The organism is Blattabacterium cuenoti (genome assembly GCF_014251795.1).
In the GTDB taxonomy this organism is placed as follows: domain Bacteria; phylum Bacteroidota; class Bacteroidia; order Flavobacteriales; family Blattabacteriaceae; genus Blattabacterium; species Blattabacterium cuenoti_AB.
The window spans coordinates 115,344-173,014 of record NZ_CP059201.1 but is presented as its reverse complement, the minus strand read 5'-3'; the positions used below and the strand labels follow the sequence as shown (position 1 = coordinate 173,014).

The following is a 57,671-nucleotide window of genomic DNA, read 5'->3' as shown; positions in this document are numbered from 1 at the left end:
CGAAAGAATATTTTCTGCTTCTTTTAAAATGGAAATTTTTTTTTCATTAATTTCTCCAATAATACGAATACCGAAACCTGGGCCAGGGAATGGATGACGATATAAAATTTCTTTTGAAATCCCTAATTTTTCTCCTATCTCTCTTACTTCATCTTTAAATAATTCTTTTAATGGTTCTATAAGTTTGAATTTTTTCAGTTCTTTCGGTAATCCTCCTACGTTATGATGAGATTTTATAGAATTTTTTTTTAAATAAACAGAAGATTCAATAACATCTGAATAAATGGTCCCTTGTGCTATAAATTCAACATTTTCAATTTTTTTCGATTCCTCTTGAAAAATAGAGAAAAATTCTTCTCCTATTACTTTTCTCTTTTTTTCAGGATCCACAATTCCAATTAGTTTAGATAAAAAACGGTTTTTAGCATCTATTATTTTTATGTCAAAATTCATTTTTTGACATAAAAAAAAAATTTTTTCTTTTTCGTTTTTCAGTAATAATCCTGTATCTACAAAAATACAACTTAAAGAATTACCAATAGCTTTATGAATAATATAAGCAGTTACAAAAGAATCTATCCCTCCAGAAAAACCTAATAAAACTTTTTTTTTATTAACACGTTGTTTAATATCATTTATCGTTTTTTGAACAAAATGATTGAGTTTCCAATTTGAATTACATTTGCAAATATGAAAAACAAAATTTTTTAACATAGATACTCCATATTCTGTATTTTTTACTTCTGGATGAAATTGAACTGCATAAATATCTTTACTAATATGACTCATGGCTGCAATATGACAAGATGATGTATGTCCAATTACTTGAAATTCTGTTGGAATATTTTTGACTTCATCAAAATGACTCATCCAAACAATTGATTGATCGGGAATACCATGAAATAAACTATGATTTAAATGATCTATGATAAAGTTAGATTTTCCATATTCTTTGTATTTTGATTTTTTTATTTCTCCTCCAAAAAGAAAAGAAATAAGTTGCATCCCATAACAAATACCGAATATAGGAATATTCATTTGAAAAAATTTTTTTGATATTAATGGAGAATTTTTTTCATAAACAGAATAAGGTCCTCCCGATAGAATCAATCCTTTAGGTTTTTTTGAAATTATATGAGATATAGAAATATCATTATAATGATATAACAAAGTATATACTCCTACATCTCTAATTCTTCTAGCAATCATATGACTATATTGAGATTCAAAATCTAATATGAGTATAAAATCTTTTTTCATTTTTTTTTTATGCTGTTAAATTATAAACCAATATCTTTTCTGAAATATAAATTATCAAATTGAATTTTTTTAACCTTATCATAAGCTTTTTTTCTAGCTTCTTGAATCGTATTTCCTGTTTCTACTATGTTAATTACTCGTCCACTTGATGTAATCCATTTTTCTTGTTCTCTTTTTGCTCCAGCAATATAAAAAGGTTCTTGTAAAGAATTTAATCCTGTTATAATTTTTCCACTTTCATATTTTTCAGGATATCCTACAGATGATAAAACTACGCAACAAGAACATAATTTTTTCCAATCAAAAAATATTTCTTTCTTCTGAAAAGAAGATTGAATAACATTTAGAAAATTACTTTTCATTAATGGAAATAAAGTTTGAGCCTCAGGATCTCCGATACGAGTATTGTATTCTAATAAATAAACTTTGTTATGACTAATCATTAATCCAAAATATATGAATCCAAAAAAGGTTAATTTCTCTATAATTAATCCTTCTAAAGTAGGTTCTAAAATATTTTTTTTAAAGTCTATCCAAATCGAATTTTTCATATGTGGATTAGGAACAATCGCGCCCATTCCTCCTGTATTTAATCCTTGTTCATTTTCACCAATTTTTTTATAGTCTTTAGCCGATAAAAAAGGAATTATATTTTTTTTATTAAAAAAAGCTATAATCGAAGCTTCGTTTCCTTTTAAAAATTCTTCTATAATAATCTGATTTCCAGATTCTCCAAATTTTTTCTTGATCATAATATTTTGTAATACTTCTATTGCGTCATTTGGATTATGAGTCAAAAAAACTCCTTTTCCAGCAGCTATTCCGTTAGTTTTAATAGCTATAGAATTTGTGTTTTTTTTTAAAAAATTAATTGCTTTTTCATAACAATAAAAAATTTTATATTTAGGAGTACGAATTCCATATTTCCTCATAAAAGATTTCGCAAAAATTCGATCTCCTTCAAGTTTAGCCGCTAGGTAATGCGGTCCAACTATTTTTAATCCAAAATTTTGAAAAATATCTACAACACCTTTCAATAAAAAAACTTCTGATCCTACAATAGTTATATCTATTGTATTTTTTTTAGAAAAAAAACCTAAATCTAATACAGTATGATGATTTTCAATATTTTTTCCTATTATACTTGTTCCTCCGTTTCCAGGATAAAAATAAAGATCTATTGAAGGATCATCTTCCAATAATTTTTTACCTATAGCATGTTCACGTCCTCCTCCTCCAAGAATTAAAATTTTCATGATTTTTAATGTTTAAAGTGTCTTTCCCCAGTAAAAGCCATTGCTATTCCATAATCGTCACAAGCTTTTATAGATTCTTCATCCCGTATAGATCCACCTGGTTGAAGAATTGCACGTATTCCACCAAAACGAGCCGCTTCATCTACAACATCTCGAAAAGGAAAAAAAGCATCAGATACGAGAACTAATCCATCCTGACTTTTTTCTACAGCTCTTTCTATAGCTTGACGAGCTGCCCAAATTCTGTTAGTTTGACCTCCAGAAATACCTAAAGTTTGCGTTCCTTTAGCTACAACAATCGCATTAGATTTTACATATTTTACTACTTTTTGAGCAAAAAATAAAGATTTTAGTTCTTGATCACTAAATTCTTTTTTAGTAACTATTTTGTAATTTTTTCCATAAGGAAAAAAATAATCTGATTCTTGTACTAAAATTCCTCCATCTATTTGGACATATTCTAGTTGATCTGAAATAGGTTCGTTGATACTAATAATTCTAATATTTTTTTTGATTTTTAAAATATTTAAAACATCTGTTTCATAACTCGGTGAAAGAATAACTTCTAAAAAAATGTGATTAATTTCTTTTGCGAGTTCCTTTGTAATTGGTACATTCACAGCCATTATTCCTCCAAAAGAAGAAATAGGATCAGCATAATATGTTTTTTGAAATGCCTCAATAATATTTCTGCCTAATGCGACACCACAAGGTGTCGAATGTTTTACTGTACAACAAGCAGGTTCAGAAAATTGAGTAACAACTTTCCACGCTATATCCATATCTCTTAAATTATTAAATGATAACTTTTTTCCATGCAATTGATGAAAATTTCGCATGGCTCCTTCATGAATTGTATTAACGTAATAAGCTGCTTTTTGATGAGGGTTTTCTCCATAACGGAGATTCATTTTCTTTTCATAAGAAGAATGTAAATAAATAGGAAATTTTTCATCTAAAAGATATTGAGAAATAGAAGAATCGTAATAAGAAGTAAAATTAAATGCTTTTCCTGCCAATTTTTTCCTTAATTTTAAGGAAGGAAATCCATAATGTTCAATTTCATTTTGAACTAGTTTATAATCATTATTATCTGTAATAGCCGTGACATGTAAAAAATTTTTAGCAGCTGCTCTAAGCATAGAAGGTCCACCTATATCAATAAATTCTATTAATTCTTTAGTAGAATAATTTTTATGTATTTTTTCAAAGAATGGATAAAAATTCACTAATACAATATCAATAAGATTAATATTATAATGAAGAACATATTTCATATGTTCTTCTATGGAACGATTAGCTAAAATCCCTATATATATATTAGGATGAAGAGTTTTTACTCTTCCATCTAAAATTTCAGAAAAAGAAGTTAAATCAGATATATTGATGATATTTGATAATCCTTTTTTTACAAAATATTGAAAAGTTCCTCCTGTAGAAACAATTTGATATCCTTTTTGATTCAAAAAACTCACGAAATCAAACAATTTTTCATTTTTTTCATAAACACTAATTAAAGCTCTTTTCATAATACATACTACTAATTAATTATTTTTTAAGTACATTTTTTAGTATTATTAACTAACATAAAAGTTGGTTAATAGATTGAATTAATATTTCTTTTTCTATTATAGAAACTTTTTCTGATAAAGAAATAGGAGTTTCTTTTGAATCAATTTGACATGTTTTTTTCAAAATTATATCTCCTAAATCCACATTTTTTGTAACATAATGAACTGTAGCTCCTGATATTTTCTCCTTATTTTTTATAACTTCTTGATGTACTTTCATTCCATACATTCCTTTTCCTCCATATTTAGGTAATAAGGAAGGATGAATATTTATAATCTTATTTAACCATTTTTCACAAAAATCTGTATCAAGTATGGAAAGAAATCCTGAAAGAACTATAATATTTGGAATATATCTTATCAATATATTGTCTATTTCTTTAGAAAGAAATTTTTTTTTAGTTTTTATTAAAGAAAGTACAGGGATATCATTTTCTAATGCACATTGAATGGCTTGACACCATCTATCAGAAATTACTATATTTATCATAAAATTATAAAGCAAACCGCTTTTGATTGCTTGTAAAATATGTTGCATATTGGTCCCTTTTCCAGAAACTAAAATAGCGATTCTTTTCATGAAAAGATTTATTATTTCAAAAATACTTTTTTATTTCCTTTTACAATATACCCTAAAACAAAAGGTTTTTCTCCTAATAGAGAAAGTTTCTCTAAAATAGAACATTTATCTTTCATAGAAATTACTATAATCATTCCTACTCCCATATTAAAAGTATTCCACATTTTACATTCTGATATATTTCCTTTTTTTTGAATGTAATTGAAAACAGGTTGAATCGGAATTTTTTCTTTTTCTACTACAGCTGATAAATTTTCTGGAATGATTCGATATAAATTATCTGAAATTCCTCCTCCAGTAATATGAGCTAATCCGTGAATTAAAAATTTTTTTAATAAAATATGAATAGGAAAATGATAAATTCTAGTTGGGGTTAAAAGTGTTTCATAAAATGGTTTTTTTTGAAAATATATCGTAAAATCTTCTGTAGAAAAAATATTTCGAATCATAGAAAAACCATTACTATGTACACCTGATGAAGGAAGTCCTATTAAAATATCTCCTTCATTAATTAATTTCTTCCCATCTATAAGATGATTTTTTTCTACAACTCCTACACAAAATCCAGCTATATCATAATCGTTTTCTTTATAAATACCAGGCATTTCCGCAGTTTCTCCTCCAATCAGACAAGTATTTGTTTTTTTGCAGGAAATTGCTATTCCTTGTACAATTTTTTCTATAATAGTAGAATTTAATTTTCCACAAGCTAAATAATCTAAAAAAAATAAAGGAATGGCTCCATGACATAAAACATCATTTGCACACATTGCAAAACAATCTTTTCCAATTACATCATATTTTTTATAGTCTATAGCCAAACGTAGTTTGGTTCCAACTCCATCAACTCCAGATACTAAAATAGGTTCTTTGTATCCAAATTCATATATTTTATAAAATCCTGAAAAATGATCTAATGTACTTATAACCATTTTATTATAAGTTTTTTCCAAAATACTACTAATCGCAATGTTGCTTTTTTTTAATTTTATATTTTTCATTTTTTTTGAACTGGATAATTTCCGGTAAAACAACCAAAACAATAATGAGTACTTCCAAGAATATCTATTAAATTCTCCATACTTAAAAATTCTAAACTATCTACATTTAGAATTTTTGCTATATTTTTTTTATCAATATAATTATATGATATGAGATCTTTTTTACTTGGAGTATTTACTCCTAAATAACATGGACCTATAATAGGAGGAGAAGCACTTCTAAAATGAATTTCTTTAGCTCCTGCTTTTCTTAATATATAAACCAATCTACGACTGGTAGTTCCACGAACTATAGAATCATCAATAATAACAATACGTTTTCCTTTGATTTCATCTAATATAGGATTTAATTTTAAGTTTACCATTTTCTCCCGCATTTTTTGTTTGGGTAAAATAAAAGATCTTCCAATATATTTATTTTTTACTAAAATAGGTTTGAAAGGAATTCCAGAAGCTTTGGAATATCCAATAGAAGCTGGAACTCCAGAATCTGGAACTCCAATAACTACATCAGCTTTTACTGGATATTGTTCATAAAGTTTTTCTCCACTTTTTTCACGAATTTCATAAACATTTACATTTTCAATTAAAGAATCAGGACGAGAAAAATAAATGTACTCAAAAGAACATATTCTTTTTTTTGAATTTTTCATTTCTGTAAGTTTATAAAATTGAGTTGATTGATTATCCACAATTATAATTTCTCCTGGAAATAAATCTCTAATATAAAATCCTCCAACAGAATCTATTCCACATGTTTCAGAACTAAATATGTAAGTATTTTCATTCAACATTCCATAACATAAAGGACGTATTCCGTTTGGATCTCTAAATGCAGCTATTTTATTATCCATAAGTACAATAACAGAATAAGCTCCTTTAATATCAATAGTTGTTTTTTGAATAGCTTTTTTTAAATTATTGTCAAATTCTAATAAATATTTTTGTATTAAACGTAAAATTACTTCTGAATCTGAGTATTCTGATATAAAATTTATTCCTTTAGATTCCAATTTTTTACGAATAGATTCAGCATTGACTAAATTTCCATTATGGACAATAGATATTGTACTTCTACCATAAGTATTTTCACCAAAAAAAGGTTGAATATTTTTTTTGCTTTGTCCTCCTTCTGTAGAATAACGAGTGTGTCCAATTACAGCATTTCCATGATAACATTCAGAATTAGAAATTTTTCTGAAAAAATCTAAAACAAGACCTTCGCTTTTATGTGATATAATAAATCCATCTCGTAAAACAGAAAAACCACAAGCTTCTTGTCCTCTATGTTGTAATGCAAATAAACCAAATTGAATTAAAGAAAAGGTATCTACTTTATCGGGAGAATAAATGCCAAAAATACCACATTCATCATGAAACTTATCAAAGTAATAATTATTTTCCAGAATAGAAGTGAATAATTGAGATATCATTATTTTGTTCTTTTGGAAAAAGAATATCTTTGTTCCATTATTTTAATTAATGTATTAACTTAACTTACATTTAACCTTTTTAATATTTCTATATATATATCAAATACTTCTTCTTTTTCTTTAAAACCCCTTCGAAATAAATCCTTGTCTAATTTTTTCATTGTTCTTTTATCCCAAAAACGACAAGTATCTGGACTGATCTCATCGGACAATACGATTTCATTTTTATAATTTTTCCCGAATTCGATTTTAAAATCGACTAATATAATATTTTTATCAAAAAAGTATTTTTTGATAAAAATATTGATTTGAGATGTGATATTATAAATGGTATTTAATTCTTCATGAGAAACAATTTTTAAAAATACTGCATGATAATCATTAATTAAGGGATCTTTTAATTTATCATTTTTGTAAAATATTTCAAAAATAGGATCATATAAATTAATTCCTTCTTTTATTCCTAAACGTTGAGACATACTTCCAGAAACAATATTACGAACAACAAATTCTAAAGGAATCATATCTACTTTATGACATAATTGTTCTCTATTGTTTATTTTTCGGATAAAATGGGTTTTAATATTACAAGAATTTAAAAATTGAAAAATCAATGTAGTGATTTCATTATTTAAAACTCCTTTATCTTGTATAAAACTTTTTTTTAATCCATCTAAAGCAGTTATATTATCTGTATGATGAATTATAACTTCAAATGGATTATCAGTATTATATACTTTTTTTGTTTTACCTTCTATTAAAATATTTTTTTTAATAATGCAGCTGCTCATGATAATAAATTTTGCTTAATTTCAGTTATCAATTTCTTTTTTTTTTTCATTCTGAATTTGAGCAATAATTCTCTAATATTTTGATATTTTATAGCTAGAATATGAATAGCAAGTAAAGCTGCATTATAGGAATTATTTATTCCTACTGTAGCAACGGGGACATCTTTTGGCATTTGTATCATAGAAAAAAGGGCATCAATTCCTCCTAAAGATCCATAATTATTATTACAATGAATTGGGACTCCTATTACAGGTAAAATTGTTTTAGAAGAAATAATTCCAGGTAAATGAGCAGATAATCCAGCTCCTGCAATAATGACATCGGATCCTTCGGATTCTACTTTTTTGATGGTTTCTGATAAAATATCTGGTAATCTATGTGCGGAAATTACATAAGATTTATAACTGATGTTAAATGTTTTTAGTACTTCCGATGTGATTTTCATAATTGATCTATCGGAAAGACTTCCAAAAAATATAGCCACTTTCATAATTTATATTTAAATTTTTATAAGAAATATTGTACTGCATTTTTAAAAATCGAATGTTTATGAATATTAGGAATATTTTTTAATAATCCATGATCATAACGTTCCGGATGAGTCATTCTTCCATAAATTTTACCATCTTCACTTAATAATCCTTCAACCGCTTCAACAGATCCATTCGGATTGTATAATCTATCTAAACTTGGATTTCCTTCCAAATCTACATATTGCGTGGCAATTTGATTTTTATTCAGTAAAATATTGATTGTATCTTGATTTGCATAAAATCTTCCTTCACTGTGAGATATGGGAAGAGTATATATTTTATTTTTCATTCCATTTAACCATGGAGAATGATCAGAAATAACTTTAATATGAACACATTGGGATATATGTTTTTTTACTTTATTGTAAGTCAATGTAGGATAATTATGATTTCTTAAACAAATTTTACCATAAGGTAACAATCCAGATTTTATTAGACCTTGAAACCCATTACAAATTCCTAAAATCAATCCATCTTTATCAAGAAAATATTTAATAGCATCTTGAATGTATGGATTATGTAATATAGATACAATAAATTTAGCAGACCCATCTGGTTCATCTCCAGCACTAAAACCTCCACAAAGCATAAATATTTGTACGGATTCTATATGTTTTTTAAAATAAAATATAGATTCTATAATGTCTTTATCATTTAGATTTTTAAATACCAAAGTTTTTACAATTGATCCTTCTTTTTCAAATGCACGAATCGATTCAAATTCACTATTTGTTCCAGGAAATATAGGAATAAAAACATGAGGTTTCCCTTTTTTTTTGAATTGACATTTCCATATGAAAGAATTTTCTTTTTTATTTTTCTTGTTTTTGTTTTTTTGTAGATTATTTTTTTCTTCTATTTTAGTTTCTGTTTTTTCTTTTTCACCAAAAATAGGATGAAAAGTTTTTACCCAATTTTTTATAGATTCATCTATGTGAATAGATATTCCATTAAAATTTAAATATTGATCATCAATAATCTCTCCTATTAGAATAAAATTACTATCTGAGATGTTAGATGAAGATTCTACGATTAAGGATCCTATATTTATTTCAAGTAAATCATCGTAATAATCAATAACAGCTCCTAAACGATTTCCAAAAGACATCTTGGCAAGAGCAACAGAAATCCCTCCATCTTTTACTGTTTTTACAGAAACAATTTTTCCTGAACTAATTCCTTCATAAACTTGGTCATAAGCTTTTTTTAAAGAATGAAAATCTGGCATTTCATTTTTTAATGAATTATGATCATACAAATAAATTTTATTTCCAACTTTTTTAAATTCAGGAGATATGATATGAGAACACTCTCCTGTAGAGACGCCAAATACGATCAATGTTGGCGGAACATGCAAATCTTTATACGTTCCAGACATAGAATCCTTTCCACCTATAGAAGCTAATTCTAAAGACATTTGAGCATGATAAGCTCCTAATAAAGCAGAAAAAGGTTTTCCCCAATTGTTTGGATTATTTCCTAATTTTTGATAGTATTCTTGAAAACTAAAATAAGTATTTCTATAATTTCCACCCATAGAAACAATTTTAGAAATACATTCAACAACAGCATAAGCTCCTCCATGAAAAGGACTCCAAGAAGAAATTTCAGGATGAAACCCCCAAGAAACTAAACTTACTGTATTTGTATTTCCTTTGAAAATAGGAATTTTTTGTACACTTCCCTCAGATGGAGTCATTTGATATTTTCCTCCAAAAGGCATTAAAACTGTAGTTGCTCCTACAGTACTATCGAACATTTCTACTAAACTTTTTTGAGAAGCTATATTTAATTTAGAAAGAGTTTTTAAAAATATTTTTTTACTAAAAGAAATATTTTTTGACTTTTTAAAGGGAGAAATTGAAGTGGGAGAATAGACATGAACAGTTTGCTCTTTATCAGATCCTTTTGTATTTAAAAAAGAACTTTTGACATTAAAAATTTCTTTTTCTTTATAATAAAAAATGATACGTTTATTATTAGTGATTTTTCCTATAGGGACAGACACAATATTTTCTTCGTGAGAGAAATGAATAAATTTTTTTACATTTTTTGGATCTAATATTACGGCCATACGTTCTTGAGATTCAGAAAGTGCAATTTCTATAATATCTATATTTTCTGAATTTTTTAATGGAATTTTGTCTAAATAAAGTTCTAAACTATCACTTAGTTCACCTATAGCAACAGAAGCTCCTCCTGCTCCAAAATCATTACATTTTTTTATCAAAGAAATAACTTTTTTTTTTCTGAAAAATCTTTGAATTTTTCTTTCTACTATTGGATTTCCTTTTTGTTTTATATAATTTTTATCATCAATATTATATTCATTAGAGGAATCTGTAGCTCCTCCAATTCCTTCTTTTTTTGTTAATCCTCCAATTAACAAAATGATATCTCCTTTTTTTGGTTTATCCTGTTTAACAAAATTAACAGGTACCGCACCAACAACCATACCGATTTCCATTCTTTTAGCTTGATATCCATCATGATAAATTTCATGAACATGAGTTGTTGCTAATCCGATTTGATTTCCATAAGAACTATAACCACGAGCTGATTCGAGACAAATTTTATATTGTGGTAATTTTCCATGAAATGTTTTTGAATTAATAGGATCTGCAGCTCCACTCAATCTGATTCCTTGATAAACAAAAGCTCTTCCTGACAAAGGATCACGAATAGCTCCTCCTACACAAGTAGAAGCTCCTCCAAAAGGGTCTATTTCAGTCGGATGATTATGAGTTTCATTTTTAAATAATAAATACCATTTTTCTTTTTTTTTATTTTCTGTGAAATCTACATCTATCATAATAATACACGCATTATGCTCATCTGATGAAACATAATTCTTTAATTTTCCCTTTTTATAAAGAATTTTTGCAGGTTGATTAGACAAATCCATCAGACTTATAGGATGTTTTGACCTTCCTATTAAATCTCGATTTTTTAAATATTTTCTAAAAATATTTTGATATGTTTTTTTTAATGGGCCATAAAAAGATATATTGACCAATTTTGTAAAAAATGTTGTATGACGGCAGTGATCAGACCAGTAAACATCAAATATACGTAATTCTTCTTGTGTTGGATTTCGCTTTTCTTCATTGAAATATTTCTGTATAAATAGCAAATCATCAATACTCATAGAAAAATTACATGTATTATGAATTTTTTTGATTTCTTCAATAGAAAAATTCACAAAATTACTTATAACTTTTATCTTATTTTTTTTATTCTCTATATTTGAATTTGAACATGATTTCACATAAAACTTTCTAATTTTTTCAAAATCTTGATTTTTTTTTAAACCAATAAATTCAATTAATTTTCCAGTTTTTACAGAAACCATAGTAGATTTTTTTGGATTTAGGACTTTTATGCATTGCATAGCTGCATCAGCTCTGTCGTCATTTTTTTCCGGAAAAAATTCGATATATGAAGTATTCAAATGTATTTTCTTGTGCAAAATATCCGTAACTGGATCTACAAAAACTTTTGACAAACTTTCTAAAAAAAGTTTTTCATTGATGTTAAATATATCATATGTATAATAAATAATTACATTATACAATGAGATATTCATATTTATTAATTCATCGTATAATTTTCTAGAATCAATATCAAAAGGACTTCTTTTTTGTATATAAATTCTGAAATTCATTATTATTTATTTATTCATATATTTATTAAACTTTTCGATCCATATTATTATCAATGTCAATAAGATTGGAAAAACGATTTAATATAGGATTTACTTTTGAATCGACAAATTCTAAAGTTTGATCTGAAGAAAATCCTATCAAATTTTTAGGATTGAGAATTTGATTCATTTTTTCTTCATGAATTGGTATTTTTTTATCATGTAAAATACGTTTAATAAAATCATTTTCCATTCCTTCTAATTTAATTTTATTATTAGTTTTCATAGCATGAATTCGTATTCTTTCATGAATATCCTGTCTATCTGCTCCATTTTTTACACATTCAACAATAATATATTCAGTGATTAAAAAAGGAAGTTCTTCTTTTATATGTCTATTAATAATTTTAGGATATACAACAATATTTTCTAATATATTGTTCCAAATCATTAAAATAGAATCTACTGCTAAAAATGATTGTCCTATAACTAATCTTCTGTTTGCGGAATCGTCTAAAGTACGTTCTAACCATTGAGTCGCGGCAACTAAAGCTGAACTATTAGATAAAGAAATAACATATTTAGCTAAAGAAGCCATACGTTCACTACGTATTGGGTTTCGTTTATAAGCCATTGCACTAGATCCAATTTGTTCATTTTCAAAAGGTTCTTCCATTTCTTTTAAGTTTTGTAATAAACGTAAATCGTTACTAAATTTGTGAGAAGATTGAGATATGTTAGATAATAAATTCAATATTTGAGCATCTACTTTTCTGTCATATGTTTGTCCTGTAATGGAAAATACATTTTTGAATCCAAATTTTTTTGATAATTTTTTTTCTAAATATTTGACTTTTTGTAAATTTCCATTAAATAGTTTTTTGAAACTATCTGCTGACCCAACAGTTCCTTTAACTCCTCTAAAATGAATATTTTCTAATCTAAATTCTAATTCCTCTAAATCTAAAAGTAAACTTTGTAACCATAAAGCAGAACGTTTTCCAACAGTAGTTAATTGAGCTGGTTGATAATGAGTAAAAGCTAAAGTAGGAATATTATGATATTCTAAAGTAAAATTTCTAAGACGAAAAATAATATTAATCAATTTTTTTAATAAAATATTCAATCCATCACGAATTAAAATAATATCTGTATTATCTCCTAAAAATGCACTTGTAGCTCCTAAATGAATAATAGGTCTAGCTATAGCAGCTTTTTCTCCTAAAGCATATAAATGAGCCATAACATCATGTTTAAATTTTCTTTCATAAAAAGAAACTCTTTCCCAATCGATATCATTTAAATGATTTTTTAAATCAATAATTTGTTCATTGCTGATATTTATCCCTAATTCTTTTTGAATTTCTGCTAAATATAGCCACAATTTTCTCCAAGTTATAAACTTTTTTCTTGGAGAAAAATTATATAACATTTCTTTACTACTATATCGTTCTATTAAAGGATTTTTATATTCTTTCACACCACACTATTTAATTATAAGTAGAAATTCTAAAAAACAAAGATTTATTTTTAATGATATTTTGATTTCTTTCCGATCCAACAGAAATTAATACAATTTCTATATTTAGATAGTTCTCAATAAATTTAATGTATTTTTTACAATTATTTGGTAAATCTTCGTACTTATGGACATGAGATATATCTTGCTTCCATCCAGGTAAATCTATATAAATTCCTTTTACATTTTTTTTTCCATTCACTGGAAAATATTGAATAATTTTATCATCATATTTGTATTTTACACATGTTTTAATAATATCAAATCCACTTAAAACATCCAGTTTTGTAATAACTAAATAATTAATTCCATTAATCATACAAGAATATTTAAGTGCAATTAAATCCAACCATCCACATCGTCTTGGACGTTTCGTAGTTGCTCCATATTCATTTCCTTTATGACGTATGATATCTCCAATTTCATCTTTTATTTCTGTAGGAAAAGGACCAAATCCTACACGAGTACAATATGCTTTTGTTATTCCTATAAAATTTCCTAAAAAATTAGGAGGAATTCCAGATCCTATGCATACTCCTCCTGTAGAAGTTGAAGAAGTGGTCACATATGGATATGTTCCATAATTAATATCCAACAACATAGCTTGTGCTCCTTCAAACAGAATTTTCTTTTTTTTATAAAAATCATCATGAATTTCATAAACTGCATCTATAATACGATCAGAAAGAATTTTTGCATATTCTATATATTCTTCATAAATAGATTGAAAAGAAAGAGGTTTTTTTTTAAAAATTTTTGTAAACATTTGATTCTTAATATCAATGTTGTACCTTAATTTTTGACGAAAAACTTCTAAATTTAATAAATCTAAAGCACGAATTCCTGTACGAGAAATTTTATCTACATAAGTAGGACCGATCCCTTTGTGTGTAGTTCCAATTGATTTATCTCCTAGAGATTCTTCTTGATACCGGTCTAATAAACGATGATAAGGCATAGTAATATGTGCTCTTTTTGCTAAAAAAACTTTAGATGTATTGATTCCTATTGATTCCAAATTTTTGATTTCTTGTATCAAAGATTGAGGATCAATTACTACTCCAGGTCCAATAATACATTTTACATTAGAATAAATAACTCCAGAAGGAATTAAATGAAGAACGAAATAATGATTTTTGATATGAATAGAATGACCTGAATTATTTCCTCCTTGATAACGGATCACACAATCCGAATTTTTAGCAAGTAAATCTGTAATTTTTCCTTTCCCTTCGTCACCCCATTGGAGACCAACAATAACATTTGAAGGCATGATTGTCTATTTTGATTCTTAATAACAAAGTTAATTTTTATATATAATAATAAAAAAACATTTTAATCTATTTTTTTTTAAAGTTTTGTTTTATATGTTGATAAGCTAATTTTGTAGCTTTTCTTCCTCTAGGGGTTCTGACTAAATATCCTTCTTGTATCAGAAAAGGTTCATAAACTTCTTCTATAGTATCAGAATTTTCGCTAACGGCTGTTGCTATTGTATTGATTCCGACAGGACCTCCTTGAAAATGGTTGATAATATATGATAGAATTCTATTATCCATTTCATCTAATCCATGTTTATCTACATTAAGAGCTTGTAATCCTAAATTACATATATTAATATCAATAGTTCCATTTCCTTTAATTTGTGCAAAATCTCGAATTCTACGTAATAAAGCATTAGCTATACGTGGAGTCCCACGACTCCTATTTGCTATTTCATAAGAAGCCTCTTGCGTAATTGGAATATTTAATAATTTTGCACTACGATTTACAATGTTATTTAATAATTCTTTTTCATAATAACTAAGACGAAAATTAATACCAAATCTAGAACGCATAGGAGCTGTTAGTAATCCTGATCGTGTCGTTGCACCAATTAAAGTAAAAGGAGACAAATCTATTTGTACTGATCTGGCATTAGATCCAGAATCTATAATAATATCGATTTGATAATTTTCCATAGCTGAGTACAAATATTCTTCGACAATTGGAGAAAGTCGATGAATTTCATCAATAAAAATTACATCGTTTATTTTTAAATGAATTAGTAATCCAGCTAAGTCTCCAGGTTTATCTAAAACAGAACCTGAAGTAACAGTTATATTCACACATAATTCATTAGCCACTATATGAGCAAGGGTTGTTTTTCCTAATCCTGGAGGTCCATGAAATAAAATATGATCTAAAGCTTCCTTTCTTTTTTTAGCCGCTTGAATAAAAATTTTTAGATTATCTAATATTTCATATTGTCCAATAAAATCTTGAATTTTTTTGGGATTTAAAGATTCTTCTAAAAAAGATGACACTATAATATATATTTTAACGTTAAAATTTAGAAAAGGCTAAATAAAAAAAATAATAACAAATTCCAAGATTTTAAAATATTTAATATAGTATAATTTGTTAAATCAAACTGGATAGGAACAACGGATACATATCCATTTTTTAATGCCCATTCATCTGTATCTATTTTCTTATCAAAATTTACAAAATCTCCTACTAACCAATAATAAGTTCTTCCTTTAGGATTATAACGTTTATCAAAACTTTCTTTCCATTTAGACTTTGCTTGTCTGCATATTCTGATTCCTTTAATTTGTTCTTTTTTTAATTTAGGAATATTAACATTCAAGCTGATTATTGTTTTTTTTTCTGTAATCGAATTATAAAGAATTTTTTTTACAATATAACATACATATTTTTTTGATGGTTCAAAATCAGCATTCCAATCAAAATCTAAAAGAGAAAATCCTACAGATGGGATTCCTTCAATGCTAGCTTCAAGTACCGCAGAGACAGTACCAGAATACATAATATTTATAGAAGAATTTGAACCATGATTAATCCCTGATACACAAATATCAGGTTTTCTTGGAAGAATATCACTAATTGCTAATTTAACACAATCAACCGGAGTTCCAGAACATTTCCATTCTTTTTGATTTCCATTATCTATTTTAACTGAATCACAATATAATACCGTATTCATTGTTATTCCATGTCCTACTCCAGATTGAGGTTTGCTTGGAGCCACTACATATACTTCTCCTAAAAGATTCATAAAATGAATAAGAGCTCTAATACCTGGAGCGACAATTCCATCATCATTTGTGACTAAAATAATTGGTTTTTTATTCATTTTATTATATAAAATTATTAGATAAAAACTATATACATATAATATAGAATTATAATTTTACTAATATTTTTCAATCAATACATAATTGTGAATATGAAAAAAATAAAAAAACTGAATGATATTAAGTATATAATAATTAGTTTATTTTTCATTTTTTCATTAAGTTTATGTTCTCCATTAGGAGAACAAGAAAAACATCGTATAGTACTTAAAACTATATATAAAACACTTTACTTTCTACATCCAAATCCCATTCCTATAGATAATGATTTTTCAATAAAAGTGTATAATACATATTTTGAAAAATTAGACAATCAAAAACGTTTTTTTCTACAAAAAGATATAGAAGATCTTTCTGTATATAAAGAAAAAATAGATGATTATTGGATTCATGGAGATCCTTTTTTTTTTAATATTATTATGAAACGTTTTTTTAAAAGAGTACAAAATGTCGAATCTATATGTCTTCAAATATTAAAAACATCTTTTAATTTTAATAAAAAAGAAATGTATGTACTTGAAAAACAAAATTTGTTTTATCCAAAAAATCAAAAAGAATGGGTTGAAAAATGGAGGAAATACTTAAAGTATTTGACTTTACTAGAAATCATCACTTCTAAAAATCAAAAAAAATTTTTTAAAAATACATTTTTAAAAAATGAAAAAATATCAAGAAAAAAAGTGGAAGAATATATGAAGGAATATTTTAGAAGATTAAAAATGAAAAAAGAATCTGATTGGTTCTCTATATATGTCAATACTATAACAACTCAATATGATCCCCATACTAATTTCTTTTCTCCTAAAGAAAAAGAAATTTTTGATTTAAATATATCTGGACAAACAGAAGGAATTGGTATAGAATTACAAGATGATAAAGGATATCCAACCGTCGTTAAACTTATTACAGGTGGACCTGCATGGAAAAACAAAAAAATAGAAGTAGGAGATAAAATTATACGAGTAGCAAAAAATATAAATTCAGAATCACAAAACATTGTAGGAATGTTATTAGAAAATTCTATTCGTTTAATTAGAGGGAAAAAAGGAACTAAAGTCAAGCTTACTATTCAAAAAAAAAATGGATCTATAGAAGAAATAATTTTAACTCGAGATATAATTGAAAAAAAAGAAATTTTCGCAAAAAGTGTTATAATTATGGATAAAAATAAAAATAAGTATGGGTTAATACATTTACCAGAATTTTATTTTAATCTTGAAAATAAAAATGGAAGAAATGCAGCTCAAGATATGAAAAAAATTATTCAAGAATTAAAAAAAGAAAATATAAAAGGAATTTTGTTAGATATAAGAAGTAATGTAGGAGGATCTTTAAATGCTGTTATAGAAATTGCTGGTTTTTTTTTAGGAAAAGTTCCTATTGTTCAAATAGGAAAACCTAATAAAAAGAAAACAATACTAAAAAGTCATGAAAGTCAAATTTTATGGAAAGGACCTGTTGTCCTTCTTGTAAACGAGTTTTCAGCTTCTGCTTCTGAAATTCTTGCTTCTGTTATAACTGATTATCAAAGAGGAATTATTGTTGGAAGCACTCAAACATATGGAAAGGGAACAGTACAAGTTGTTTATCCATTAAAAAAATTCTCTTTCTATAATTCAAATGAAAAGCTAGGAGCTTTAAAATTTACCATAAATAAATTTTATCGTGTAAACGGAAATTCTACTCAATTAAAGGGAGTAAATTCAGATATTGTGATTCCAAGTCATACAACAAGTTCGTTTTTAAAATTTATGGAGAAAAACAAAAAAAATCCTATGAAATGGGATAATACAAAACCTGTCCCTTCTCTTTCTCTTCATTATTATTATAGTCAGAAAAATTTAGGAAATATTAAAAATAAAAGTATAAAACGTTTAATGAAACATAATAATTTCATAAATATTAATCAAAAAATACGATTATTAGAAAATAAATTTTTAAATAAAAAATCATTTCCTTTAAATTGGAAAGAATTTTATTATGAAAACTTAAAAATCAAAAAGAAAAATGAATATTTTAAAAAATTAAAAAATGATTTATCTATATATGGGTTACAAGCTTTTAGTTCTTTATACAAAATCATTTGTCATGAAAAAGAATCAGAAGAACAAAAAAAATGGAAAAAAAATATAAAAAAAGATTTTTCAATAGTAGAATGTATCAATATATTACGAGATTTTAATGAAAATCCATAATAGACTTATAAACTTGTGCTACATCAGCTATAGCATCGTTGCTTTTTAAGTTAATTAATCTCACTCCTTGTGTAGTTCTTCCCATAATTCTGATATCTGATACAGGAATACGTATAATAATTCCTGATTTTTTAATAATCATTAAATCATCTTGATTTTTTACATATTTAATAGAAATTAAACTTCCTGTTTTTTGAGTTATATTTATCGTTTTAATTCCTTTTCCACCACGATTAGTAATACGATAATCTTTTATATAGGATCTTTTTCCAAATCCTTTTTCAGAAACTACTAATAAATGTCCTTTTTCTTTTTTTTCGACACATATCATGCCAACAACCCTATCTTTATTATTTGTACTAATTCCTATTCCTATAACTCCAGAAGAATTTCTTCCAGTTCGTCTAACTTTATTTTCTGAAAAGCGAATGATTCTTCCACTTTTTACAGCAATAAAAACATGACTATCTCCCTTAGTTAAAATAGCTTCTAGTAAAGAATCTCCTTTACGAATCACAATAGCATTGATTCCATCTTTTCTAGGACGAGAGTAATTTTCTAAAGATGTTTTTTTAATAATTCCTTTTTTCGTAACCATCATCACATAATAATCTTTAACATATTTCTTATTAGTCAAGTCTCCAGTTAATATATAAGCATTGACTTTATCATCTTGTTGAAGATGAATAATATTTTGTATAGCTCTACCTTTTGATATTTTAGATCCTTCAGGAATTTCATATACTCTTAACCAAAAACATTTTCCTTTTTCAGTAAAAAAAAGTAAATATTGATGATTAGTTGCTACAAGTAAATGTTTGAAAAAATCTGATTCTCTAGCAGTCGCACCTCTGTTTCCCACTCCACCTCTTCCTTGACGTTTATATTCTGATAAGGATGTTCTTTTAACATAACCAGCATGGGAAATTGTAAGAACTACTTGTTCATTTTCAATTAAATCTTCTATATTGAAAACTTTATCTCCTGAATAATCAATTTTTGTACGACGTACATCTTGATATTTTTTTTTGATATCTAAAAGTTCTTCTTGAATAATTTTAGTTCTTGTAGAATGTTGCTCCAAAATGTTTTTAAAAAATTCTATTTTGTTAATAAGTTCGTCATATTCTTTTTTAAGTTTTTTTCTTTCTAAAGATGTCAGACTTTGTAATTTCATATCTAAAATAGATTTAGATTGATTTTTTGATATTTCAAATTTTTGAATCAATCTATTACAAGCTTCATAATGATTTTTTGATGTCTGAATTAATTGAATCATGATATCTAAATGATTTAATATCTTAAAAAAACCCAATAAAATATGAACACGATTTTGACACTTTTTTAATTCGTATTTAGAACGACGGATTATAACATTATGTCTATGATTAACGAAATGTTGAATCAGACTTTTTATATTTAATTGAACAGGTTTTCCATTTACTAAAGCTATGTTGTTTACATTGAAATAAGTTTGCAAAGAAGTGTATTGGAACAATCTATTCAATAATATATTAGTATTCGTATTTTGTTTTAGAATGTATACAATACGTAAACCATTTCTATCAGACTCATCACGAATTTGATAAATTCCTTCCATTTTTCCTTCTTTCATTAATTCCACAGTTTTAGAAATCATGTCAGCTTTATTGACTTGGTAAGGAATTTCATCTACAATAATACATTGTCTCCCATGAATTTCTTCTAAATGAATTTTTGCACGTAAAACAATACGTCCTTTACCAGTAAAAAAAGCATTTTTAACTCCATCATATCCATAAATGATTCCACCTGTAGGAAAATCAGGCGCTTTAATATATTTCATCATCTGTTCTATAGATATATTATTATCATCAATGTAAGCACAAATGGCATCTATAGTTTCTTTTAAATTGTGAGGAGGAATATTAGTAGCCATTCCAACGGCAATACCAGAAGCTCCATTAATTAAAAGATTTGGAATTCGTGTAGGTAAAACTGTAGGTTCTTCCAAAGAATCATCAAAATTTAATTGCATATCCACTGTTTCTTTTTTAATATCCAACAACATTTCTTCAGAAATCTTTTTCATTTTTACTTCGGTGTAACGCATAGCTGCCGGAGGATCTGCATCTAATGAACCAAAATTTCCCTGCCCATCTATCAATGGATAACGTAACGTCCATTTTTGAGTCAGACGAACCATAGTATCATATACAGAAATATCTCCATGTGGATGATATTTTCCCAACACTTCCCCAACAATACGAGCAGATTTTTTATAAGAACTGTTGGAAAAAATTCCTAATTGATACATTCCATAAAGAACTCTTCTATGTACAGGTTTTAATCCGTCTCTAACATCAGGAAGAGCTCTGGATACAATAACAGACATAGAATAATCTATATAAGATGATTTCATTTCATCCTCAATATTAATTGAAATTAATTTTTCTTTTTTTCCTTCACTTATTTTCATTCATTTTTTTTAATATTAATTTTTTAATTAAAACATTTAGTTTAAAAAACTTTCCTTAATCAAGGAATACGGAACTTGACAATTATATGAACATTTTCCTATTTCTTGTAATAAAGAAAATTGAATTTTATTTTCTTCATTTTTTTTATCATGTTCCATGATCAACAATAGTTTGTTAATTTCTAAATTAGAAATTTTATTTTCAATTGGATATAAAGCAGAAAGATAAGATTTAATTTCTTGATAATCAGATATAGATAACCCATTAATTTTAAAAGAAATCCATGATTCATAAATCATACCTATAATTACTGAAATTCCATGTAATATTTTGTTGACATTCATAAAATAACTTTCTAAAGCATGTCCAATAGTATGTCCAAAATTAAGAATTTTTCTTAATCCTCTTTCTTTAGGATCTTGATTAACAATTTTTTGTTTAATTAATATAGATTTATGAATTAAATATTTCCATTCATTTTCATTTTTAATAATATCTATTTGAATTTGATTCATTTTTTTCCAAAAACTTTTATCAGCTATCAATCCATGTTTTAGCATTTCTGCCATTCCGGAAAGAATTTCTTTTTTTGAAAGTGTTTTTAAAAAATGAGTATCAATGATTAAAAATTCTGGAACATAAAAAGATCCAATTTCATTTTTGATAGAATCTAAATTTACACCTGTTTTATATCCTACAGCAGCATCGACCATTCCTAATAAAGTCGTAGGAATATTCACAAAACGAATACCTCTTTTAAATATAGAAGCGACAAACCCTCCAATATCTGTTATAACTCCTCCTCCTAAATTTATAATTAAACTTTTTCTATCTGCTTGAAGTTTTTCTAAATTTTTACATATTTGAATACACGTATAAATATTTTTTTCTTTTTCACCTGATTTTATTTTAATAATATTAGATTTTTTTAAAAAATTTATATTCTGAAAAAGAATAGGCAGACAATATGTATATGTAATATCATCTACTAAAATGAATATATTCTTTATCGAATTTACTTGATATAATAAATAATGTTTCAGGACATCATAAGCTTTTTTATCGAAATGTATAAATTCTCCCCTTTTTTCTATTTTCATGAGTCTAATTTCATAGAACAAAATTAACCAATTTTTTATTAATCAATGAAATAAAATATTTTTGACAACCAAAAAATGATAAAAATCAAACCTACGATGAAAAAAAATATATTAGGAATCCATCCTAAAATATTAATATATTTGAATAAATAATCCATGAAGTGAAGTATTTTCTAATTTTCTATTTCTATGAGAATATGAAAATAAATATTTTTTTAATGTAAATATTTAACTTTGATTTTCATTCATTATCATACTTTGTAAAATGTCAGATATTTGGGATTTTTTTCAGCATTTATTTAATCCTAGATGGATATTTTTATATTTTGGGAATACAGCATTATTTATTCTTTTAGCTATTGTTTTTGCAGAAACAGGATTTTTTATTGGTTTTTTTTTACCTGGAGATTCTTTATTATTTACTGCTGGAATTTTTGGTGAAGACTTATGCAAAAATTTTTATGATGTTCCTTTTTTTGTAATCATTTTAATTGTAGCATTCGTAGCTATTCTTGGAAATATGCAAGGATATTGGTTAGGATATAAATCAGGAAAATTATTATATAAAAAAAAGGATTCCTTTTTTTTTAAGAGAAAACATTTAATTTTAGCAAAATTGTTTTATAATAAATATAAAACAACTGCTCTTATTATGAGTCGTTTTCTCCCTATGTTTCGTTCTTTCGCTCCAATTGTGGCAGGAGCAATTCGAATAAATTTCAAAAAATTTATGATATATAACATTATTGGAGCTCTTGCTTGGACTTTTTCTATTATGTTAGCTGGACATTATTTAGATAAAAGTTTTCCGGAATTAAAAAATCATCTTGAATGGATTATTTTATTAATTGTTTTCATTACAGCTTTACCAATTTTTTTGAAAATAAGTAAGAATAAGAAAAAAAAAGTATTTATCTAAATTTTTTACATTTATGGTTTCTTTCTTTTATGAAAGAAAAATTTTTTTATAATAGCTTGGCATTGGTTTTTCATTATTCCAGATACAAATTCTGTTTTGGGATGCAATTTGGTACCAGAATACAAAAAACCTCTTTTTGATGGATTGGAAGCCCCACAAACAACTCTTCCTATTTGAGACCAAAATAAAGCTCCAGCACACATCACACATGGTTCTAAAGTTACATATAAAGTGCATTTTTTGATATATTTTTTTTTTAAATAATTAGAAGCTAAATTGATGACTATCATTTCTGCATGTGCAGTAATATTACATAAAGTTTCAGTCAAATTATGAGCTTTTGCTATAACTATATTTTTATATGTCATGGCAGCACCTATGGGAATTTCATTTTTATGAAAAGCAAGAATAGCTTCTCTAAAAGCTATTTTCATAAAATAAAAATCTAAAGACATTATTCATTTTTATCTTTTTTCTCTTCTTTATTTTCTTTTTCTTCTTGATTGATAGTTGCACGGGAATTTTTGACGTTTGCTACTAATGTATGATAAGGATGTAATATAGTATATTGATCATTATATAGATCTTTTACTGTTATTCTATCTCCTATATCTAAAGCATTAATATTTATTTGAATAGATTCTGGCATATGATGTGGAATTGCTTTTACTTTTAATTTTCTAATATTTGAATAATATTTTCCTCCTTTTGCTACTCCAATAGGTCTACCTAAAAATTTTACAGGAATTCCTAATATTATAGGTTTGGATTTATCAATCCTGTAAAAATCTGCATGTAATATTTTTTCATTTACAGGATCGAATTGTATTTCCTTTTGAATTGCATTGATTTTTTCATTATATCCCTCTATTTGAATAATGACTCCATATATTTCTTGAGTATATACTATTTTTCTTAAATTGTCTAATGAAGTAGAAAATGGAATGTTGATATTTTTTCCATATAAAATACATGGTATTTTTCCAGAAAGTCGAATAGAACGAACTTCTTTTTTTCCAATATTTCTTTTATGACCATATATATTAACATATTTCATATTATAAATTTATTACTAATGGATTCATCTTTATGTACTGATTGCATGACTTCAGCAAAAAGTTGAGCACAAGATAAAACTTTAATTTTATCATTAGGTTTAATTCGATTAATAGGAATCGTATCTGTTACTACCAATTCTTCAATCGCAGAGTTATGTATTCTTTCATATGAAGTCCCTGATAATACAGGATGAGTAGCTATAGCACGTACGCTTTTAGCTCCTTGTTTTTTGATTAAATTAGCAGCTTCCGTTAAAGTTCCAGCTGTATCTACCATATCATCTATGAGTATAATATTTTTTTCTTTTACATTTCCTATTAGATTCATGAATTCTATTTCATTTGCTTTTTTTCTTTCTTTATAACAAATAACTACATCTGTTCCCAAATAACCTGCATAGCTTCTAGCTCTCTTTGCTCCTCCCATATCTGGAGAAGCGATGGTCAATTGATCTATATTTAATTTTTTAATATAATCAATAAATATTCTAGATGCATATAAATGATCTACAGGTATATCAAAAAATCCTTGAATTTGATCTGCATGTAAATCCATAGTCATGACTCTAGTAGCACCTGAAGCTACTATTAAATTTGCTATAAGTTTTGCGGCAATAGGAGTCCTAGGTTTATCTTTATGGTCTTGTCTAGCCCATCCAAAATATGGAATTACAAGTGTAATATTATAAGCGGAAGCTCTTTTAGCTGCATCACACATTAATAATAATTCCATTAAATTATCTACTGGAGGACAAGTAGAACCAATCAAAAAGACTTGAGATCCACGAACAGATTGTTCGAAATAAGGAGTATATTCTCCATCACTAAATTCTAAAAATCGTACTTTACCAATAAAATTTCCGTAAAAATAAGCTATATTTTCTGATAATTTTAACCCACTTCTTGTAGAAAAGAAGAGAACTTTTTGATTCATAGTTTTATATTTTATATGTATAAAAATATAAAATAATAAATACATATTGTATATGAAACAATATTTAAATTTATTAAAAAACGTATTAGAAAAAGGAATTAGAAAAAAAGATCGTACAGGAGTAGGAACAACAAGTTTATTTGGATACAAAATGAGATTTAACCTAGAAAAAGGTTTTCCTCTTTTAACTACTAAAAAATTAAACATACGATCTATAATTTATGAATTATTATGGTTTTTAAGGGGAGATACAAACATTGAATTTTTAATAAAAAATAAAGTTTCTATCTGGAATAAATGGGCAGATAAAAATGGAGAATTAGGACCAATATATGGATTTCAATGGAGAAAATGGCCTACTCAAAACGGACATTTTATTGATCAAATCACTAATCTTATAGAAGAAATAAAATTCAATCCCAATTCTAGACGTTTAATAGTTTCTTCTTGGAATGTAGGAATGATTCAAAATATGGCATTACCTCCTTGTCATGTTTTATTCCAATTTTATGTACATGAAAAAAAATTATCGTTACTTTTATATCAAAGGAGTGCAGATATTTTCATTGGATTACCGTTTAACATTGCTTCTTACGCATTATTAGTCATGATGTTATCTCAAATTTTAAATTTGAAAGAAAAAGAACTGATTCATATCATAGGAGATGCTCATATTTACAATAATCATATTCAACAAGTCAAAATACAAATGAGAAGAACTCCAAGACCACTCCCTAAAATGATTATTAATTCTTCTATCAAAAATATTTTTCAATTTCGTTTTGAAGATTTTGAGTTGAAAAACTATAATCCTTTTCCTCATATTAAAGGAGATGTAGCGATATAAAATTTAAATTATTTTCTTGCTAATAACCAATTTTTGAAAACATTGAAATCATTGGATAATGATATTTTTCGTTTTTTTCTTTTTGTCTTCAAAAAAATTTCTAATTCTTGTGTAGAAACAATTTGTTTTTTCAAAACAGATGGCATATGATCTAAAAATTTGATAGGATGAGCTGTTTCTAAAAAAATAGCTGGATATGAAGTATTATCTATTTCTTGCAAATATCGTCTCAGTCCCAAATAACCAATAGCTCCATGTGGATCTAGCATATATTTATATTCTTTCCATATCGTTTCTATGATTGCTAAAGTTTCCTCATCTGTGAATTTATAGGAGGACAGTTTTTTTTTTAATTTAAAAATATTTTTATCATATAAATGCCATATTCTAGAAAAATTGCTAGGGTCAGATATATCCATAGCATTTGATATAGTTTTTTTGACTGAAAGAGGATGATATTTCCCAGATTTTAAAAACCTAGGTATAGTATCATTGATATTTGTAGATGCAATAAAAAATTTTATAGGTAAACCCATTTTTTCAGCCATCATTCCCGCAAAAATATTTCCAAAATTTCCACTAGGAACTGAAAAAACTAATTCTATCGGATTTTCTGAAATTATTTGTCTATAAGCTAAAAAATAATAAAACATTTGAGGGAGCCATCTTCCTACATTGATAGAATTGGCAGAAGTTAATGTATACTTTTGATTCACTTCCTTGTCTAAAAAAGCTTTTTTAACCATATTTTGACAATCATCAAAATTTCCATGTATTTCTAAAGCTAATATATTACTTCCTAGTGAAGTAATTTGTTCTTCTTGTAAAGAACTGACTCCATTATGTGGGTATAAAATTATGACTTCTGTTCCTGGTTTTTTATGAAATCCTTTAGCTACAGCACCTCCAGTATCTCCTGAAGTGGCGACTAAAACTGTTACATTTTTTTCTAATTTCTCAGAAAAAAAACTTAAACACTCTGCCATAAATTTAGCACCAACATCTTTAAAAGCTAAAGTAGGACCATGAAAAAGTTCTAATACATAAATATTATCATGTATTTTTTTCAATGGAAAAGGAAAAGTCAAAGTTTCATGAATAATATCATTGATAAATTTAGCAGGTATATATTTACCAATATAAGGTTTGACAATAACCATGGCAATCGTATGAATATCAAAAATTGGAAGTTTTTTCAGAAAATTAGGTTCTAGTTTAGGAATATATTTAGGCATATATAATCCACCATCAGGTGATAAACCTGTAAGGATTGCATCTTCAAAAGAAACTAAATTTTTATAATTTTTTAAACTGTAGTACAACATATTAATTTAATTTTTGAATACACTTACACTTCACTCCTTGTTGACTAATAGGAGAAGTATAAGTTTTGTAATCTACTTGTAACGGAGAATAGACTTGATTCATAACTTCAGTTACTTTTTTTGCTGTATCATTTCCTTTACTAAGCATGAATACAGAAGGACCAGAACCAGAAATTCCACCTCCCAAAGCTCCTATTTCTTTGCATCTTATTTTTAATTCATGAAAAGCTGGAATAAGCATAGATCGTATAGGTTCTACAATGACATCTTCCAATGATCTACTTATTAATTCATAATCTTCTCGATATAAACCTGCTACCAACGCTCCTATATTCCCCCATTGTCTAATCGCATCTGTCATTAATATTTTTTGTTTTAAAATTTCTCTAGCATCTGACGTTCTTACCACAATTTGTGGATGTAAAATACTTACCCATAATTTATCAGGAGTATGTAATTTAGTAATATCTAAAGGTTGATAACTTCTAATTAATGTTAATCCGCCCATGATAGCAGGAGCAACATTATCAGCGTGAGCAGTTCCACTTGCTACACGTTCCCCTTCCATAGCAAACCGTATCAATTGCATAGTATTAAAAGGTTTTCCTAATAAAATGTTAGCTCCATAAACAACACCAGCTGCACTGGCTGCACTTGATCCAATTCCACTTCCGGGATGAATATTTTTAATTAACTCAATATCAAATCCTATCTTTTCTTCTTTTTCTTTATCAAATTTTTGTTTTTTTTTATATTGTTTCAATAAAAATTGTAAAGCGACAAAAGCTACGTTTTTTTTTGGATCATTAGGTAATGATGATCCATGTATTTTTTTGATACGAATTCCCGGATTATTAGATTTATATAAAAAAATTTCATCTTTAGGTAAGTCTAGAGCTAATCCAATCACATCAAAACCACAAGCTAAATTAGCTACAGTAGCTGGTGAAAATATTTTAATTCCATTCATGATTTTTATTTAGTAGCTTTAATAATATCTGAAAAGACACCAGATGCCGTAACTTCTGCTCCAGCACCTGCTCCTTTTATGATGAGAGGCTGTTCAGCATAACGATATGTGTTATATAGAACCATATTATCTTTTCCTTCTAGTTGAAAAAATGGATGAATTTTTTTTACAGATTCTAATCCAACAGAAGCTATTCCATTTTCATAACGTGCAATAAAACGTAAACGTTTTTGATCTTTTTCTGCCTCATTTCTAATTTTAAAAAAATAATCTCTATATTTATGCAATTCTTGATAAAAATTATCTATAGAAATAGAGTTGGAACAAGTTTTTGGAAGAAAAGATTTTTGATGAATGTCACTAAGTTCTAATGGAGAACCACATTCTCTTGCTAAAATTAATATTTTACGCATAACGTCTAATCCACTTAAATCGATTCTAGGATCAGGTTCCGTATATCCTTTTAATTGAGCTTCTTTAACAACTTCTAAAAAAGATTTTTCTCCTACAAAATGATTAAATATAAAATTTAAACTCCCTGATAACACAGCTTCTATTTTATTGATTTTATCTCCACTGTTAATTAAATCATTCAGTGTGCTAATAACAGGAAGACTTGCTCCCACATTTGTTTCGAATAAAAATGGAGCTTTGAAATGTCTAGAAAGTGTTTTTAATCTTTTATAATGATCATAATCTGAAGAACAAGCGATTTTATTACAAGTAATAACTCCTATTCCGTTTTTTAAAAATTTATCATAGGTCATAGCCATTTCTTCACTAGCTGTATTATCAACAAATAAACTATTTCGAAGATTAAATTCCCATACTTTTTCCATAAAAGAATATATATTCATTTTAATACTTCTTTTTTTGATATCTATTTCCCAATTACTTAAATTAATTCCATTATCATTAAAATACATATTCTTACTATTAGCTAATCCAATTACTCTAACTTGAAGCTTTAATTCTTCTAATAAATAATTTTGTTGTTGATCTATTTGTTCAAGTAATTTGCTTCCTACTTTTCCTACTCCACAAATGAAAAGATTGATTTGTTTTGGAGGTCTTTCAAAAAAAGCTTCATGTAAAGTATTTAATGCTTTTTTAAAATCTGTTTTTCTAATAACAGCCGATATATTTTTTTCAGTAGAACCTTGTGCGATAGCTCGAACATTAATACTATTTCTTCCTAAAGCCGCAAACATTTTTCCGCTAGTTCCATGAAGATTTTTCATGTTATCTCCTACCACAGCAATGATACAAAGGTCTTTCTCGACTCTTAATGGATCAATACGTCTTTGATGTATTTCTTGAGCAAATTCGCTATCTATCACAATTTTTGCTTTGATCACATCCGTTTCATGTATTCCAGTAGTAATTGAATGTTCTGAAGAACTTTGAGTAATGAAAATTACATTTATTTTTTCTTGTGATAACGCTTCAAATAAACGTTTGGAATATCCAGGAATTCCTATCATCCCACTTCCTTCTAATGTAAGCAATGCCATCTGTTGAATACCAGATATTCCGGTCACAGGTTGACTTATATTTGTATTTTTATTAACATAAATCAAGGTTCCTTGATCTAAAGGAGAAAAAGTATTTTTAATTTGTATGGGAATATGTTTTTTCATGGCAGGTTGAATCGTAGGGGGATAAATAACTTTTGCTCCAAAATGTGATAATTCCATTGCTTCTTCATAAGAAATTTCTTTTATAGGAAAAGCTTGATTCACAATTTTTGGATTTGCTGTCATCATTCCACTTACATCCGTCCATATTTCAAGTAAACTGGCAGATACCGCAGCAGCTAAAATAGCTGCGGTATAATCAGAACCTCCTCTTCCAAGGGTCGTAGTTTCATTTTCAATTGTAGAACCTATAAATCCTGGGAAAACAATATATTCTGACGTTTTTTCACGAAAAAATTGAATAATATGGTGATTACTTGTGATAAAATCTACTTGTGCACATCCAAATTGAGAATCAGTAATAATTAAATCTCTACTATCTTTACAAACTGCATCTAATCCAGATTGTTTCAATTTTTCTGATACAAGAAAAGAAGAGCTCAATTCTCCAAAACTCATGATTTTATCTAAAGAACGTTTTGAAAGTTCTTCAACTTGAAAAATTCCATCACATAAACTTTCTAAATCATTTATATTTTTTTTAATCCAACTGATTAAATGACTTTGATAAGTTATAGGAAACAACTCTCTTATAATATTAATATGTCTAATTTCTATTTCTTCTAATATATTTTTGTAAATATTTTTTCTTTCAGAAGCTAATTGCCCACATTTTATTAACTGATCCGTAATATTTCCTAATGCAGATACAACAATAGCATATCTTCCTTTTGGTTTTTTTTCTAATAAAGAACAAATACGTTTGATAGCATTAGAATGAGCTACGGAACTCCCACCAAATTTTAAAACTTGCATTTTTTAATTATTTTAACAATTTTTCCCATTATTATCTTAGCAAAAATAATGATAATTTATGGAGACGTGCTTTTTTTATTTTACTTTATCTGTGTGGATAAAGAAGGATGAAAAACAATGCCATTTATCTATTCTTTCATTATTATTTCATAACTTTAAACTCATATAAATGTTGTTTTGTTGCAACAGATATGATATTATTATGTTTATGAATCAAATTAAAGAAAGCATATGCATTTAACTTCTTATGAAAAGGAAAAAATTCTTCTTCACATGGCTGGAGAATTGGCAAAAAAACGTTTAAAAAGAGGATTAAAATTGAATTATCCTGAATCTTTAGCTTTAATCACTCATTATATAATGGAAGGGGCTCGTGACGGTAAAACAGTAAAAGATCTCATGCATGAAGCAGGAAATATTCTTAACGACGAACAAGTTATGGATGGAGTATATGAATTACTTAATAATGTTCAAGTAGAAGCAACTTTTCCGGATGGAACAAAGTTAGTAACTATACATCATCCTATAAAAAAAAATAAAAAAAAAGATTCTAATTTTATTCCAGGACAATATGATCTTTTGAAAGAAGATATTGTTTTATTACCTGGACGGTCTCGTATAAAAAGAATAGTATCCAATAAAGGAACTCGTCCTATTCAAATAGGATCTCATTTTCATTTCTATGAGACAAATTCTGCTCTCTTATTTGAAAGAGAAGGAACTAAAGGATATAGACTTGATATCCCTTCTGGTAGATCTGTTCGTTTTGAACCAGGAGAAACGAAAGAAATTATGTTAGTTGAAATTGGAGGAAGCAAGAAAATTTATGGATTTTCAGGAAAAGAAAATACAACAATATGAAAAAAATAGATAGAGAATCTTATGCCAGTATGTATGGACCTACTAAAGGAGATAAAATTCGTTTAGGGGATACATCTTTATGGATTGAAATAGAAAAAGACTATACAATTTATGGAGATGAATGTGTTTTTGGAGGAGGAAAAGTGATTAGAGACGGAATGGGACAACATCCATTTGCTATAAGAGATGAAGGGGTTTTAGATTTAGTATTAACTAACGCTATTATTATAGATCATTGGGGAATTGTTAAAGCGGATATAGGAATTAAAAATGGAATTATTGTTGGAATAGGAAAAGCAGGGAATCCATATTTTATGGACGGAGTCACTCCTAACATGTATATTGGAGCAGGAACAGAAGTCATTTCTTCAGAAAATATCATAGTAACAGCTGGAAGTGTAGATAGTCACGTTCATTATATATGTCCTCAATTATTTGAAGTTGCATTAGAAAGTGGAACTACTACTATTATTGGTGGAGGATCCGGTCCAGCTACTGGAACTATAGCTACAAATTGTACTTCTGGTGTATGGAATATTCAAAGAATGTTAAAAAGTACAGATCATATTCCCATTAATTTTATTTTTCTTGCAAGTGGAAACAGCTCTCAACCGGAAGCTTTAATTGAACAAATAAAAGCAGGAGCAGGAGGACTCAAAATACATGAAGATTGGGGGAGTACTTTGTATGTTATAGATCAATGTTTGAATGTAGCAGAAAAGTTAGATGTACAAGTTAATATCCATACCGATTCACTCAATGAATCTGGATATGTAGAAGATACTTTAAAAATATTAAAAAATAGAACAATTCATACTTATCATACAGAAGGAGCTGGAGGGGGTCATGCTCCTGATTTATTAAAGGTTATATCCTTTCCTAATATTTTACCTTCATCAACTAGTCCTACAATGCCTTATACTTGTAATACTATAGATGAACATTTTGATATGCTAATGATTTGTCATCATTTGGATTCTTCTTTGCCAGAAGATATTGCTTTCGCTAAATCACGGATTCGATCTGAAACTATTAGTGCAGAAGGAGTTTTACATGATATGGGAGCCATTAGTATGACTAGTTCAGATTCTCAAGCTATGGGGCGTATAGGTGAAATTGTAAAAAGAACATGGCAAACAGCTGATAAAATGAAGAAACAAAGAGGTTATCTTAATGAAGAGACCCAAAAAAGTGATAATTTTAGAGTGAAAAGATATATTTCAAAATATACTATCAATCCAGCCATTACTCATGGTATTTCTGAGTATATTGGATCTATTCATATCGGAAAAATGGCAGATTTAGTGTTATGGAAACCTTCTTTTTTTGGAGTCAAACCTGAATTAGTTATCAAAAGTGGTATGATAGTATACGCTAGTATGGGTGATCCAAATGCTACGATTCCAACTCCTCAACCATTTATGTATCGAAAAATGTTTGGATATTTTGAACCAAAACTAAGCAGTGTATTTGTATCAACACATGCAATAAATAATGGTTTTTTTGAAAAAAATGAAATCAAAAAACAAATCAAAATCGTAAAAGGATGTCGTACTTTATCCAAAAAAAATATGATATTAAATGGAGAACTTCCTAATCTAGAGGTAGATCCAAGAACCTATAATGTTTATATAGATGGAGAAAAAATAACCTCTCATCCTTCTGATATTTTACCTCTTTCTCAAAGATATTTTTTATTCTGAAAATAAGAAAAATACCCAGAGCGGGATTTGAACCCGCATGATATAAAAATCACTGGATTTTGAGTCCAGCGCGTCTACCTATTTCGCCACCTGGGTTTTTTTATTTTTAAAAAAGTTGTTCTATTATTATTTTAGCTTTTTTCAAAAAATATAATCTTTCATCATTTTTTTCATACAAATAGATGACTCTTTTTATATTAGATAAATAAATTAGTTTACAACATTCTTTACATGGAAAGTGAGTAATGTATATGGATGCTCCTTTACAAGATAAAGAAGAATAAGCCATTTTTAATATGGCGTTTGCTTCTGCATGTAAAACATACCATTTTGTATTTCCATTATGATCTTCGCATATATCACTAAATCCATTTGGGGTACGGTTATATCCATCAGATATAATTTCATTATTTTTAACTATGACAGAACCTACTTTTTTTTTTTTACAAAAAGATAATTTTGAACGTTCAATAGCTATATTCATATATACCATATCATTTTTATAAATCATTAAATAAAGTATGAAAAAAATATATAGTATTCAAAATACAAAAATTAAAGATTTGATAAAAATTTATCAAAAAAAAAAATATATGAATACCCTTCTTGTTGAAGGAATAAAAGAATTTGAAATGGCAATAAAAGGTAATTTTTTACCGATTAGAATATTTATATGTGATAAAATATTTCATAAGTATAGTATAATTCAGTCATTTGATTCCATAACTTTTATGATTAATATAAAAATTTTTAAAAAATTAGCATATAGAGAGAATTCGGGTGGAATCATCACTTTGTTTAAAGAAAAGAAATATATAAATCAATTAAAAAATATCAAAATCAATAAAAATAATTCTTATTTGATACTTATCCTAGATGGGATAGAAAAACCTGGTAATATAGGAGCTATGTTAAGAATAGCTGACGCTGCTAATATTCACATTATTATATTATGTAATATGAAGACTTATATGTATAATTCTAATATTATTAGATGTAGTTTAGGAAGCATTTTTACAAGAAATATTTGTCTGGAAAAAATAGAATCAATCATGGATTGGTTACAAAAAAATAAAATAAAAATTATCACAACAGGATTTGATAAACATAAAAAAGCAATAAATTTATACCAAACTAAATTTTTACATGAGAATAACATTGCTATTGTTTTTGGTTCTGAAAATCAAGGAGTATCTAATATTTGGTTAAAAAAAGCTAACAAAATTATAACTATTCCTATGTTTGGAAATATAGATTCATTAAATGTTAGTAATGCAATGTCTATAATTATATATGAAATTATTAGACAAAGAAATTATGCTATATAAAAATATTTCTTATATCTGTTTTTCATACTCATATACGTAATCTATTTTTAGATTTTTTCTTTTTGAGGCATTTACAGATAATCGATCGCAATAATCATTGATATAATGATTATTGTGACTTTTTATCCAATAAAATACAACAAAATGTTTGTCAAATAAATTTAAAAATCTTTTCCATAAATCCACATTTTTTTTATTTTTAAAATCAGTTTTTTCCCATTTGTAAATCCATTTTTTTTGGATCGTATTGACGATATATTTTGAATCAGTAAACACGGAAATATTTTGTTTTTTATTTTCTATTTTTTCTAATCCTATGATGACTGATAATAGTTCCATTCTATTGTTAGTTGTATAACGGAATCCTTCTGAAATTATTTTTCTATTGTATAAATGTCCAAAAAATATTTCTATAAAAATTCCATATCCTCCTGGACCAGGATTTCCTTTTGAAGAACCGTCAGTATAAATATGAATCTTTTTGTTCACGGAGTTCACGGATAATAATTAACTACTTTTTTTTTCACGTTCAAATTTTTCTAATTGATATTTGATTAAATTAAAACATTTTTTTTTCAACATATCCTTGTCTTTCAAGGATAAGTTTTTTGTTGATATAGAGTGATGTTGTTTGATCCTTATTTTTCCTGGTCCTCCTCTGATAATAGAAGAACTAGGAAATTTTTTTTTGATGTCAGCTATAGTAAAAGGAATAATAGGTATTTTTTTTATAATAGCGATAAAAAAAGCTCCACTCTTAAAATGATCCAAGAAAATATAAGGTTTAGGAACTCCTCCTTCTGGAAAAATACAAACACTTTTTCCAGAATCTATTTTATTTTTTATTTTATTAAATACTTGTATACAACTTGATAAATTTTTTCTTTCAATAAGAATATTACTTTTTTTATAAACAAATCCAAAAAAAGGAAGTTTAGCTAATTCTGCTTTCCCAACAAAAACTAAAGGATGATTTCTCATCAAAGAATAAATTAACATAATATCCATAATAGAACTATGATTGCTGATAATTACGTATTGTTGATTTTTATCTAATATTTCTTTATCTTTTTCTAATACATACCAAAAACCCATAAAAAAAAGATTACTTCTAGCCCACATTTGGTGAAACCAATATGCAATAGGATAGTATTTATCTTTAAATAGAAATGGAATAGAAGCTCCTGCCCATAATGGAATTAAAAATATATTGATAAAAAAAAACCATGTACGCCATAACAATATTAATGATATTTGTATAATTCTCATTAAACGATAAAATTAATAGAAATATATAAAATTCATAATAACTTTAGAAAAATTAATAATATATATAAATTAAAAGATGATTATAAAATTTTAAAAAAAAATCTGATCTTTATGTCTATAAAGTATTTCTTGAGAGATACATGTATACATTAGGAGAGTTTATTATAAAGAATAGAGATCGTTTTTCATATTCAACGGAATCATTATTGCGATTATTTAGTTCTATCAAATTAGCTTCTAAAGCTATTCATAAAGAAGTCAATAAAGCAGGATTAACAGAAGAAATTATAGGAAGTTCTGGTATTACTAATGTTCAAGGAGAAAATCAACAAAAATTAGATCAATTCGCTCATAGAGTTTTTATTGAATCTTTTAAAAGTAGAAATGTTGTTTGTGGAATAGCTTCTGAAGAAAGTAAAGATTTTATAGTGATAAAAGGAAAACAAGAAGATATTTCTCAAAATCAATATATTGTTTTAATAGATCCGCTTGATGGTTCTTCTAATATAGATGTCAATGTTTCTATTGGAACTATATTTTCTGTATATATGAGAAAATCTCCTATTAAAATGAATTTAACAATAGAAGATTTTTTGCAAAAAGGAAATCAACAAATTCTTGCAGGATATATTATTTATGGATCTTCTACTATATTAGTATATAGTGCTGGAAATGGAGTACATGGATTTACTTTAGATCCTTCATTTGGAACGTTTTACTTATCTCATTACAATATTTGTTTTCCTAAAATGGAAAAAATTTATTCTATTAATGAAGGAAATTATTATAAATTTTCTAATGGAATTAAAAAATTTATTAGATATTGTCAAGAAAAAAAAGATAATCGTCCTTACACAGCAAGATATATTGGATCTTTAGTTGGAGATTTTCATAGGAATCTAATACAAGGAGGTATATATATTTATCCTAAAACAGCTTCTTATCCAGAAGGAAAATTAAGATTACTTTATGAATGCAATCCCATGGCTTTTTTATCAGAACAAGCTGGAGGAAAAGCTTCTGATGGAAATCAGCGCATTTTAGACATAGAACCCACTAAATTACATCAAAGATCTCCATTGATTTGTGGTCCAAAAGGAATGGTTTCAAAATTAGAAGAATTTATAGTAGATTGTGAATAAATTATAAATGTAAATGCGATTCAAAGAAAAAAATACTTTTGAAGAAGTAATAAAAAATGGAAAATATTTATTTATATATCCTGTTTTATCTGTTCATCTCTTAAAAGAGAGAAATAAAAAAGATCTATTACTTCATCTAGCTGGAACTCTAGTAAAAAAAAAATTTTAAAAAATCAGTTCACAGAAATAAAATAAAACGTTTGTTAAAAGCTTCTTTTTTTTTAAACAGATCAATTTTGATAAAAAATATGAGAAATAAAAATTTTAATATTGTTTTAATTTACAAATCGTTTTATTTACCTGAATTTAAAAATATAAATGAATCTATTATAAATATTTTTAATAAAATAATAAGGAATCATTGTTGAAATAACTGACCTGCATTAGCACCAAAAATTTTTACTGCAAAAGCTAATAAAACGATACCAAATATTTTCTTTAAAATATCTAAACCATTATTTCCTATTTTTTCGGCTATAAAATCACATTTATCAATGACAAAATAAACTACTATCATATTTAAAAGAAGAGATAAAAGAATAATGTTTACATCATAAGTCGCTCTTAATGAAATTAAAGTAGTTAAAGAACCAGGTCCAGCTATAAGTGGGAAAGCTATTGGAACAATGGAAGTTTGAGCATTTTCCGTAACTTTATGAAGATCGATTCCCAATATCATTTCTAAACCTATCAAAAATAATACTATGGATCCAGCGACAGAAAAAGAATGAACATCAACTCCAATGATTTTAAGCATAGGTTGTCCTAAAAAAAGAAAAGATAAAAATATTACAAGAGAAGTAATTATAACTTTTTTTGTGTCTATAATGTTTCCTTTTGATTTAAATCCCATAATTATGGGAGCATTACCCAATATATCTATAATGCTAAAAAGTATCATAAAACAACTAATTAACGAATTTATCCATTCCATACTTAAAATTTAAACCAATTTGATTGAAATAATTTATTATTAAAAAATATGACAAATTAAATAAAAATATGATCAGTATCATGAATTTTTTTAAAAAAAAACTCATTTCATATATTTATTCAAGTCCATTTTCATAAGCTTTCCATCCTGCTTTTCTGTACTCTTCTGCTGCTATTTTTGGATTATGAGATTGATAAATAGCTTTTCCTACAATAATAAAATCACTTCCGTTTTTTTCAAAAGCTTGAACAGGATGAATATAACTATTTCCTACATTATTTTCATTTTCATAAAAATGAATACCAGGTGTAAACAATAACAATCGATCATCTACTTTTCTTTGTGCGACGGTCCCAATGACTTTTGGATTTTTTAAAGAAATATTTAGTGCTTTTCTTATATAATGATCATCCGATAGTCTTCCATAGGAAGACATTTCAGATATTGTAATTAATCCCATATTAGAAGGAATATTCAAATTTTGAATACTCATACTACCAGCAAATACATGCGCGGTAACAAGATCTGCCCAAGAAGAAATTTTATGTATTCCGTAATGTAATTGAAGATAATTAGTATAACTGACATCACATAATTTTCTATCTTCTAACAATAAAAATTTTTTTTCTATAGAAATCTTTTTAAGAGATTGTATAAATGAATATGAAAAATCATCTATAATATCTACGTGAAGTTTTAATCCACAAATTCTATCTCCAATTAAATTTACTAATTTTAAAATATTTTTAGTAGATATTAAGTCCGCAGAAACTATCAAATTTGTTTTTTTTTTCAACGTAATATCAATAAGTTTTTTTCCTATAGGGTGAAGGATTTTTTCTTTTTTTTCTTCATAAGAAATTCGTTTGTTTTTAGTGTTTTTCATATTTTTCTTTATGAAAAAAAATTGAATCATATGTATTTCTTTTTCTTTTAAAAAACGTTGATTTTCCAAAATTTTAAAAATTTCTCCTATTCGAAATAAAGTTCGAATGTTATATCCTCTTTTTTTTATGTTTTCTATTCCTCCTTGTTCTCTGTCAAGAATAGACATAATATTTTTAATTATTAATCCTTCTTTTTCAAGGTCTATGACAGTTTTTAACAAACTATCTCCACTTGTAATAACATCTTCTATAATCAGGCAACTTTGTCCTATTTTATATATTCCTTCAATCATTTTTTCTGTTCCATATCCTTTATTTTCTTTTCTTTTAATAATTAATGGAATTTTAGATCTTAAAGATAAAGTAGTAGCTATAGGTAACGCAGCATATGGAACTCCACAAATGAGTTCAAAATCATAATTATAAGATCTCACTTCATGAATTAATAAATCTGATAATTTTATTAATAAGTCTGGTCTAGAAGCTATTGGACGAAAATCTATATATATAGGAGAATTCATTCCACTTTTTAGTGTAAAATTTCCAAACTTTATGATTCCTAAATTGTAAATTTCTAAAAAGAATTGTTCTTTTTCTTCCATAAAAAATATAAAACAGCTGTTTTGGTAAAGTTAAAAATTTTATACTTGGATATTATTAAAATTATGTATATGACTATGAAAAAAATAGATATTACTGCTAGTATAAATGGAATTAAACTTCCATTATGCATTATGAATGCTTCAGGTGTTCTTTGTACAACAGATCAAGAACTATCTAATTTATTAAATAGTTATTCTGGTGGAGTTGTTACAAAAAGTTGTACATATAAACCAAGAGAAGGAAATATTTCTCCTAGATATTTTGAATGGAACATAGGAAGTATAAATTCTATGGGATTACCCAATCTTGGAATTAATTTTTATTTAAATTTTTTAGAAAAAAATAAAATAAATAAACCTATTTTCCTTTCTATATCTGGATTATCTACAGAAGAGAATTATTTACTGATTCAAAAAGCAAACCAATCTTCAAAAATTACTGCTATAGAATTAAATTTATCTTGTCCAAATATTATTGAAAAAAAAGAAATGTTAGATTGTAATTTTGATGGTATTTCAAATTTTATAGAAAACATATTTCGATTTAACAAAAAACCTTTAGGAATTAAACTTCCTCCATATTTTCATGATATCCATATTAAGAATATGGCTTTGATTTTAAATCGATTTCCTATTTTTTTTGTGACTTGTATTAATAGTTTACCTAATGGAATTTTTATTGATGTCAATAAAGAATCAGTAGTAATACGACCTAAAAAAGGATTTGGAGGAATAGGTGGATCAATAATCAAGCCATTTGCATTAGCTAATATTCATAAATTTTATACTTATCTTCGGAAAGATATTTCCATTATAGGATGTGGAGGTATTTCTTCTGGGAAAGATATTTTTGAACACATATTATGTGGAGCTACCGCTGTTCAAATTGGAACACAATTTATGAAAGAGGGTGTTTCTGTGTTTGAAAGATTAAAAAAAGAATTGATTTTTATTTTAGAAAAAAAAAACTATTCATCTTTAAATAATTTTAAGGGAAAATTAAAAAATCTTCAATAAGATTTAGAAAAAACAACTCTTTGTAAAGAAGTATTTCCAGAATAAATACATTTTCCTTTTTCTTTTTCATTATGTATAGGAATACAACGTATGGTTGCTTCTGTTTCTTCTTGAATTTTTTTACCTGTATTTTTTTTTCCATCCCAATGAGCTAAAATGAATCCTCCAGAATGATTTATTTTTTCTTTAAAATCATTGTAATGATCTGATTTAATAATTAATTTTTGAGTTCTTTGAAATGCTTTTTGATAAATATTTTTTTGAATTTCATCTAATAATTTTGGAATTGAATTTTTTAAATTGATCCAAGGTATACATATTTTTTCATATGTATCTCTTCTAAAAATCTCTACTTTTTCATTTTTTATTTCATTTTTTCCGATACTGATTCGTATGGGAATTCCTTTCATTTCGTATTCATGAAATTTCCATCCAGGAGTCAATATAATTCTATCATCATATTGAACTCGTATTTTTTCCTTTTCTAAAACATTTAAAATTTTTTTTGCCATTTTATTAATTATATCATATCTCTCTTCAGAATATATAGGAATAATAATAATTTGTATAGGAGCTATTTTAGGAGGTAAAATTAAACCTCTATCATCAGAATGCGACATGATTAATCCACCTATTAATCTGGTAGAGACTCCCCAAGAAGTAGACCATGCATATTCTTTTTTTCCGTTAAAATTAGTAAATTTTACATCAAAAGCTTTTGAAAAATTTTGTCCTAAAAAATGTGAAGTTCCAATTTGTAAAGCTTTTCCATCTTGCATGAGTGCTTCGATACAATATGTTTTTTCTGAACCAGAAAATTTATCCATATATGGCTTGATCCCTTGTAATACTGGAATAGCCATAAATTTTTCTGAAAAATCTGTATAGATATTTAATATTTTGAGAGCCTCTTCTATTGCTTCTTTTTTTGTAGAATGAGCGGTATGTCCTTCTTGCCACAAAAATTCTGTAGTTCTAATAAATAAACGAGTTCGCATTTCCCATCTCAGTGCATTTCCCCACTGATTGAATAAAATAGGTAAATCTCTATAAGATTGAATCCACCCTTTATAAGTCTTCCATATTATACTCTCTGAAGTTGGTCGAATTATTAGTTCTTCTTGTAACTTAGACTCAGGGTCAACGATAAAATTTTCTTGATTTTTTTTTAATCTATAATGAGTCACAATCCCACATCCTTCAGAAAAAATTTCAGTATGGTCTTTTTCTTTTGAAAAATATGATTTTGGAATAAGTGAAGGAAAATAAACATTTTGATGTCCAGTTAATTTTAACATTTTATCTAATATTGTTTTCATTCTATCCCATAAAGAGTATCCATATGGTTTTATAATCATAAAACCACGTACTCCTGAAAATTCTGCTAACCCAGATTTAACAACAATTTCATTATACCATTTTGAATAATTTTCACTACGTCTAGTTAACATAAAACATAAGAAATAATTTCGTTTCTTTCCGAAAGATAATAAAAATTATTTAACACATTTAATTTTATTTCTTTCTAAATTAGTAATTTGTTTAATATCATAAATTATGGCCCATCCTAAAAGAAGACAATCTAAATCGAGAAGAAATAAGAGAAGAAGTCATTTTAAAATAAAAGAACCTTTATTAAAAAAATGTCCTTTAACAAATCAAAAACATTTATATCATCATGCTCACTGGTATGAAGACAAGCTTTATTATAGAGGAAAAATACTATATAATAAAAATAAGAAAGACAATATATAATATAAATTATGGATTTAAAAAAAATCAAATCCCTGATTCAATTCATTTCAAATTCTAATATTGATGAAATAAGAATAAAATTAGAAAATACTGAAATATACATGAAAAACAGAATATTTAATAATGAAAAACCCTCATGTCATTCTGTTAGTCAAAAATCTTCTTCTTCTGATTTTTATGATAGATTTTGTCAAGAAGAAAAAAATCAATATTTAACTATCAAATCACCTATGATCGGAACTTTTTACAGAAAACCTCATCCAGATCAAGAACCTTTTGTAAAAATAGGAGATAAAATAAAAATAGGAACGAAAGTTTGTGTGATAGAGGCAATGAAACTTTTTAATGAGATTGAATCTGAAGTGAATGGAAAACTCATTAAAGTTTTAGTGGAAGATGCTACTCCTGTTGATTATGATCAGCCTTTATTTCTTTTAGATCCTAATTTTTAAATTTTTATGTTTAAAAAAATATTAATAGCTAATCGTGGAGAAATTGCTTTACGAATTATAAGAACAGTTAAAGAAATGGGAATTCAAACTGTAGCTGTTTATTCTACAGTAGATAAACATAGTCTTCATGTTTATTTTGCGGACGAAGCTGTATGTATTGGCCCACCACTTCCATCTCAATCTTATTTAAATATTCCGAATTTAATTTCGGCGGCAGAAATTACAAATGCAGATGCCATTCATCCTGGATATGGGTTTTTATCTGAAAATGCATATTTTTCTTCTATGTGTTATAAACATGGAATCAAATTTATTGGAGCTAATCCAAACCATATGATTCAAATGGGAAATAAAATTTCCGCTAAAAAAACTATGAAAAAAATTGGTATTTCTTGTTTACCTGGATCTGATTGTTTTGTTGAATCTTCTTATAAAGAGATAGAAAAAATTGCAGATAAAATTGGATATCCGATTATTATAAAAGCTGTTTCTGGAGGTGGAGGAAGAGGAATACGATCTGTTTTAGGTAAAAATCATTTAAAAAATTCTTGGGAAGAAGCTAAAAAAGAGGCTTGGTCTTGTTTTAGAAAAAAAGATCTATATATAGAAAAATTCATTTTAAATCCAAGACATATAGAAATCCAAATTATGGGAGATAGATATGGATCAGCATATCATTTGTCAGAAAGAGATTGTTCTATTCAAAGAAGAAATCAAAAATTAGTAGAAGAAGCTCCTTCTCCATTTTTAACTCCATTTTTGAGAAAAAAAATGGGAGAAGAAGCTATAAAAGCAGTTGAATATCTTCGTTATGAAGGAGTAGGTACTATAGAATTTTTGCTAGATCAAAAGAAAAATTTTTATTTTATGGAAATGAATCCAAGAATACAAGTTGAACATACGATAACTGAGGAAATAACAGGTTTAGATTTGATTCAAGAACAAATATTTTTAGCTTATGGAAAAAAACTTTCTAAAAAAAAAAATTTTTATCCAAAAATGTATTCTATAGAATGTAGAATTAATGCAGAAGAACCAAATCGTAATTTTCGTCCAGCCCCTGGTCAAATAACTCAAATGCATTTGCCTGGAGGAAAAGGTGTCCGTGTTGATACACACATTTATGCAGGATACATTGTTCCACATTATTATGATTCTATGATTGCTAAGATAATTGCGACTGCAAAAAGTAGAAAAGAAACTATTGAAAAAATGCGTCGTTCTTTAGATGAATTTGTAATAGAAGGAATTCATACTACTATTCCTTTCCTAAAAAAACTTATGCAAAACAATGAATTTTTAAAAGGAAATTATAACACTAATTTTTTAGATAATCTATATTAGAATATTATTTTTTTTCAAAAAATTTTAACATATCAATCATTTGTTGTATATTTCCATTCATAAATTCTGAAAAATTATAAATAGATTTGTGAATTCTATGATCCGTAACTCTGTTTTTAGGATAATTGTAGGTTCTAATTTTTACAGAACGGTCTCCTGTTGAGACTAAAGACTTTCTTTTTGTAGATATTTTTTTTAATCTTTTTTCTTTTTCACGTTGATAAATACGTGATCTTAAAACGCTTATTGCTTTTTCAAAATTTTTATGTTGAGAACGTTCTTCTTGACATTCTACTGTAATTTTACTGGGAATATGAGTTAATCGTACAGCAGATTCTGTTTTATTGACATGTTGTCCACCAGATCCACTAGATCGAAATGTATCTTTTTTTATATCAGATAAATTAATATTTACTTCTATATCTTTTACTCTAGGAAAAACTGCAACAGTTATCGCAGATGTATGAACTCTTCCTTGAGATTCTGTTTTTGGAATTCGTTGGACTCTGTGTACTCCTGATTCAAATTTTAAATTTCCATATACTCCTTTTTCTCCATTGATATCTAAAATCACTTCTTTATATCCTTTTGTTCCTCCTTTTTGTACATGTAAAATTTTATATTTCCATCCTGATTTTTTAAAATACATCGTGTACATTCTCAATATATCTTCGACAAAAAGACATGCTTCATCTCCTCCTGTTCCGGAACGTAATTCAAGTATAACAGCATTTCTATGATCTTCTGAATCTATTTGATATTCAGATTCTTTTTTTGAAGAAAATAGAAGATTGTAAGATTCCTTTTCAATAGAAGATAAATTACTTAAAACTTTGTGTTTTTCTGTTAAAGCTAGTTCCCTCATTTCCGTATCTGAATCATTTTCTAAAATGAAATTGATTTCTTTTAAGAAAACTAATTTTTTCTTATACTTTTCATAAATAGAAACTATTTTTTCTAATTTTTTGTATTTATTTAATAATATTTTATATTTTTTTTCATCAGATATAATATTGGGTTGTATGATAGATTTTGAAATTTCATCAAATTCCTTTTTATAAACTTCTAACTTTTTAATCAATGAAGTTTTTTTCATTTTTTTAATCTTTATAAAAATTCTTTACATTTTTATTCATCGTATTCGATTTATAGAATCGATTAATTCGATATCTTTTTTTATAGCTCTATTCGCCATAAATAAAATGTATATACATAATAATAAAAAAAAGAGTATTAAACACAATGTGTATTTATCATAATATGAATATGAAAAAAAAATTATTATTACATGAATTATATTAGAAAGTATATTAATTTTATTTAAATAAATTTGTAATTTTTTTTTATTAAAAAATAAAAAACTCAAAATAGATAACAATAAACATATAATTGTAAAAATTATAATTTGTTTTTTATAAAAAAAATATATGGAAAAAGAATAAATAAAAATTGAAATCAGTAAGTACAGTGATTGTATTCTATATAACATATTAAATTATTTTTTTAATTTTTTATTTAAGTTCAAATTAATTTTTTGTATAATTGTATTTATCGTTTCTAAGTTATTTTTTTCATAAGTTATTATTACACTAATAAAGTATATTACTTACCAAGCATATACATATATAAAAACCAATCACTTTATGTTTGATATTACTGAATTAAAAAGTAAAAAGCTTTTTGAATTACAGGAGATTGCTCGTTCATCAGGATTAAAAAAATGTACACAATTACGAAAGAACGAACTTTTAGAAAAAATTATTTCTATTTTTAATAATAAAAATACTTCTACTTCAAATTCAAAAAGAGAGAATCCTTTAAAAAAAGAATTTAAAATTCGAAAAAGTATTGAATCTAAAAAAAGAAAATTGATTTCTCAAGAACATTCAAAAATTTATAATTCTAAATTTTCTGAAGAATCCACAAGATTTCAAAAAAAACATCAAAATTTTTCTAATTGGAAAAAAAACGATAAACATGATATTCAAAATGTTTCATCATCTCAATCTCATGCTCATGGATCAGAAATGGGATCACAAAAAATTTATCATAATAAATATCGCACTCCTGAATATGAGTTTGAAGGAATCATAATAAGTGAAGGAGTATTAGAAATTATGCCAGAAAATTATGGATTTTTAAGATCTTCCGATTTTAATTATTTATCATCTCCTGATGATATTTACGTTTCTCAATCTCAAATTAGGCTTTTTGGAATGAGGACAGGAGATACAATCAGAGGAGAAGTTAGACCGCCTAAAGATGGAGAAAAATATTTTCCATTAATTAAAATTCTTGAGATTAATGGAAGATCTCCTTCTTTTGTAAGGAATAGAAATTCTTTTGAGCATTTAACTCCATTATTTCCAAATGAAAAATTTAAGTTAGCCGAAAAAAACGCAACTCTTTCCACAAGAATTGTAGATCTTTTTACTCCTATAGGAAAAGGACAAAGAGGAATGATTGTCGCTCCTCCTAAAACAGGAAAAACTACTTTATTAAAAGAAATAGCAAATGCTATTGCAGCTAATCATCCTGAAGTATATTTAATTATATTATTAATTGATGAACGTCCAGAAGAAGTAACAGATATGCAGAGAAATGTAAGAGGAGAAGTTATTGCTTCTACTTTTGATGAACCGGCTGATAGACATGTTAAAGTTGCTAATATTGTTTTGCAAAAAGCAAAAAGAATGGTAGAATGTTCACATGATGTAGTGATTTTGCTAGATTCAATTACGCGTTTAGCACGTGCCTATAACACTGTAGCTCCTGCATCTGGAAAGGTTTTATCAGGAGGAGTAGATGCAAATGCCTTGCATAGACCTAAAAGATTTTTTGGCGCGGCTAGAAATATTGAGAATGGAGGATCTTTATCTATAATTGCTACAGCTATGATTGATACAGGATCAAAAATGGACGAAGTTATATTTGAAGAATTTAAAGGAACTGGAAATAAAGAACTTCAATTAGATAGAAAAATAGCGAATAAACGAATTTATCCGGCTATTGATCTTGTTTCTTCTAGTACAAGAAAAGATGATCTTTTACTCGATACGAATACATTACAAAGAATGTGGATTTTACGAAAACATCTTTCCGATATGAATCCAGTAGAAGCTATGGAATTTTTAAGATCTAGAATGTCTAGAACTCAAAATAATGAGGAATTTCTAATATCTATGAATGGATGAATAAAATGAATGAATAATATTTGATTTTGTAGATGAAAAACATTATATTATTAAATATTCGCGGGATGGAGCAGTTGGTAGCTCGTCGGGCTCATAACCCGAAGGTCATAGGTTCGAGTCCTATTCCCGCTATTTTTTTTTGAATTTGAATGTATTATTCATTTATATTTTTTTCGTTTTTTATTTTTCTTATATGTATATTTTTTTTTATAAAATTGGAATTATTCTTTAGAAAAGAATTTAAAGATCAACAAAATGAAATTCAAAAATTATCTAAATATCATAGAACAGAAATCGTAGATTCTTTGATTGAAATCAAAAATTCTTTAACAAAAAATATCGAAATTTTTCAAAATAACATTGACCAAAAAATACAGTTTTATGCTGATCATCAAAGTAAAAAATTCGATTTTTTTTATACTTCACAGGATAAATTTATCCAAATTATTGAGAAAGAACTTAATGAAATAAAAAAAAACGTTAATGATAAACTTCAAACTTCTTTAAATACACATTTAGGGAAATCGTTCGAAATAATTGGAAATCAATTATTCTTTTTACAAGAAGGATTAGGAGAAATGAAAATTTTGGCTAAAGATGTGAGTTCTTTAAAAAGAACTTTAAATCATGTAAAAATATGTGGAAGTTTTAGCGAAATGCAACTTTCAATGCTTTTACAACAAATTTTATCTCCAGAACAATATGCTTCTAATGTTGTGACAAAATCTAATACAAATTTTGTAGTAGAATTTGCAATTAAACTTCCAGGATTTGAAGATGGAAATATGATTTGGTTACCTATTGATGTTAAGTTTCCAAAAGAAACTTATGAAAAAATACAAAGAGCTTATTCTGATGGAGAAAAAAAGAATATAGAAATAGCTATAAAAAATATGGAATCTGTGATAAAAAAAATGGCTAAAAATATTAAAGATAAATATATAGATCCTCCACATACTACTGATTTTGCTATTCTTTTTTTGCCTTTTGAAGGAATATATGCTGAAATTACAAAAAATTCTAGTTTGTTAGAAGAATTATTAAGAAAATACAAAACAGTGATAGCTGGTCCATCCACATTAGCTGCTATGTTAAACAGTTTACAAATAGGTTTCAGAACTTTAGCTATTCAAAAAAGAAGTTCTGAAGTATGGAAAATTTTAGAAAGTGTCAAACAGGAATTTACAAAATTTGGATTACTACTTCATCAAGCACAAGATAAATTACAAGGAGCTTCTAAAGATATAGATCGATTATTAGGTGTTAGAACTGGTTTAATAGAAAGAAAATTGAAAGATATAGAAAATTTATAAAAAAAACGGAGAGAAAGGGATTCGAACCCTTGACACTTTTTTGTGAACACGCTTTCCAGACGTGCGCCTTAATCCTCTCGGCCATCTCTCCAAAAAGTAGAATTGTAAGCCGGATTCTGTTTTTACACCTATCATTTATCTAGGATCTAGGTTACCCATGATCTCAATCTGCCTACCCCCCGGTCTCAACCAAGCCAGTTTTCCGGTATACATGGCATTTCACCACACAGAGTTTACATGATTTCACTACAGCAATTTTTCTGAATTTTTCTGTACGTTCTTTCTGTTGCACTATTCCTCATCTCACGATGGATGGGAATTACCCATTGTGTTGCTCTACGGTGTCCGGACTTTCCTCATTTTTTATAATAAAAAAAATGCGATAGGACATTCTACTTTTTATTTATATTTGAGTAAATATTTTCTACATCTTCATTAAGATAAAGTTTTTCAATAAAGTCTAAAACTTTACTCTGACTTTCTTCTGAAATATATTTGATCTGTTTAGGTATATATTCTATTTTATATTTATGGAATATTTTTAACTTTTCTAAATTATTTTTCATAGATCCAAAATATTCAAAATCTGTATATAAGTAGATCATATTATCATTTTTTACAAAATTTTTAGCTCCAAAATCTATTGTCATAAGTTCAAAATCATCCATGATATAACGAATATCTTTTTTTTCTATATAAAAAATACCCATTTTATGAAAAAAATGAATTAATTCTCCATTATTACATAATCTTCCTCCATTTTTATTAAAAAGTATTCTTATATTTGAAGTTGTTCGAATACTATTATCCGTTATACATTCTAGAATTAGACTGATACCGTGAATCAGTCCTTCTATATTTAAGTTCCTATAATTATTTTTTTTAGCTTGCAAAGCTTTTTCTACAGCTTTGTCTATAGTTCTTTTAGGAATATTGACTGATTTAGCATTTAAAACTGCATTTTTAAAACGATAACTATTTGTTCCTGATTCTTTTACTGCTACAGAAATTTCTTTAATAATTTTAGAAAATTTTTTAGATTTTTTGAAGTCTTGATTCGATTTTCTATGTTGTATATTTGACCATTTGCTATGTCCTGACATGAAATATCTTTTGTCTTTTATATTTTATATTCCTATATTTAAATTTTGCATCCGAATTCGTTTTCGTTGATACGGACTCACATTGGCAAGTTAAAAAAAAAATAGTTATGTCAAAAATTTGTGAATTGACAGGAAAAAAAGTAATGATAGGAAACAAAATTTCTCATGCTAATAATAAGAGAAAACGTCGTTTCAACATTAATTTATGTAAAAAACGCTTTTTTTTAACAAAAGAAAAAAAATGGATCACTTTAAAAATTTGCGTTTCTACTGTAAAACTTATTAATAAAATAGGAATCGAAAAGGTTTTAAAACGTTTTAAATATAAAATAAATTAAAATTTTAACAATGGCAAAAAAAGGAAATAGAATACAAGTCATATTAGAATGTTCTGAACAAAAAAAAACTGGAATCTCTGGTTGTTCTAGATACGTGACAACAAAAAATAAAAAGAATAATCCAAATAGAATGGAATTAAGAAAATATAATCCAATATTAAGAAAATATACAATTCATAAAGAAATTAAATAAATGTCTAAAATATCTAAAAAAGTAGTTGACAAGAAAGAAAAAAAAAGTTCAAAAAAAATGACTTTAGCCATAAAAATAATGAAATCTAAAAAATCAGGTTATTATACTTTTGAAAATAAAATGATTCCTTATGAAGAGACTAAGGTTTTTTTTACAAAAAAAAAATGAATTATAATGTTTTTAACAAATGAATCAAACGTTGAATAACGAATTCAAAAAAACTAGAATATCTTTTTTCTCAAAAATTAAAAATCTATTCTTGAAGAAATCAAAAATAGATATCAATGTTGTTGACCATATAGAAGAAATTTTATTATCTGCAGATGTAGGAACAAAAACTACCATAAAAATTATCTCTAATTTAGAAAAAGAAATAAAAAAATATAAAGATTCGCAAAATCTATTTAATTTTCTTAAAAAAGAGATTGAAAATCTTTTTACCAATATTGAAAACATATCTTTAGAAGAAAAAATCAATGAAAGTCAAAGACCATATGTCATACTTATAGTTGGAGTGAATGGGGTAGGAAAAACAACAACAATTGGAAAATTAGCTTTTCTTTTAAAGAAAAAAGGTTTTCATGTTATGATAGGTGCTGCAGATACATTTAGAGCTGCGGCTATTAATCAACTTGAAATATGGGCAAATAAGGCTGAAGTTCCTTTAATTAAACAACATATGTCTGCGGATCCAGCATCTGTGGCATATGATACTTTACAATCTGCAAAAAATAAAAAAAAAGATGTTGTACTAATTGATACAGCTGGAAGATTGCAAAATAGAATCAGTCTTATGGAAGAACTTTCTAAAATGAGTAGAGTTATGAAAAAAATAATACCTGAATCTCCTAATGAAATTATACTCGTTTTAGATGCTACAATTGGTCAAAATGCTTTTGAACAGGTAAAAAAATTTACTCATTTTGTTAAAATTTCCTCTATTATTTTAACCAAAATAGAAGGTACTGCTAAAGGAGGAGTAGTGATAGGAATAATGGATCAATTTAAAATTCCTATCCAATATTTAGGAATAGGAGAAAAAATACAAGATTTAAAAGTATTTGATAGAAAAAAATTTGTTGATTCTTTATTTTTGAAAAAAAAATGACATTATTTTCATAATATGAGTTATAGTCCTACTTTTGATAAATTTCTTACAAATGAATAAAAATAAAATTAGTGTTACTTCAGATAATATTTTTCCTATTATTAAAAAATTTCTTTATTCAGATCAAGAGGTTTTTTTACGTGAATTAGTTTCTAATGCTGTAGATGCTGTTGTAAAATTAAAAACTTTAATTAAACTAGAAAATTTATATGATATTGTTGATAATTTTCAAGTTAAAATTATCATAGATCAGAAAAATAGTACACTTCATATTTTGGACAATGGAATAGGTATGACTCAAGAAGAAGTGAATAAATATATTAATCAAATAGCTTTTTCTGGAGCTGAAGAATTTATTAAAAAGTACAAAAATTTAAAAGATTCTAATATTATTGGCCATTTTGGGTTAGGATTTTATTCTTCTTTTATGGTATCAAATAAAGTTATAATATTTACTCAATCTTATAAAAAAAATGCATCATCCATATTTTGGTCTTGTGAAGGGGATCCAAATTTCATCATGAAAGAAATTGAAAAAAGAGATAGAGGAACTGAAATAATTCTATCTATTAATGAAGAGAGTAAAAAATTTTTAGAGTACGATTATATTTTAAAATTATTACATAAGTATTGTAAATTCATGTCTGTAAAAATCTGTTTATCATCAAAACAGGATAATCAAGAAAAAGAAATTGTTATTAATAATATTCATCCAACCTGGAAAAAAAATCCAATTCAGTTAAACGATAAAAATTATTTAGATTTTTATCATGAATTATATACAAATCAATTAGAAGACCCCTTATTTTGGATCCATCTAAATATAGATCATCCTTTTCATCTAACGGGAATTTTATATTTCCCTAAAATAGAAAAAAAAATAGATATACAAAAAGAAAAAATTCATTTGTATCAAAATCAGGTTTATATTACAGATAATTTAGAAGGAGTAGTTCCAGATTTTCTTAGTTTATTAAGAGGAGTTATAGATTCTACAGATATTCCTCTGAACGTATCACGTTCTCATTTACAATCTGATCCATCTGTTAAAAATATATCTAAATATATAACTAGAAAAGTAGCTGATAAACTAGATGCTATGTTCCGAAAAAATAGGGAAGATTTTCAAAATAAATGGAAAGATATAAAAATCATAATAGAATATGGGATGATTAGTACACAAAATTTTTTTGATAAAGCTATCAAATTTTTTATTTTTCATACTGTAGATAAAAATTATTTTACATTAGAAGAATTAAAAAATAAAATTAAAGAATATCAAAAAAATAAAGAAGGTAAAATTGTTTTTCTTTATTCTTCTGATCGAGAAAAACAATATAGTTATATTCAATATGCAAAAGATAGATTTTATGAAGTTTTAATTTTGGATAGTCCACTTTCAGTTCATTTAATACAGAAATTAGAATTGTCTTATCAAGATATTTGTTTTGTACGAGTGGATTCAGATCATATTGATAAATTGATTGTTTCTAAAAAAGAAAAAAAAATTAATTCAGATCTTTCTGAAAAAGAAAAACAAGATTTAAAAAATTTGATTGAGTCTCATCTCATGGAAAATTTACAATTTTCCATAAAATTAGAAGATTTACCTATAAAAGAAAATCCTTTTATGATAGTGATTCCAGAATTTTTAAGAAGAATAAGAGAAATGAACTCTACTATAGGAAAAGATATAGTAGAAAAAGATAAATATTATCAGTTGATTATCAATGCAAATCATGTTTTGATGAAAAAAATATTAAAAGAAATGTCAGAAGAAAAAAGAAAAACAATTATACAAGAAGCTTTGAATTTGACCTTATTATCCAAAGGGTTACTGTATGGGAAAGATCTTACAAATTTTATCTCAATGAGATTTAAAGACCTGATTCAAGAATAAAATAAGTGTAATTCATTTGTTAAATTTTTTTAGTTTAATTCCTGTTAATATTTTCTTTGTATACAAAGGAAAATCTGAATTTTGTATCCACCCATAATAGTTTGGATCTTTTTCAAAGATTTCAAAAACTTTTTCTCCTTTGTATTTTCCAAAATTGAATATTTCATTTCCCTCATCATCTATTTTTACAAATCCAGCAAGATCTGCTATATTTTTCTGATGAGAAAATTGATTGAGACTTTTGATGTCTTTTTTTAATTTTTCATATTTTTCTAATTGTGCTAATAATATTTCGTATGTAGCAAATGTATCAGATTTTGAACTATGAGCTTTTATAAGATCTTTATTACAGTAATATTTATAAGCAGCAGAAAGAGTTCTAGGTTCCATTTTATGAAAAATAACTTGAACATCTATAGTTCTATGTTTTTTAATGTCAAAAGATATTCCTGCACGAAGCATTTCCTCTGCTAAAATTGGAATATCAAATCTATTAGAGTTATATCCTGCTAAATCTGTATTTTCGATCATTTTAAAAATAGAAAAAGCTACATCTTTAAATGGAAGTTTTCCTTTCACATCTTCATCTCTAATGCCATGAATTGCTGTTGATTGAGGAGGAATAGGTATTTCCGGATAAATTAACCAGGTTTTATCTTCTTGTTCTTCATTAGGAAATATTTTTAATATAGATATTTCTATAATTCTATCTTTTCCTATGTTAATTCCTGTTGCTTCTATATCAAAAAAACAAACAGGACGATAAAGTTTTAATTTCATTAGTTATGAATTTTTTTTTTTAATGTATTATGAAAATAAATTGAGGTAATTATATAAAAAATAACAATACATGGTAAAGCTGTTATATGTAAAGTTAATAAAAGAAATGTACTAATCAATAAAAAAACATAACGTATTTTATTCTTTTTCCAAGAGAAATTTTCAAAATGAAAACTAAGCATTGTTATCTTAGATATTAAGAGATAACAGGACAACAATATCATCAAAAACATTGTAATAATATAAATGTTTATGATTTTCTTATCGATAAAAAAAATAGTATGATTTGTAATGACAATAGATAAAGAAGAAAAGAATAAAGTATTCACGGGTGTTGTTAGTCCTATAACATAATTATTCTTACGAGGAGTCACATTGAATTCAGCTAAACGCAATGCAGAAAAAATGGAAATCAAAAAGGAAGAATACTCAATAAATGGAATCATAATTTTTTTTTCCAATAAAAAAAAAACTATAATAGATGGAACAACTCCAAAAGAAACCATATCTGCTAAAGAATCCAATTCCTTTCCAAATAAATTTTTATTTTTTATTAATCTAGAAAAAAAACCATCTAAAAAATCAAAAATTATTGAAAATAAAGTAAAAATAGCGGAATAATTAAAATTTTTATATTGTAATAATATTATAGATACACATCCACAAAATAAATTAAATAAAGTGAATATGTTGGGAATTGTTTTTGTTTTTATCAAAATGTACACAATTTATAAAAAACTTTTCTAAAATAAAAATTTTATTTTATGATGATTAAATTATTTTATGAAATTTCTAATTTTGATTTTCTAAAAAAAAAATCTTTTTTTATTAAGGAGATATGTATTTTACTAAATAATGAAGGTATGTATATTGGAAATATTAACTATATTTTTTGTCATGATGATTTTCTTTTATATATGAATCAAAAATATTTGAAAAAAAATTTCTATACAGATGTACTTGCTTTTAATTATTCTGTTAATCGACATATTTCAGGAGATGTATTTATTAGTGTTGATCGTGTTTATGAAAATTCTAAAGAATGGAATCAATTTTTTTTATCTGAATTAAAACGTGTCATGATCCATGCTGTATTACATTTTTTGGGATATGATGACCACAATCATATGGATAAAAAACTTATGAAAAAAAAAGAAGATTTTTATTTAAATTTATTTCAATTTTAAAAAAATCATGTTTTCAGATATATATGATGTGATTGTAGTTGGAGGCGGACATGCTGGTGTTGAAGCGGCATCTGCATCTTCTAACATGGGTTCTAAAACTTTGCTCATCACTACAAATTTACAAACTATAGGTCAAATGTCATGTAATCCAGCTATAGGAGGAATAGCGAAAGGTCAAATGATTCGAGAAATAGATGCTTTAGGTGGTTATTCAGGAATAATTGCCGACCACAGTACAATTCAATTTAGAATGTTAAATAAATCTAAAGGGCCTGCTATGTGGAGTCCTAGAGCTCAATGTGATAGAAAATTATTTTCTTATTATTGGAGATTATTTCTGGAAAAAAATACTCAATTAGATTTATATCAAGATACAGTAATATCTTTAATAATGAAAAAACATAAAATACAAGGAGTAAAAACTTCTTTTGGTGTAAAAATTAAAGGGAAAGCAGTTGTACTTACCAATGGTACTTTTTTAAATGGAAAAATTCATATTGGAAAAAATAAAATTAATGGAGGAAGAATTGCGGAACAAGAAGTAAGAGGGATAACGGAACAATTAACTGAAAATTTTGGATTCCGATTTGGAAGAATGAAAACAGGAACATCGCCAAGAGTAGATGGACGTTCTTTAAATTACGAAAAAATGAAATCTCAAAATGGAGATGAAGAACCAAAAAAATTTTCCTTTTTTTGGAACACAAATAAATTGGAAAAACAAAAAAAATGTTACATCACTTATACAAATCAAAAAGTACATGATTTTATACGTCATCATTTCAATTTTTCTCCATCTTATACAGGATCTATTCAAGGAGTTAGTCCTAGATATTGTCCTTCTATAGAAGAAAAAGTATTTCGATTTTCAGATAAAAAAGAACATACGATTTTTGTTGAACCAGAAGGATGGGATACCGTAGAAGTATATGTTAATGGATTTTCCACTTCTTTTCCAGAAGAAATACAATATAAATCTTTAAAAAAAATTTCTGGTTTTGAAAATGTAAAAATATTGAAGCCTGGATATGCTATTGAATACGATTATTTTCCACCAGAACAATTAAAACCTACTTTAGAAAGCAAAATTATAGAAAACCTTTTTTTTGCTGGACAAATTAATGGAACAACTGGATATGAAGAAGCTGCTGCACAAGGATTAATAGCAGGAATTAATGTTCATTTAAAAATTCATAATAAAGAACCATTGATTCTAAAAAGAAATCAGTCTTACATTGGAGTTTTAATAGATGATTTGATAACAAAAGGAACAAAAGAGCCATACAGAATGTTCACTTCGAGAGCTGAATATAGAATGTTATTACGACAAGATAATGCGGATGAAAGATTAACTCCAATTGGATACAACATCGGTTTAATTTCAGAAAAAAAAATGGTATTACTAAATAAAAAGAAATCTAAAATAAAAAAATGTATGTATTTATTTCAAAATAAAAATTTTGATCCAACAACTATAAATCCTATTTTATGTGCTAAAAAATCTCCTAAGATCTTACATAATCAAAAAATAGAAAATATTTTATCTCGTTCTGAAATCGATCTTCAAGATATCATATCTATACCATTTTTAATGCAGGAAATTAAAAAAAATGATTTTTCTAAAGAAATTTTGGAACAAGTTTCCATTCGGATCAAATATAAGGGATACATAGACAGAGAAGAAAAAAATGCAAAAAAATTATTAAAATTAGAAAATCTTAAAATACCGAATAATTTCGATTACAAATCAATTCAATCTCTTTCTTCAGAAGCAAGAGAAAAATTGGATTATTATCGTCCCATATCATTAGCTCAAGCTTCAAGAATTAGTGGAATATCTCCTTCAGATCTAAGTATTTTGCTTATTCATATGAATCGTTAAATTTTTTGTGTATCATGAATCATGATTGGTTCTGAATATAACAAATAAATCTTCATCTTTTTTTTTCATGTAAAATTTTTCTCTTGCTAATTTTTCCAGATATTTAGTATCTGTAGTTAGTTTCTTCAATTGAATTGCTTCTAATAAAATTTTTTTTTTCAAAAAATTCCTCTTTTTTGTCATTTCATGAATATTTTTTTTGAATTTATAATGTAACATTAAAGAATTAGAATCAAAAAAAGATATCCATATCAAGAAAAAAATACTAATCCAAAAATATTTATTTCTAAGTATTTTATGTTTTTTTTGTTTTACCATATTTTATAAAGAAACGGATGAGAAACTTGTTAATTAACATACTTATAATCCAATAAATACTAAAAAAAAATAA

Annotated in this window: 55 protein-coding genes, 3 tRNA genes and 1 other RNA gene (1 of these 59 only partly in view); 23 read left to right on the top strand and 36 right to left on the bottom strand. The window is 26.2% G+C overall.

Annotated features, from left to right (window positions below; genetic code table 11):
- From guaA to surE, 13 genes are all read right to left on the bottom strand, one after another.
- Positions 1-1,260 carry the 5' portion of a glutamine-hydrolyzing GMP synthase gene (gene guaA, locus H0H55_RS00810; RefSeq protein ID WP_185861410.1) on the bottom strand. It extends 282 nt beyond the left edge of the window, so only the first 1,260 of its 1,542 coding nucleotides appear in the window; the start codon lies at positions 1,258-1,260; its stop codon lies beyond the left edge, outside the window.
- Positions 1,261-1,280: 20 nt separating this feature from the next.
- A complete protein-coding gene (gene purD, locus H0H55_RS00805) occupies positions 1,281-2,516 on the bottom strand; it encodes a phosphoribosylamine--glycine ligase (protein ID WP_185861409.1) in 1,236 nt (411 codons plus the stop codon).
- Between the two features lie 5 nt (positions 2,517-2,521).
- Entirely contained in the window at positions 2,522-4,045 is a 1,524-nt protein-coding gene (gene purH / locus H0H55_RS00800; protein WP_185861408.1) for a bifunctional phosphoribosylaminoimidazolecarboxamide formyltransferase/IMP cyclohydrolase, read from the bottom strand.
- Positions 4,046-4,097: 52 nt separating this feature from the next.
- A complete protein-coding gene (locus H0H55_RS00795) occupies positions 4,098-4,667 on the bottom strand; it encodes a formyltransferase family protein (RefSeq protein ID WP_185861407.1) in 570 nt (189 codons plus the stop codon).
- Between the two features lie 11 nt (positions 4,668-4,678).
- Positions 4,679-5,668, bottom strand: a complete 990-nt coding sequence (purM, locus tag H0H55_RS00790) for a phosphoribosylformylglycinamidine cyclo-ligase (RefSeq protein WP_185861406.1) — start codon at positions 5,666-5,668, stop codon at positions 4,679-4,681.
- Positions 5,665-7,101, bottom strand: a complete 1,437-nt coding sequence (gene purF, locus H0H55_RS00785; protein ID WP_185861405.1) for an amidophosphoribosyltransferase — start codon at positions 7,099-7,101, stop codon at positions 5,665-5,667. The genes purM and purF overlap by 4 nt, the downstream gene beginning before the upstream one ends.
- Positions 7,102-7,160: 59 nt before the next feature.
- Entirely contained in the window at positions 7,161-7,892 is a 732-nt protein-coding gene (gene purC / locus H0H55_RS00780; protein WP_185861404.1) for a phosphoribosylaminoimidazolesuccinocarboxamide synthase, read from the bottom strand.
- Positions 7,889-8,383 carry a 5-(carboxyamino)imidazole ribonucleotide mutase gene (gene purE / locus H0H55_RS00775; protein WP_185861403.1) on the bottom strand — a complete coding sequence of 165 codons (495 nt, stop codon included), beginning with the start codon at positions 8,381-8,383 and terminating at the stop codon, positions 7,889-7,891. Before purE ends, purC begins: the two co-directional genes overlap by 4 nt.
- Before the next feature lie 17 nt (positions 8,384-8,400).
- Positions 8,401-12,090: a phosphoribosylformylglycinamidine synthase gene (locus tag H0H55_RS00770; RefSeq protein ID WP_185861402.1), complete on the bottom strand. Its 3,690-nt coding sequence runs from the start codon at positions 12,088-12,090 to the stop codon at positions 8,401-8,403.
- Between the two features lie 25 nt (positions 12,091-12,115).
- Positions 12,116-13,549 (bottom strand): adenylosuccinate lyase, encoded by a 1,434-nt coding sequence (gene purB, locus H0H55_RS00765; RefSeq protein WP_185861401.1) that lies wholly within the window; start codon positions 13,547-13,549, stop codon positions 12,116-12,118.
- Between the two features lie 10 nt (positions 13,550-13,559).
- Positions 13,560-14,861 (bottom strand): adenylosuccinate synthase, encoded by a 1,302-nt coding sequence (locus H0H55_RS00760; RefSeq protein WP_185861400.1) that lies wholly within the window; start codon positions 14,859-14,861, stop codon positions 13,560-13,562.
- 67 nt (positions 14,862-14,928) lie between these two features.
- On the bottom strand, positions 14,929-15,894 hold the full coding sequence (gene ruvB, locus H0H55_RS00755) for a Holliday junction branch migration DNA helicase RuvB (RefSeq protein ID WP_185861399.1): 966 nt from the start codon (positions 15,892-15,894) through the stop codon (positions 14,929-14,931).
- Between the two features lie 26 nt (positions 15,895-15,920).
- Positions 15,921-16,727 carry a 5'/3'-nucleotidase SurE gene (gene surE / locus H0H55_RS00750; protein ID WP_185861398.1) on the bottom strand — a complete coding sequence of 269 codons (807 nt, stop codon included), beginning with the start codon at positions 16,725-16,727 and terminating at the stop codon, positions 15,921-15,923.
- Between the two features lie 93 nt (positions 16,728-16,820).
- On the opposite strand from surE, the gene H0H55_RS00745 reads away from it, so the two are divergent.
- A complete protein-coding gene (locus tag H0H55_RS00745) occupies positions 16,821-18,923 on the top strand; it encodes a carboxy terminal-processing peptidase (RefSeq protein WP_185861397.1) in 2,103 nt (700 codons plus the stop codon).
- Here H0H55_RS00745 and gyrA read toward each other — a convergent pair.
- Both gyrA and aroB read right to left on the bottom strand, forming a co-directional pair.
- The gene (gene gyrA / locus H0H55_RS00740; protein ID WP_185861396.1) at positions 18,907-21,381 is read right to left on the bottom strand and encodes a DNA gyrase subunit A; all 2,475 of its coding nucleotides are present in this window, start codon (positions 21,379-21,381) and stop codon (positions 18,907-18,909) included. The two genes, H0H55_RS00745 and gyrA, sit on opposite strands and share 17 nt — an antisense overlap.
- Before the next feature lie 36 nt (positions 21,382-21,417).
- Positions 21,418-22,482, bottom strand: a complete 1,065-nt coding sequence (gene aroB, locus H0H55_RS00735; RefSeq protein ID WP_185861556.1) for a 3-dehydroquinate synthase — start codon at positions 22,480-22,482, stop codon at positions 21,418-21,420.
- A 265-nt stretch (positions 22,483-22,747) separates the two neighbouring features.
- Between aroB and H0H55_RS00730 the strand changes: the two genes are divergently transcribed.
- Complete coding sequence (locus H0H55_RS00730; protein WP_185861395.1) at positions 22,748-23,401, top strand: DedA family protein; 654 nt, start codon at positions 22,748-22,750, stop codon at positions 23,399-23,401.
- Between the two features lie 11 nt (positions 23,402-23,412).
- On the opposite strand, the gene H0H55_RS00725 is transcribed toward H0H55_RS00730, so the two are convergent.
- From H0H55_RS00725 to H0H55_RS00715, 3 genes are read right to left on the bottom strand one after another with little or no spacing between them, the layout of a single operon-like run.
- Entirely contained in the window at positions 23,413-23,835 is a 423-nt protein-coding gene (locus H0H55_RS00725; protein WP_394798770.1) for a nucleoside deaminase, read from the bottom strand.
- Positions 23,836-23,855: 20 nt separating this feature from the next.
- Positions 23,856-24,458, bottom strand: coding sequence for a 50S ribosomal protein L25 (locus H0H55_RS00720; protein WP_185861393.1), 603 nt, complete (start codon positions 24,456-24,458; stop codon positions 23,856-23,858).
- A complete protein-coding gene (locus H0H55_RS00715) occupies positions 24,455-25,393 on the bottom strand; it encodes a ribose-phosphate diphosphokinase (protein WP_185861392.1) in 939 nt (312 codons plus the stop codon). Before H0H55_RS00715 ends, H0H55_RS00720 begins: the two co-directional genes overlap by 4 nt.
- A 52-nt stretch (positions 25,394-25,445) precedes the next feature.
- On the opposite strand from H0H55_RS00715, the gene H0H55_RS00710 reads away from it, so the two are divergent.
- Positions 25,446-26,240 carry a thymidylate synthase gene (locus tag H0H55_RS00710; protein WP_185861391.1) on the top strand — a complete coding sequence of 265 codons (795 nt, stop codon included), beginning with the start codon at positions 25,446-25,448 and terminating at the stop codon, positions 26,238-26,240.
- Positions 26,241-26,248: 8 nt separating this feature from the next.
- On the opposite strand, the gene thrC is transcribed toward H0H55_RS00710, so the two are convergent.
- From thrC to thrA, 3 genes are read right to left on the bottom strand one after another with little or no spacing between them, the layout of a single operon-like run.
- On the bottom strand, positions 26,249-27,565 hold the full coding sequence (gene thrC, locus H0H55_RS00705; protein ID WP_185861390.1) for a threonine synthase: 1,317 nt from the start codon (positions 27,563-27,565) through the stop codon (positions 26,249-26,251).
- A gap of 1 nt (position 27,566) precedes the next feature.
- Complete coding sequence (locus tag H0H55_RS00700) at positions 27,567-28,535, bottom strand: homoserine kinase (RefSeq protein ID WP_185861389.1); 969 nt, start codon at positions 28,533-28,535, stop codon at positions 27,567-27,569.
- Positions 28,536-28,540: 5 nt separating this feature from the next.
- Positions 28,541-30,988: a bifunctional aspartate kinase/homoserine dehydrogenase I gene (thrA, locus tag H0H55_RS00695; protein WP_185861388.1), complete on the bottom strand. Its 2,448-nt coding sequence runs from the start codon at positions 30,986-30,988 to the stop codon at positions 28,541-28,543.
- 231 nt (positions 30,989-31,219) lie between these two features.
- On the opposite strand from thrA, the gene H0H55_RS00690 reads away from it, so the two are divergent.
- Entirely contained in the window at positions 31,220-31,849 is a 630-nt protein-coding gene (locus H0H55_RS00690) for an urease subunit gamma (RefSeq protein WP_185861387.1), read from the top strand.
- Positions 31,846-33,552, top strand: a complete 1,707-nt coding sequence (gene ureC / locus H0H55_RS00685) for an urease subunit alpha (protein WP_185861386.1) — start codon at positions 31,846-31,848, stop codon at positions 33,550-33,552. The genes H0H55_RS00690 and ureC overlap by 4 nt, the downstream gene beginning before the upstream one ends.
- Before the next feature lie 12 nt (positions 33,553-33,564).
- Here ureC and H0H55_RS00680 read toward each other — a convergent pair.
- Together H0H55_RS00680 and H0H55_RS00675 are read right to left on the bottom strand one after the other, a co-directional pair.
- A tRNA-Leu gene (locus tag H0H55_RS00680) sits at positions 33,565-33,648 on the bottom strand.
- 10 nt (positions 33,649-33,658) lie between these two features.
- Entirely contained in the window at positions 33,659-34,036 is a 378-nt protein-coding gene (locus tag H0H55_RS00675) for a deoxycytidylate deaminase (protein ID WP_238784172.1), read from the bottom strand.
- A gap of 37 nt (positions 34,037-34,073) precedes the next feature.
- On the opposite strand from H0H55_RS00675, the gene H0H55_RS00670 reads away from it, so the two are divergent.
- The gene (locus H0H55_RS00670) at positions 34,074-34,880 is read left to right on the top strand and encodes a TrmH family RNA methyltransferase (RefSeq protein ID WP_185861384.1); all 807 of its coding nucleotides are present in this window, start codon (positions 34,074-34,076) and stop codon (positions 34,878-34,880) included.
- Positions 34,881-34,889: 9 nt separating this feature from the next.
- Here the strand turns inward: H0H55_RS00670 and H0H55_RS00665 are convergent, their stop codons facing one another.
- Entirely contained in the window at positions 34,890-35,369 is a 480-nt protein-coding gene (locus H0H55_RS00665; RefSeq protein WP_185861383.1) for a ribonuclease HI, read from the bottom strand.
- Between the two features lie 18 nt (positions 35,370-35,387).
- Positions 35,388-36,149 carry a lysophospholipid acyltransferase family protein gene (locus tag H0H55_RS00660; RefSeq protein ID WP_185861382.1) on the bottom strand — a complete coding sequence of 254 codons (762 nt, stop codon included), beginning with the start codon at positions 36,147-36,149 and terminating at the stop codon, positions 35,388-35,390.
- A 140-nt stretch (positions 36,150-36,289) separates the two neighbouring features.
- Here H0H55_RS00660 and fbp point away from each other — a divergent pair, with 140 nt between their 5' ends.
- Genes fbp through H0H55_RS03125 form a run of 3 tightly spaced genes read left to right on the top strand, consistent with a single transcriptional unit; the run spans position 36,290 to position 37,659 of the window.
- Entirely contained in the window at positions 36,290-37,291 is a 1,002-nt protein-coding gene (gene fbp / locus H0H55_RS00655; protein ID WP_185861381.1) for a class 1 fructose-bisphosphatase, read from the top strand.
- Between the two features lie 13 nt (positions 37,292-37,304).
- On the top strand, positions 37,305-37,460 hold the full coding sequence (locus H0H55_RS00650; RefSeq protein ID WP_185861380.1) for a hypothetical protein: 156 nt from the start codon (positions 37,305-37,307) through the stop codon (positions 37,458-37,460).
- A 31-nt stretch (positions 37,461-37,491) separates the two neighbouring features.
- Positions 37,492-37,659 (top strand): hypothetical protein, encoded by a 168-nt coding sequence (locus tag H0H55_RS03125; RefSeq protein ID WP_394798767.1) that lies wholly within the window; start codon positions 37,492-37,494, stop codon positions 37,657-37,659.
- Here H0H55_RS03125 and H0H55_RS00640 read toward each other — a convergent pair.
- Both H0H55_RS00640 and pyrF read right to left on the bottom strand, forming a co-directional pair.
- Complete coding sequence (locus H0H55_RS00640; RefSeq protein ID WP_185861379.1) at positions 37,650-38,225, bottom strand: MarC family protein; 576 nt, start codon at positions 38,223-38,225, stop codon at positions 37,650-37,652. The two genes, H0H55_RS03125 and H0H55_RS00640, sit on opposite strands and share 10 nt — an antisense overlap.
- A gap of 115 nt (positions 38,226-38,340) precedes the next feature.
- Positions 38,341-39,714, bottom strand: a complete 1,374-nt coding sequence (gene pyrF, locus H0H55_RS00635; RefSeq protein ID WP_185861378.1) for an orotidine-5'-phosphate decarboxylase — start codon at positions 39,712-39,714, stop codon at positions 38,341-38,343.
- A gap of 75 nt (positions 39,715-39,789) precedes the next feature.
- On the opposite strand from pyrF, the gene H0H55_RS00630 reads away from it, so the two are divergent.
- Positions 39,790-40,731 (top strand): dihydroorotate oxidase, encoded by a 942-nt coding sequence (locus tag H0H55_RS00630; RefSeq protein ID WP_394798766.1) that lies wholly within the window; start codon positions 39,790-39,792, stop codon positions 40,729-40,731.
- Here H0H55_RS00630 and proS read toward each other — a convergent pair.
- Positions 40,725-42,182, bottom strand: coding sequence for a proline--tRNA ligase (proS, locus tag H0H55_RS00625; protein WP_185861377.1), 1,458 nt, complete (start codon positions 42,180-42,182; stop codon positions 40,725-40,727). The genes H0H55_RS00630 and proS overlap by 7 nt on opposite strands.
- A 106-nt stretch (positions 42,183-42,288) precedes the next feature.
- On the opposite strand from proS, the gene rpmF reads away from it, so the two are divergent.
- From rpmF to accC, 3 genes are read left to right on the top strand one after another with little or no spacing between them, the layout of a single operon-like run.
- Positions 42,289-42,486, top strand: coding sequence for a 50S ribosomal protein L32 (gene rpmF / locus H0H55_RS00620; protein ID WP_185861376.1), 198 nt, complete (start codon positions 42,289-42,291; stop codon positions 42,484-42,486).
- A gap of 8 nt (positions 42,487-42,494) precedes the next feature.
- Positions 42,495-42,938 (top strand): acetyl-CoA carboxylase biotin carboxyl carrier protein, encoded by a 444-nt coding sequence (accB, locus tag H0H55_RS00615; protein ID WP_185861375.1) that lies wholly within the window; start codon positions 42,495-42,497, stop codon positions 42,936-42,938.
- 6 nt (positions 42,939-42,944) lie between these two features.
- Positions 42,945-44,282, top strand: coding sequence for an acetyl-CoA carboxylase biotin carboxylase subunit (accC, locus tag H0H55_RS00610; protein WP_185861374.1), 1,338 nt, complete (start codon positions 42,945-42,947; stop codon positions 44,280-44,282).
- Positions 44,283-44,286: 4 nt separating this feature from the next.
- On the opposite strand, the gene prfA is transcribed toward accC, so the two are convergent.
- Together prfA and H0H55_RS00600 are read right to left on the bottom strand one after the other, a co-directional pair.
- Positions 44,287-45,378, bottom strand: coding sequence for a peptide chain release factor 1 (gene prfA, locus H0H55_RS00605; RefSeq protein WP_185861373.1), 1,092 nt, complete (start codon positions 45,376-45,378; stop codon positions 44,287-44,289).
- A 36-nt stretch (positions 45,379-45,414) separates the two neighbouring features.
- Positions 45,415-45,771, bottom strand: a complete 357-nt coding sequence (locus H0H55_RS00600; protein WP_185861372.1) for a DUF4293 family protein — start codon at positions 45,769-45,771, stop codon at positions 45,415-45,417.
- Between the two features lie 154 nt (positions 45,772-45,925).
- Here H0H55_RS00600 and rho point away from each other — a divergent pair, with 154 nt between their 5' ends.
- From rho to H0H55_RS00585, 3 genes are all read left to right on the top strand, one after another.
- Positions 45,926-47,476, top strand: a complete 1,551-nt coding sequence (gene rho / locus H0H55_RS00595; protein WP_185861371.1) for a transcription termination factor Rho — start codon at positions 45,926-45,928, stop codon at positions 47,474-47,476.
- A gap of 59 nt (positions 47,477-47,535) precedes the next feature.
- Positions 47,536-47,608 (top strand) — tRNA-Met (locus H0H55_RS00590).
- 83 nt (positions 47,609-47,691) lie between these two features.
- Complete coding sequence (locus H0H55_RS00585) at positions 47,692-48,789, top strand: DNA recombination protein RmuC (RefSeq protein WP_238784171.1); 1,098 nt, start codon at positions 47,692-47,694, stop codon at positions 48,787-48,789.
- A 6-nt stretch (positions 48,790-48,795) separates the two neighbouring features.
- Here the strand turns inward: H0H55_RS00585 and H0H55_RS00580 are convergent.
- The 3 genes from H0H55_RS00580 to H0H55_RS00570 all read right to left on the bottom strand — a co-directional run bounded on the left by H0H55_RS00580 (position 48,796) and on the right by H0H55_RS00570 (position 49,892).
- Positions 48,796-48,880 (bottom strand) — tRNA-Ser (locus tag H0H55_RS00580).
- Positions 48,879-49,188: RNase P RNA component class A (gene rnpB, locus H0H55_RS00575), an RNA gene on the bottom strand. The genes H0H55_RS00580 and rnpB overlap by 2 nt, the downstream gene beginning before the upstream one ends.
- Positions 49,182-49,892 (bottom strand): YebC/PmpR family DNA-binding transcriptional regulator, encoded by a 711-nt coding sequence (locus H0H55_RS00570; protein ID WP_185861369.1) that lies wholly within the window; start codon positions 49,890-49,892, stop codon positions 49,182-49,184. Before H0H55_RS00570 ends, rnpB begins: the two co-directional genes overlap by 7 nt.
- Before the next feature lie 107 nt (positions 49,893-49,999).
- On the opposite strand from H0H55_RS00570, the gene rpmB reads away from it, so the two are divergent.
- Genes rpmB through htpG form a run of 5 tightly spaced genes read left to right on the top strand, consistent with a single transcriptional unit; the run spans position 50,000 to position 53,431 of the window.
- Positions 50,000-50,230 (top strand): 50S ribosomal protein L28, encoded by a 231-nt coding sequence (gene rpmB / locus H0H55_RS00565; RefSeq protein WP_185861368.1) that lies wholly within the window; start codon positions 50,000-50,002, stop codon positions 50,228-50,230.
- A gap of 10 nt (positions 50,231-50,240) precedes the next feature.
- Positions 50,241-50,423: a 50S ribosomal protein L33 gene (rpmG, locus tag H0H55_RS00560; protein ID WP_185861367.1), complete on the top strand. Its 183-nt coding sequence runs from the start codon at positions 50,241-50,243 to the stop codon at positions 50,421-50,423.
- Entirely contained in the window at positions 50,424-50,591 is a 168-nt protein-coding gene (locus H0H55_RS00555; protein ID WP_394798765.1) for a DUF4295 family protein, read from the top strand.
- Positions 50,592-50,610: 19 nt separating this feature from the next.
- The gene (ftsY, locus tag H0H55_RS00550) at positions 50,611-51,531 is read left to right on the top strand and encodes a signal recognition particle-docking protein FtsY (RefSeq protein WP_185861366.1); all 921 of its coding nucleotides are present in this window, start codon (positions 50,611-50,613) and stop codon (positions 51,529-51,531) included.
- A gap of 52 nt (positions 51,532-51,583) precedes the next feature.
- Positions 51,584-53,431 (top strand): molecular chaperone HtpG, encoded by a 1,848-nt coding sequence (htpG, locus tag H0H55_RS00545; protein ID WP_185861365.1) that lies wholly within the window; start codon positions 51,584-51,586, stop codon positions 53,429-53,431.
- A 12-nt stretch (positions 53,432-53,443) separates the two neighbouring features.
- Here htpG and H0H55_RS00540 read toward each other — a convergent pair whose 3' ends face one another.
- Together H0H55_RS00540 and pssA are read right to left on the bottom strand one after the other, a co-directional pair.
- The gene (locus H0H55_RS00540) at positions 53,444-54,211 is read right to left on the bottom strand and encodes a 3'-5' exonuclease (protein ID WP_185861364.1); all 768 of its coding nucleotides are present in this window, start codon (positions 54,209-54,211) and stop codon (positions 53,444-53,446) included.
- A complete protein-coding gene (gene pssA / locus H0H55_RS00535) occupies positions 54,211-54,936 on the bottom strand; it encodes a CDP-diacylglycerol--serine O-phosphatidyltransferase (RefSeq protein WP_317168408.1) in 726 nt (241 codons plus the stop codon). The genes H0H55_RS00540 and pssA overlap by 1 nt, the downstream gene beginning before the upstream one ends.
- Positions 54,937-54,975: 39 nt before the next feature.
- On the opposite strand from pssA, the gene ybeY reads away from it, so the two are divergent.
- On the top strand, positions 54,976-55,398 hold the full coding sequence (ybeY, locus tag H0H55_RS00530) for an rRNA maturation RNase YbeY (RefSeq protein WP_317168407.1): 423 nt from the start codon (positions 54,976-54,978) through the stop codon (positions 55,396-55,398).
- A 7-nt stretch (positions 55,399-55,405) separates the two neighbouring features.
- Positions 55,406-57,280, top strand: coding sequence for a tRNA uridine-5-carboxymethylaminomethyl(34) synthesis enzyme MnmG (mnmG, locus tag H0H55_RS00525; protein ID WP_185861363.1), 1,875 nt, complete (start codon positions 55,406-55,408; stop codon positions 57,278-57,280).
- 12 nt (positions 57,281-57,292) lie between these two features.
- Here mnmG and H0H55_RS00520 read toward each other — a convergent pair whose 3' ends face one another.
- A complete protein-coding gene (locus tag H0H55_RS00520) occupies positions 57,293-57,598 on the bottom strand; it encodes an FtsB family cell division protein (RefSeq protein WP_185861362.1) in 306 nt (101 codons plus the stop codon).
- Positions 57,599-57,671 lie beyond the last annotated feature (73 nt).

Coding starts and splice junctions, on each gene's coding strand:
- purD (WP_185861409.1), bottom strand. CDS start 2,516: ATGAAAATTTTAATTCTTGGAGGAGGAGGACGTGAACATGCTATAGGT.
- purH (WP_185861408.1), bottom strand. CDS start 4,045: ATGAAAAGAGCTTTAATTAGTGTTTATGAAAAAAATGAAAAATTGTTT.
- H0H55_RS00795 (WP_185861407.1), bottom strand. CDS start 4,667: ATGAAAAGAATCGCTATTTTAGTTTCTGGAAAAGGGACCAATATGCAA.
- purM (WP_185861406.1), bottom strand. CDS start 5,668: ATGAAAAATATAAAATTAAAAAAAAGCAACATTGCGATTAGTAGTATT.
- purF (WP_185861405.1), bottom strand. CDS start 7,101: ATGATATCTCAATTATTCACTTCTATTCTGGAAAATAATTATTACTTT.
- purC (WP_185861404.1), bottom strand. CDS start 7,892: ATGAGCAGCTGCATTATTAAAAAAAATATTTTAATAGAAGGTAAAACA.
- purE (WP_185861403.1), bottom strand. CDS start 8,383: ATGAAAGTGGCTATATTTTTTGGAAGTCTTTCCGATAGATCAATTATG.
- H0H55_RS00770 (WP_185861402.1), bottom strand. CDS start 12,090: ATGAATTTCAGAATTTATATACAAAAAAGAAGTCCTTTTGATATTGAT.
- H0H55_RS00760 (WP_185861400.1), bottom strand. CDS start 14,861: ATGCCTTCAAATGTTATTGTTGGTCTCCAATGGGGTGACGAAGGGAAA.
- surE (WP_185861398.1), bottom strand. CDS start 16,727: ATGAATAAAAAACCAATTATTTTAGTCACAAATGATGATGGAATTGTC.
- H0H55_RS00745 (WP_185861397.1), top strand. CDS start 16,821: ATGAAAAAAATAAAAAAACTGAATGATATTAAGTATATAATAATTAGT.
- gyrA (WP_185861396.1), bottom strand. CDS start 21,381: ATGAAAATAAGTGAAGGAAAAAAAGAAAAATTAATTTCAATTAATATT.
- aroB (WP_185861556.1), bottom strand. CDS start 22,482: ATGAAAATAGAAAAAAGGGGAGAATTTATACATTTCGATAAAAAAGCT.
- H0H55_RS00730 (WP_185861395.1), top strand. CDS start 22,748: ATGTCAGATATTTGGGATTTTTTTCAGCATTTATTTAATCCTAGATGG.
- H0H55_RS00725 (WP_394798770.1), bottom strand. CDS start 23,835: ATGAAAATAGCTTTTAGAGAAGCTATTCTTGCTTTTCATAAAAATGAA.
- H0H55_RS00720 (WP_185861393.1), bottom strand. CDS start 24,458: ATGAAATATGTTAATATATATGGTCATAAAAGAAATATTGGAAAAAAA.
- H0H55_RS00715 (WP_185861392.1), bottom strand. CDS start 25,393: ATGAATCAAAAAGTTCTCTTCTTTTCTACAAGAAGTGGGTTAAAATTA.
- H0H55_RS00710 (WP_185861391.1), top strand. CDS start 25,446: ATGAAACAATATTTAAATTTATTAAAAAACGTATTAGAAAAAGGAATT.
- thrC (WP_185861390.1), bottom strand. CDS start 27,565: ATGTTGTACTACAGTTTAAAAAATTATAAAAATTTAGTTTCTTTTGAA.
- H0H55_RS00700 (WP_185861389.1), bottom strand. CDS start 28,535: ATGAATGGAATTAAAATATTTTCACCAGCTACTGTAGCTAATTTAGCT.
- thrA (WP_185861388.1), bottom strand. CDS start 30,988: ATGCAAGTTTTAAAATTTGGTGGGAGTTCCGTAGCTCATTCTAATGCT.
- H0H55_RS00690 (WP_185861387.1), top strand. CDS start 31,220: ATGCATTTAACTTCTTATGAAAAGGAAAAAATTCTTCTTCACATGGCT.
- ureC (WP_185861386.1), top strand. CDS start 31,846: ATGAAAAAAATAGATAGAGAATCTTATGCCAGTATGTATGGACCTACT.
- H0H55_RS00675 (WP_238784172.1), bottom strand. CDS start 34,036: ATGAATATAGCTATTGAACGTTCAAAATTATCTTTTTGTAAAAAAAAA.
- H0H55_RS00670 (WP_185861384.1), top strand. CDS start 34,074: ATGAAAAAAATATATAGTATTCAAAATACAAAAATTAAAGATTTGATA.
- H0H55_RS00660 (WP_185861382.1), bottom strand. CDS start 36,149: ATGAGAATTATACAAATATCATTAATATTGTTATGGCGTACATGGTTT.
- fbp (WP_185861381.1), top strand. CDS start 36,290: ATGTATACATTAGGAGAGTTTATTATAAAGAATAGAGATCGTTTTTCA.
- H0H55_RS00650 (WP_185861380.1), top strand. CDS start 37,305: ATGCGATTCAAAGAAAAAAATACTTTTGAAGAAGTAATAAAAAATGGA.
- H0H55_RS00640 (WP_185861379.1), bottom strand. CDS start 38,225: ATGGAATGGATAAATTCGTTAATTAGTTGTTTTATGATACTTTTTAGC.
- pyrF (WP_185861378.1), bottom strand. CDS start 39,714: ATGGAAGAAAAAGAACAATTCTTTTTAGAAATTTACAATTTAGGAATC.
- H0H55_RS00630 (WP_394798766.1), top strand. CDS start 39,790: ATGAAAAAAATAGATATTACTGCTAGTATAAATGGAATTAAACTTCCA.
- proS (WP_185861377.1), bottom strand. CDS start 42,182: ATGTTAACTAGACGTAGTGAAAATTATTCAAAATGGTATAATGAAATT.
- rpmF (WP_185861376.1), top strand. CDS start 42,289: ATGGCCCATCCTAAAAGAAGACAATCTAAATCGAGAAGAAATAAGAGA.
- accB (WP_185861375.1), top strand. CDS start 42,495: ATGGATTTAAAAAAAATCAAATCCCTGATTCAATTCATTTCAAATTCT.
- accC (WP_185861374.1), top strand. CDS start 42,945: ATGTTTAAAAAAATATTAATAGCTAATCGTGGAGAAATTGCTTTACGA.
- prfA (WP_185861373.1), bottom strand. CDS start 45,378: ATGAAAAAAACTTCATTGATTAAAAAGTTAGAAGTTTATAAAAAGGAA.
- H0H55_RS00600 (WP_185861372.1), bottom strand. CDS start 45,771: ATGTTATATAGAATACAATCACTGTACTTACTGATTTCAATTTTTATT.
- rho (WP_185861371.1), top strand. CDS start 45,926: ATGTTTGATATTACTGAATTAAAAAGTAAAAAGCTTTTTGAATTACAG.
- H0H55_RS00570 (WP_185861369.1), bottom strand. CDS start 49,892: ATGTCAGGACATAGCAAATGGTCAAATATACAACATAGAAAATCGAAT.
- rpmB (WP_185861368.1), top strand. CDS start 50,000: ATGTCAAAAATTTGTGAATTGACAGGAAAAAAAGTAATGATAGGAAAC.
- rpmG (WP_185861367.1), top strand. CDS start 50,241: ATGGCAAAAAAAGGAAATAGAATACAAGTCATATTAGAATGTTCTGAA.
- H0H55_RS00555 (WP_394798765.1), top strand. CDS start 50,424: ATGTCTAAAATATCTAAAAAAGTAGTTGACAAGAAAGAAAAAAAAAGT.
- ftsY (WP_185861366.1), top strand. CDS start 50,611: ATGAATCAAACGTTGAATAACGAATTCAAAAAAACTAGAATATCTTTT.
- htpG (WP_185861365.1), top strand. CDS start 51,584: ATGAATAAAAATAAAATTAGTGTTACTTCAGATAATATTTTTCCTATT.
- H0H55_RS00540 (WP_185861364.1), bottom strand. CDS start 54,211: ATGAAATTAAAACTTTATCGTCCTGTTTGTTTTTTTGATATAGAAGCA.
- ybeY (WP_317168407.1), top strand. CDS start 54,976: ATGATGATTAAATTATTTTATGAAATTTCTAATTTTGATTTTCTAAAA.
- mnmG (WP_185861363.1), top strand. CDS start 55,406: ATGTTTTCAGATATATATGATGTGATTGTAGTTGGAGGCGGACATGCT.
- H0H55_RS00520 (WP_185861362.1), bottom strand. CDS start 57,598: ATGGTAAAACAAAAAAAACATAAAATACTTAGAAATAAATATTTTTGG.